The following is a 57671-nucleotide window of genomic DNA, read 5'->3' on the forward strand; positions in this document are numbered from 1 at the left end:
GGGCGCTGAAGCACGCGCTGTGGACCGGCGCGGCCGGCGCGATCGGCTGCGCGGAAGCGGCGGCGGCGGAGCGCGCGTTCGAGCCGCGGGCGGAAGCGTTCGCCGGCGCGTGCCGGGAGCTGTGCAAGCGCATACGGAACAAGCTCGGCGCGGGCGACGACCGCGGGACGGAGGCGGCGGTGGACGAGCTGTTCGCGTGCATCGCCGCGCACCCCGGCGCCGGCCGGACGTACGCCGGCAGCCTGCTCGGCGGCCTGCTCGACGGCCTGTGGACGCTCGCCGCGCCGACCGGCCAAGGCGCGGCGGCGGGCAGCGCGGGCGACCTGGCCGAGGTGCTCGCCTGCGAGCGGCAGGCGGACATGAAGCGCCGCGTCCTCTCGGCCGTGCGCCGAATCTCCGCGCGGCTGCACGAGAAGCGGGACCATAAGGACGATTACGTCGTGGGCCGCGCGCTGCGCCTGATCGAAGAGCGGTACGGCCAGACGGAGCTGAGTCTGGCGTATCTGGCCGCGGAGGTGTTCGTCTCGCCCAACCATCTCGGCATGCTGTTCAAGCGCCAGACCGGCAAGACGCCGCTCGCCTACATCCAGGAATACCGGCTCGCGCGGGCGGAGGAGCTGCTGCGGACGACGAAGCGGCGCGTCTCCGCGATCGCCGAGGAGGTCGGCATTCCGAACACGTCGTACTTCGGCACGCTGTTCAAGCAGGCGTACGGGATGACGCCGGGCGAGTACCAAGAGACGACGCAGCGTTGACGCGGCGTCCCATTCATAAAGTAGCGCGCGCCCGGCGACGGGCGGCGCGGCGAATGTCCCGGCGGCCGGATCGGCTGCCGGGACATTCGTCCGTTCGGCGGCCCGAGGGGGACGATTCGCGAGAGCGTTTACAAGAATCGTTGGTTTCTGATAGCCGCGTTCGTTTTTTGCATATCCGCGCGGACGCGCCGTTTTTATAATTAACTATGCCGACAAACGAAGCGAGAACGAAAGGAAGTCGACCATGAACCGTGTTTCCCCCAAAAGCAGCCTGTCGAAAAGGCTCTGGCTGCAGCGCTACCTGATGCTGCTGACGCTGCCCGCCGTCCTCTGGATGATGATGTTCAACTACGTCCCGATGTACGGCGTGATCATCGCGTTTCAAGAGTATACGCCGTTCCAGGGCTTCATCCGCAGCCCGTGGCTCGGACTCGGCAACTTCCGCGAGCTCTTCGCCGATCCGACGTTCCGGCAATCGCTGACCAACACGTTCACGATCAGCGTCGCGAAGCTGGCGTTCGGGTTCCCCGCGCCGATCATCCTGTCGCTGCTGTTGAATGAACTCGTTTTCAAACGGTTCAAGCGCATCGTGCAAAGCTTGACGTACCTGCCCTACTTCGTATCCTGGGTGCTCGTCGTCGGCTTCATGTACACGCTGCTCGATCCGGAGACGGGCGTCATCAGCAAGCTGCTGGTCAAGCTTCACCTGATTGGAAGCGATGTCATGCTGATGGGCAGCGCGCATTCCTTCCTGACGCTGGTCGTGGTGACCGAAATATGGAAGAACGTCGGCTGGAATTCCATCATCTACCTGGCGGCCATCGCGGGCATCGACCCGCAGCTGTACGAAGCGGCCGTCGTGGACGGCGCGAACCGCTTCCAGCGCGTCTGGCACATTACGCTGCCGGCGCTCAAGCCGACGATCATCATCCTGCTGATCCTCTCGATCGGGGGCCTGGTGAACTCGAACTTCGACCAGATGTTCCTGATGCAGAACTCCATGACGCAGGACGCCGCCAACGTGCTGGCCGTCTATTCCTACAAGACGGGCCTCGTCTCCGGACGGTTCTCGTACGGCACGGCCATCGGCCTGTTCCAGTCGCTCGTCGCGTTCGTGCTGATGTATATCGCCAACTACTCGTCGCGGAAGCTGACGAAAGAAAGCTTGTTCTAGGAGGAGAACCCGCATGATGACCTCATCGCGAAGCTGGAGCGGAAGAAGCTTCGACGCGCTCAACGTGATTCTGATGCTCGCGCTCTGCATCGTAACGCTCTACCCGTTCTACAACATCGTCATCACGTCGTTCAACGACCCGACCGACGCCGCCCGCGGCGGCATCACGCTGTGGCCTCGCGTGTTCTCGGTCGACAATTACCGCATCGTGTTCCGGGACGAGAACATGCTGCACGCCTTCCTCGTCACGATCGCGCGGACGGTCGCCGGCACGGCCGCGGCCGTGCTGTTCACCGGCGCCTTCGCGTACGGCATCTCGAAGAGCGAGCTGATCGGCCGCCGATTCTTCCTGATGATGGCGATCGTCACGATGTATTTCAGCGGCGGCATCATTCCGTACTACCTCGTCGTCGCGAAGTATTTGCACCTGAAGGGCCACTTTCTCGTTTACATCGTTCCGAACCTGTTCAACGTCTTCAACGCGATCATCATGCTGACGTTCTTCCGCGCCCTGCCGAAAGAGATCGAGGAGTCGGCGAAGATCGACGGCGCCAACGACCTGCGGATCTTCTTCCAGCTCGTGCTGCCGGTCTCCAAGCCCGTGCTGGCGACGATCGCGCTGTACAACGCGGTGTTCCATTGGAACGCCTGGTACGACGCGATGCTGTTCGGCGGCGACAAGCTGCCGACGCTGCAGCAGATCCTCATGCAGATCATCAGCTCCAACAGCAACGTCAGCCAATTGGCGAGCCAGCTCGGCTTCGGCGCGGTGTCGGCGGCTTCGCTGAAGCTGGCGACGATGGTCATCACGACGCTGCCGATCGTGTTCACGTACCCGTTCGTGCAGAAGTATTTCGTGCAGGGCGTCATGATCGGCTCGGTCAAAGGCTGATCCGTTCCATAGCGGCTTTACCGGCTTTACGCCGTTTAAAGTATACAGATGGAGACACGCTAGACATTATTCGAGGAGGTCGCATCATGAAAAAGAAAGGCATCTCGGCCCTGGCCGCCGCCGCGCTCGTGCTGACGGCGCTGACGGGCTGCGGCTCGAACGACGGCGCGAACGACGCGGCGAACGCCGGCGCTGCCGGCGGCGCGAACGGAGCCGCTGCCGGCAACGCCGGCGGCAACGCGCAACAAACGGCGGACGGCCCGTCGTGGAAGCAGGATACGTCGCCGTTCACGTTCACGCAATATTTCTACGGCAACTGGGCGTCCAGCTACTTGTGGAAGGACCAGTACGCGATGAAACTGGCGACGGAGAAGACCGGCGTCACGGTCGACCGGAAGCTCGCGACGGGCAGCGACGACGATTACCTCAACACGATGATCGCTTCCGGCGACTTGCCCGACACGATCATGCTCGATTGGAACAATCCGGCCGTCTCGAAGCTGATCAAGAACGGCATGGTCTATTCCATGGACGAACTGATGGACAAGTACGCGCCGGCGTTCAAGGCGCAGCTCGATCCCGACATGGTCAAGTACCATTCGATCGACGGCAAGCTGTGGTACCTGCCGAACCTGTACGAGACGAAGGACCGGCTGACGAGCGGCGTGCCGATCGTGGCGGTGCGGCCGTGGTTCATCCGCTCCGACATCTACAAGGCGATCGGCAGCCCGACGATCGCGACGACCGACGATCTGTTGAACGCGCTTAAACTCGCGAAGGAGAAATTTCCCAAGATCAGCCCGGTCGGCGTGGAATTCTTCGACGTCAACAAGAACGGCTTCGGCGGGAGCAATTCCATGGACTATTTGATCGATTCGTTCTCGCCGCATCTGCTCGAGGAGCGCGTCAAGGACGACCGGCAGCTCGTGGAATACCCGATGCGCAACAAGGGCTTCATCGACGCCTTCCGGTTCATGAGCCAGCTGAGCCGCAACGGCCTGCTCGATCCGCAGCTGCTCATCTACAAGCAGGAGCAGTACGAGGAGAAGCTGTACGGCGCGCAGTACGCGGTCGCGTCCCAGTTCATGAACAACATGTACACGATGTACAATCCGAAGATCGAAAGCACGCTCGGCAAGGACCAGACGTACACGGTCCTGGACGGCCTGAAGGCGAACGGCCAAGCGCCGCGCTACCCGGCGTCCCGCCTCATGGGCTGGCAGGGCTTCTTCGTGACGAAGAGCGCGAAAAATCCGGAGCGGATCATCCGGTTCGCCGAGTACGCCTGGTCGGACGAAGGCCAGATGGACATGCGCTACGGCAAGGAAGGCGAGACGTACGACATGGTCGACGGGCTGCCGAAATTCAAGCAGGACATTCTCGACATGTCCATCAAGGATAACGCCGCGTTCAACGCGAAGTACGGCTTCAGCGATTCGACGCTGCTCTTCCGGGCCGGCAAGGCGTGGGACGACGCCGCGGCGCGCGATCTGAAGGAGAGCCAGCCGGATCAATACGCGGCGAGCAAGCTGCTGGAGAAATACAACTTCGACGACTATACGCTCGGCATGGAGAACCTCGAGCCGGACGGCTCCACGCCGGAGGGCACGATCAACGCGAAGGTCAAGGACCTGTGGAACAAGACGATTCCGAAGCTGATCCTGTCCAAGACGGACGCGGAGTTCGACGCCGCGTACAATGGCTTCCTGAAGCAGATGGACCAAGTCGGCGCCGAGAAGGTCGAGAAAGTGATGTACCAGCGCCACCTGGACGATCTGAAGAAGAAAGGCCTCTAATCACCGTGCAAGGCTGTAAGGACGACAAGGACGGGCTGCCGCATGCCGGCGGCCCGTTCGCCGTGGCGCCGGGCGTGCTAGGGGGACCGCAAGTGCAAGAGCAAGAGCGAGAACACGTGCAAGTGTAGGTGCAAGAGGAAGTGCAAGTGCAAATGCAAGAGCAAGAGCAAGTGCAAGTGCAAGAACAAGAGCAAGTGCAAGTGCAAGAGCAAGTGCAAGTGCAAGTGCAAGTGCAAGAACAAGAGCAAGAGCAAGAGCAAGTGCAAGTGCAGGAGCAAGAAGGAGGGCAAACGCGCATGACCGATAACCAAACGCTGCTGTTCATCGGCGATTCCATCACGGACGGCGCCCGCGGCCGAACGAGCGACCCGAATCATATTTTGGGGCACGGCTACGTCTTCCAGATCGCGGGCAAGCTGGGGCTCGAGTACGGCGCGGACGCGCCGCGGGTCGTGAATCGCGGCGTCAGCGGCGACCGCGCGTCCGACCTGTACGCGCGCTGGAACGAAGACGCGATCGCCGTGCGGCCGGATGTCGTCAGCATCCTGGTCGGCGTGAACGATGCCTACTACATCGTGAACGGCGATCCCCGCGGCGCGAGCGACCGGTTCCGCCGGGCGTACGGCCACCTGCTGGAGGAGACGCGGACGACGCTGCCGAACGCCCGGGTCGTGCTGCTCGAGCCGTTCGCGCTGCGGACCGGCGGCGTCGCGGAGCGATGGGACGCGTGGTCGGCGAAGCTGGCGGAGTACCGGCTCGCGGTCGGGGAGCTCGCCCGCGAGCACGGGGCGACGTTCGTGCCGCTCCAGGCGCTTTTCGACGACGCCTGTCTGCGGGCGCCCGAGTCGCATTGGCTCTGGGACGGCATCCATCCGACGGCGGCCGGCCACGAGCTGATCGCGCGCCAATGGCTGGACGTCGCGGCGTTCCGTCCGCGGGGACGGAGCGGGGATTAGCGGGAGAACGGTTCCGCACAGCCTTGAGTCCATGCGATGAACTGCCGGCACGAAGGATGTTGGCCGGCAGAACGGTGATAATAGGGCAGAACGGCAGCATGGCTGTACGCACAAGGAAATGGAATCGAATACGGCATCGATGCACACGGCACATCCGATATACGGTAGGAGTCAAGGCCGCCCGACGGGGCGGCCTTTTATCTAGGCTGCGAAGCCCGGCTTGCCGCCATGCGCCGGCGACCGCGATGCATTCGCGCGGTTCCGCCCGACAGGGCGGTTTTTTGTATGCTTCGGCGCTCGTCCGGCACTCGGTTCGACATTTGGTTCGGCGCTCGTTCGGCACTTGGTTCGGCACTTGCTTCGGCGCTCGTCCGGCACTCGGTTCGGCACTCGGTTCGGCACTCGTTCGGCACTCGTTCGGCACTCGTCCGGCACTCGGTTCGGCACTCATCCGGCACTCGGTTCGGCACTCATCCGGCACTCGGTTCGGCGCTCGTCCGGCACCACGCTTCGCCGCCATGGGCCGCCAACTGCGATGCTTCCGCAAGATGCCGCCCAACGCTCCTCGCTCCGCCGTCCCGGACCGCCGACTCGCCCCATCCCGCCGCGCTTCTTTTGCCTGACATCCCATATTCCCATCGCTTCGAAGTCATGTTATGGTAGGAGATGCGAAACCGCTTACACCTGTCCGATCGGGACAAGCCCGAAGCGACGGGCTATTGGCGCGGGAAGAAGGAAAGGGAGGTTGAGGCGCATGTGGCCGAAGCTGTCGAAACTGAATACGCTGCGCAATCAGATGCTGCTCGGCTTCCTGTTCATCATGCTGATCATCCTCGCGTTCGTCGGCGGCATCACGTTCAACGCGGTATCGGAGCTGCTGAAGAACAACGCCGAGAAGCATATCCAGCAGACCGCGGTGCAGGCGAACGGCCGGCTGGAAAGCGTGCTCGACCAGATCGATTCGCTGACGACGCTCGTCTCGACGAACGGCTACGTCCAGCAGCTGCTCTTGAAGGACATGCACGGCAAGCCGTCGACGTTCGCCGAGCGGCAGGCGCTGCCGCCGATCATCAACCTCGTGCAGATGTACACGGACGGCATCAAGTCCGTCGAGCTGTACAACAAGGACGGGGAGCGGCTGTATCCGCTTGACGGCGGCAATCTCGGCGACAAGGTGAGCGAGGATTGGATCGCGCAGACGACGGCGAAGAAGGGCGGCATCGTCTGGTTCGGCATCGATCCGTCCGATCCGTCGTCGCTGCTCGCGATGCGGCGCATCAGCCTCGTGGACCAATATTTCTCCACGGGCGGCTACCTGCTCATCCGTGCCGACCGCGGCAAGTTCGCGCTGAAGGATCCGCTGTCGGGAGACGCGCAGGCGGAGACGATGCTGCTCATCGCCCGCGACGGGCAGCTGATCGCGTCGAACGACGACGCCGTCTCGCAGGCGGAGGCCGCGGGATTGACGGCGTCGAACGATCAGACCGTCGCGATCGGCAGCCGTTCGTTCATCCTCGTCAAGCAGCGGTCGTCCGTCACCGGCTGGACGCTGCTCATCCTGACGCCGGTCGATACGATTACGAAGGGGATCTCGGTCGTGCGGACGACGATCGTCGTCTCGGCGTGCATCGGCACGTTCCTGTTCGCCCTGTTCTCGTTCTTCCTGTCCACGATGATTACCCGGCCGGTGTTCCGGCTGATCAAGACGATGCGCGGCACGCGCCTCGGGGTGCTGAAGCCGACGGCCTCCGTATCGTCGACGATCGAGATCAAGGAACTGAACCATTCGTACAACCAGATGGTCGGCAACATCAACGGACTGATCCAGCTCGTGTACGAGAAAGAGCTGTCGCAGAGCCGCACGGAGCTGAAGGCGCTGCAGGCGCAGATCCATCCGCACTTCCTGTTCAACACGCTCGACGCGCTGTACTGGTCGCTGCTGGACAAGGACGAGGACGAGCTGGCGTCGTACGTCGTCGCGATGTCCGACCTGTTCCGGTACACGATCACGGGGCCCAACAAGGACGAATGGGTCGCGCTGCGCGACGAGCTCGACCATATCGAGCGGTACTTGCTGATCATGAAAATGCGGTTCGGGGATCGGCTCGCCTGGCGGATCGACGCCCCGCCGGAGCTCGCGGACGCGCAGCTGCCGAAGCTGCTGCTGCAGCCGCTCGTGGAGAACGCCATCCTGCACGGCCTCGAGAGCCGCATCGGGCCCGGGCGCGTCGACGTGTCGGTCGCGCGCGAAGGAGACGACGTCGTCATCGCGGTGGAGGACGACGGCGCCGGCATGGACGAGACGAAGCTGCGGCGCGTCATCGACGGCTTGGCGCGCGGGACCGTGCCCTCGTCCAAGAACTCGGGGGTCGGCATCGCCAACGTGCAGCGCCGGCTGAAGCTGTACTTCGGCGAAGCGGGCGAGAGCGGGAAGATGCCGCGGCTCGCCATTCAGAGCCAAAAGGGAGCCGGCACGCGCGTCAGCGTCCGGATTCCCGCGAATAGGAGGAGCACGCCATGAAAATCCGGACCATTCTGATCGTCGACGACGAGCCGCGGTCGCGGGAAGGCATGAAAAAAATGCTGAACGCCTGGGCGGCGGGGCAGTGCGAGCTGCTGACCGCGGAAAACGGCGCGGCCGCGCTTCGGCTGCTGGAGGAGCAGGCCGTGGATCTCATGATCACGGACATCCGCATGCCGGAAATCAGCGGTCTCGGCCTCGTCGAGCGGATGAACGCGTCGCCGCTGCTGCGCCAGCCGCCGGTCATCCTCGTCTCCGGCCACGCCGAGTTCGAATACGCCCAGCAGGCGATTCAGCTGTCGGTCGTCAATTATTTGCTGAAGCCGGTCAGCCGGGAGAAGCTGATCGCGGCGGTGGAGCAGGCGCTGAAGGCGGGCGAGGAGCGCAACCGCGTCGGGCTGATGCGGAAGCTGGCCGACCCGCGGCTCATGGACGTGGCGGAAGGGGAAGCCGCCTTAAGCGAACCGGTCCGCGCCGCCATGCGGTACGTCGACGCGCATATCGGCGAAGCCGTCGGCCTGAAGGAGGTCGCCGACGCCGTCCATCTGAACGGAAGCTATTTCAGCGCGCTCTTCAAGGAGCAGAGCGGCATGACGTTCAGCGAATACGTGGCCCGCCGGAAGCTGCACAAGGCGAAGGAGCTGCTGCTCACGACGAGCCTGCCCGTCGCCGAAATCGCCGAAAGGATCGGCTACCAGACAGCGAAATATTTCAACAAAGTGTTCAAGGAATACGAGCACGCGAGCCCGGGAAGATTCCGGAGCGGGATGCATGACGCGGAGCCGGAAATCGGAACCTAAGACGGGCTCGGACGGAAACAGCCAAAAATAGTGGAAGTTTAACCAAACGCCGTGCCCTTATCCCTCGTGGGCGCCGATGATACACTTTAGCCAGAAGGAAAGCGCATACATCCTTCGCACTTGTTTAAGGGGGAATTCGTTCATGAAGCGCAAGATCATTTCGCTCGGTACCCTGATGACCGCGCTGCTGCTCGTTGCAACCGCTTGCGGAAGCAATTCGGGCGGCACCGCCGGCAACCAAGCCGCGAACGGCGGCGGCAACAACGCGAACGCGGCGAACGCCGGCGCCGATAACGGCAGCGCGGGCGGGAACGCCGGCCCGGACGAGAAAATCACGCTCAAAATGATGCATCTGTGGCCGGACGGCAGCAATTCCGCGCAAAACAAAATGGTCACCGAAATCATCAAGGAGTACGAGGAAGCGAACCCGAACGTGACGATCACGACCGAGGTGCTCGAGAACGAGCAGTACAAGAGCAAGCTGAAGGTTCTGTCCGCCTCGAACGACCTGCCCGACGTCGGCTTCACGTGGGCGGCCGGCTTCATGGATCCGTACGTGAACGGCAACATGTTCGCGCCGGTGGACGATCTGCTGCAGGGCGAGCTGAAGGACAAATTCGTCGCCGGCACGACGGAAGCGTATGCCTTCGGCGGCAAGACGTACGCGCTTCCGGTCGAGCTGAACATCGTGCCGGTCTACTACAACAAGGATATTTTCGCCAAATACAACCTGCAGCCGCCGAAGACGCTGGACGAGCTGAAGACGATCATCAAGACGCTGAGCGACAACAAAGTGACGCCGATCACGCTCGGCGGCAAGGACGCCTGGCCGTCCTCGTTCTGGTACATGTACCTGGCGGACCGCATCGGCGGACCGGACGTGATGGACAAGGCCGTCGCGGGCAGCGACTTCGGCGACCCGTCCCTGCTCGAAGCGGCGAAGCAGGCGCAGGAGCTCGTGAACATGAACGCGTTCGTCAAGGGCTACAACGGCCTGTCCAACGACGAGGCGAAGTCGCTCTTCATGAACGAGCAGGCGGCGATGTTCGCGATGGGCACGTGGGAAGTGCCGAACTACACGACCTCGGCGGACGTGCCGCAGGCGTTCAAGGACAAGATCGGCTACTTCAAATTCCCGGCGGTCGACGGCGGCAAGGGCAGCGTGGACGATTGGGTCGGCGGACCGGGCGTTGGCCTGTTCGTGTCCCAGAACTCCAAGCACGTCGACGAAGCCAAGAAATTCGTCAGCTTCTTCGTGCGGAAGTGGGGCGAGCATTCCGTCACGGACGCGGGCGTCATCCCGGCCACGAAGGTCGACACGTCCTCGGTCAAGCTGCCGCAGATGTTCATCGACCTGCTGAACGAATTGAACCAAGCCAGCAAGGTGACGCTGTACCTCGACACGCAGATGAAGCCGGGCGCTTCCGACGCGCATCATAACCTCGTGCAGGCGCTGCTCGGCAAAGCCGTAACGCCGGAAGAATTCATCAAGAAGCAGGACGACGCCCTCAAGGCGGGCAAATAATCGCAACCGGGCCATCGGCCGGAGGACGGGCGCGCCGCAGGCGGCGCCGCCCGATCCGGACGACCCGGCGGGAGGCTATGACGAACCATGAATACGGTCATGTCCAACAAACGCATCATCGCCTTGTACGTCCTGCCGTCCTTGTTCCTGCTGCTCGCGATCATCTACGTGCCGATCGTGCTGACGGGCTATTACGGCTTGATGGAGTGGAACGGCATCGGCAAGCCGGACTTTATCGGCTTGGACAACTACAAGACGCTCATGCGCGATAGCGTGTTCTGGCACAGCACGTACCATTCGCTGCTGTTCGCGCTGCTGTCGACGCTTTGCTTGATCCTGTACCTGGCGGTCGCGCTGGTGCTCTCCGGCAAGATCCGGGGCGCCAACCTGCTCCGCAAAATCTACCTGCTCCCGATGCTGCTCTCCTCGGTCGCCATCGCCCAGCTGTGGCAGAAGGTGTACCATCCGACCAACGGCATCCTGAACGGCATTCTCGAGAAACTCGGCGTGGAGAATACGCCCAGCTGGCTGGCCGATCCGCATCTGGTGCTGTACGCGATTTTCATCCCGATTCTGTGGCAATTCGCGGGCTTCTACATTCTCATCTACTACGCGGCGTTGAAAAACATCCCCGCTTCGCTCGAGGAAGCGGCCAGAATCGACGGGGCGACCTCGCTGCAGGTCGCGCTGCGGATCAAGCTTCCGCTGATCTCCGAGGTCCTCAAGGTGACCGTCGTGCTGGCCGTCGTCGGCTCGCTGAAGTATTTCGACCTGATCTACGTCATGACGGACGGCGGACCGAACCAGGCGAGCGAAGTGATGGCCTCCTATATGTACCACAAAGCGTTCAAGGAATTCGACTTCGGGTACGGCAGCGCGATCGGCTTCTTCCTGCTCGTCATCTGCCTGGCGGCCACCTGGGTCATCCGGCGCGCGACGGCGGCCAAAGACACGATTCAATATTCCTGAACTGGAGGCGATTCCCTTGTCCGGCATCACGACCGCCATTCGACCCCGTTCCGGGACGGGCGTCTCTTCGAGACCGATCGGCAGGACGATCGGCTACGGCATCCTGTACGCCGCGCTTGCCGTCACGGCGGTGCTGCAGCTGCTGCCGCTGCTCTGGCTGCTGCTGTTCTCGCTGAAGAACAACCAGGAGATTTTCAATCTGGCGCCGTTCGCCGTGCCGAAGCAGCTGCATTGGAGCAATTACGCCACGGTATTGGAGCAGGGCAAGATCGGCCGCTACTTCCTGAACAGCATCTGGATCACGGCGGCGTCCGTCGTCTGCACGATCCTGCTCGCCAACTTCGTCACCTTCGCGATGACGCGGATGAAGTGGAAGCTGCATAAGGCGGTGCTCGGGCTGTTCATGATCGGCATGATGATTCCCGTCCATTCGACGCTCATCCCGCTGTTCAGCCTGTTCAAGTCGATTCACCTGAAGGACTCGCAGTTCAGCATCGTGCTGTCCTACGTCGCCTTCAACCTGCCGCTGACGATCATGATCCTGATCGGCTTCTACTACGCGCTTCCGCGCGAGGTGGAGGAAGCGGCGGTCATGGACGGCTGCAGCGTGAACCGGATGTTCTTCCGGATCATCCTGCCGATGACCGTATCCGTCAGCGTCACGGCCGCCATCATCAACATGATCTACAATTGGAACGAATTCATCTTCGTCAACACCTTCCTAAGCTCGGACGGCAAAAAGACGCTGACCGTCGGCATCCAGAATTTCGTCGGGCAGTATACGACCAACTGGGGCGCGATCGGCGCGACGCTCATGATCAGCATTTTGCCGATTCTGATCCTGTTCTTCCTGCTCAGCAACCGGATCGTCGAGGGCATCGCCGCCGGATCCGTGAAAGGCTGAAGCGGGTGCCAATTCACGCACAGAGGAGAGAGAGCCCATGTCCGATTCGCGCAAGCCGATCGCGCCGAACGAACCGATCGTCACGCATCTCTACACGGCGGATCCGTCCGCGCACGTCTTCGAGGGGAAGCTGTACGTCTATCCGTCGCACGACATCGACCACGACGGCCCGACGAACGACAACGGCGACCAGTATGCGATGGAAGACTATCGCGTCCTGTCGTTCGACGAAGAACTGACGAGCTGCACCGACCACGGCGAGGCGCTTCACGTCCGGGACGTGCCCTGGGCGTCGAAGCAAATGTGGGCGCCGGACGCGGCGTTCAAGAACGGCCGTTATTACCTCTTCTTCCCGGCGAGGGACCACGACGGAATCTTCCGCATCGGCGTCGCGACGGGCGATTCGCCGGCCGGTCCGTTCCGCGCGGAGCCGGATTGCATCCCGGGCAGCTTCAGCATCGATCCCGCCGTGTTCGTCGACGACGACGGCCGGGCGTACATGTACTTTGGCGGCCTGTGGGGCGGCCAGCTGGAGAAGTGGCAGACGGGCGAATACGTCCCGGACGCCGCCGGCCCCGACCCGTCGGCGCCCGCGCTCGGCCCGCGGGTCGCGGAGCTGAGCGGCGACCTGCTGTCGTTCCGTTCGGCCCCGGCCGAAATTCGCATCGCGGACGAGGACGGAACGCCGATCGCCGCCGGCGACGAAGAGCGCCGCTACTTCGAGGGGCCGTGGATGCACAAGCACAACGGGCTGTACTACCTGTCCTATTCCACGGGGACGACGCATAAGCTCGTCTACGCGGTGAGCGACAACCCGCTCGGGCCGTTCGCGTTCAAGGGGACGATCCTGACGCCCGTCCTCGGCTGGACCACGCACCATTCGATCGTGCGCTATCGGGACAAGTGGTACCTGTTCTATCATGACGCGTCGTTGTCGGGCGGCATCGATCACAAGCGCAGCGTGAAGTTCGCGGAATTGCGGTATCGCGACGACGGCACGATCGTAACGATCGATCCGTACGCCTGACGCGCCGTCGCGGCAGCCTCATGGCAATCTCCCGGCAGTCCTATGAAACGCAGCCCCGGCGGCTGCGTTTTTTTGGCGTTTCATAGAAAAAAATCGCGGTTATAAAAATTTGACAAGCACTATATATTGATATAAATTATAGTTCTACACCCTATATCTTGATTCTATTTGCAGCTATCGATCGAAAAGGAGCTACCAGCCATGATCATTGCTTATGATTCCCGAACGGGCAACGTGAAGCGATTCATTCAGAAAACCGACCTTCCCGCCGTGCAAATCGAGGCGTCCACCGTGCTCGACGACCCGTTCGTTCTCGTTACATACACGACGGGCTTCGGCGGCGCGCCGGAGAAAGTCATGACCTTCCTCGAACGCAACCATCGGAACCTGGTCGGCGTCTCCGCGAGCGGCAACCGCAACTGGGGCGACCGGTTCGCCAAGAGCGCGGACGAGATTTCGCGCAGGTACGGCGTGCCCGTGGTATCCAAGTTCGAGCTGGCGGGCACGGCGAAGGACGTCGAACGATTCGTCACGGAGGTGAGCGCGCTTGCGGCACATTGAGCTGAACAATTTGCTGATGCAGCGCGGCGAGGACGGCTTCTTCCGGCTGGAGAAGGACCGCGAGGCCGTCGACGCGTTCATGGCGGAAGCGGCGGGCCGCAGCCTGACGTTCGCGTCCACGGCGGACAAGCTGCGCTATATGATCGACCACGATTATTACGAGGATGTATATCGCGATTATACGGCGCGGGAGGTCGACGAGGTATTCGCGCTGACGCACGGGCATCCGTTCCGCTTCGAATCGTACATGGCCGCTTCGAAGTTCTATACCGATTACGCGATGAAGAGCGATGACAAGTCGCTGTACCTGGAGCATTATCCGGACCGCGTCGCGATCGTCGCGCTGCATCTGGGCCGCGGGGACGCCGAGACCGCGCGGAAGCTGGCGCTGGCGATGATGGAGCAGCGGGTCCAGCCGGCGACGCCGACGTTCCTGAACGCGGGCAAGAGCCGCCGCGGCGAGCTGGTCTCGTGCTTCCTGCTCGAAATGGACGATTCGCTCAATTCGATCAATTACGTGCTCGCGACGTGCATGCAGCTGTCCAAGATCGGCGGCGGCGTCGCCGTCAACCTATCGAAGCTGCGCGGCCGCGGCGAACCGATCAAAGGCGTCGAGGGCGCGGCCAAGGGCATCATGCCGGTGCTGAAGCTGATGGAGGACGCGTTCTCGTACGCCGACCAGATGGGGCAGCGCAAAGGCTCGGGCGCGGGCTATTACAATATTTTCGGCTGGGACGTCATGGAGTTCCTGGACAGCAAGAAGATCAACGCGGACGAGAAGACGCGGCTGAAGACGCTGTCGATCGGCCTCATCGTGCCGAATAAATTCTATGAGCTCGCCGAGCGCAACGAGAAGCTGCACGTCTTCGGGCCGCACTCGGTACTGAAAGCGTACGGGACGCATCTCGACGACATGGACATGGACGAGATGTACGAGACGCTGCTGGCCGACGGCCGCGTGAAAAAGAAAGCGGTGCTGGACGCGCGGGACATGCTGACCAAGATCGCCACGATCCAGCTGGAATCCGGCTATCCGTACATCATGAACCGGTCCAACGCGAACCGGGGGCACGCGCTGCGGGGCATCGGCATGATCAAGATGTCGAACCTGTGCACGGAGATCTTCCAATTCCAGGAGACGTCCGAGATCGGCGATTACGGGCAGGCGGACGTCATCCGCCGCGACATCAGCTGCAACCTCGCGTCGCTCAACATCGCGAACGTGATGGCGCTCGGCAAGATCCGCGAATCGGTGCACGAAGGCATGCTCGCGCTGACGGCCGTCACGGACATGACGCGGATCGAGAACGCGCCGGGCGTGGCGAAGGCGAACGACGAGCTCCGCTCGGTGGGTCTCGGGGCGATGAACCTGCACGGCTACCTGGCCAAGAACCGCATCGCCTACGAAAGCCCGGAAGCCCGCGATTTCGCGCGGACGTTCTTCATGACGATGAACTACCATTCGCTGGAATGCAGCATGGAGATCGCCCGCCGGTCGGGCCGGACGTTCGCCGGCTTCGACAAGTCGGATTACGCCAGCGGCGTCTACTTCGAGCGCTACCTGGAGACGGACTACCGGCCGGCGACGGAGAAGGTGCGGGCGCTCTTCGCGGACATCGCGGTTCCGTCCCCCGCGGACTGGGCGCGGCTGAAGGCGGAGGTGGCGGAGCACGGCCTATACCACGCGTACCGCCTGGCGATCGCGCCGACGCAGAGCATCTCGTACGTGCAGAATTCGACGAGCAGCGTCATGCCGATCGTCGAGCCGATCGAGACGCGGACGTACGCGAACTCCACGACCTATTATCCGATGCCGTTCTTGAGCAAGGACAATCTGTTCTATTACAAGTCGGCTTATCAGATGAACCAGCTCAAGGTGATCGACCTGATCGCCGAAATTCAAACGCACGTCGACCAAGGCATCTCGACGATCCTGCACGTCAACAGCGACGTCTCCACGCGGGAGCTGTCCCGGTACTACGTCTACGCCGCCAAGAAGGGGCTGAAGTCGCTCTACTATACGAGGACGAACATGCTGTCCGTCGAGAATTGCATCAGCTGCGCCGTCTGAGCGGCGAAGCCATACGCGCGTAACAAGGGAGAAGAGCCGCCATGTGTGCCATGAAAGCCGTTAATTGGAATCGTCCGGACGACGATTTCACGAGCCAGTTTTGGAATCAAAATATTATGCAGTTTTGGACTGACGACGAAATCCCGCTGTCCGACGACAAAATGTCCTGGATCGAGCTGAACGGGGCGGAACGCGAGACGTACATGAAGGCGCTCGGCGGCCTTACGCTGCTCGACACGGTGCAAGGCGGCGTCGGCATGCCGAAGATCCTCGAGCACGTCGACGGCTTGCAGCGCAAAGCCGTGCTCGGATTCATGGGGATGATGGAGCAGATCCACGCCAAGTCGTACAGCAGCATCTTTACGACGCTCGCGTCGACGGAGGAGATCGACGCCGTCTTCCGCTGGGTCGAGGAGAACCCCCGTCTGCAGGCGAAGGCGGAGCGGATCGCCGGGTATTACCGCACGATCGCGACGGGCAAGAGCCTCTATCTCGCGATGGCGGCCTCCGTGCTGCTGGAAAGCTACTTGTTCTACAGCGGCTTCTTCTATCCGCTCTATCTCGCGGGGCAGGGGAAAATGACGAGCAGCGGCGAAATCATCGACTTGATCCTGCGGGACGAGAGCATTCACGGCGTTTACGTCGGCGTGCTCGCGCAGGAGACGTTCGCGGCGCTCGGCGAAGCGGAGCGGGCGCGGGCGCAGGATGAATTGCTCGGTCTGCTGCACGAGCTGCACGAGAACGAGATGCGCTACACCGAGGAATTGTACGGGGCGATCGGACTGGTCGACGAGGTGAAGACGTTCGTGCGCTACAACGCCAACAAGGCGCTGATGAACCTCGGCCTCGAGCCCGTTTTCCCGGACGAGGACGTCAACCCGATCGTGTTCAACGGCATCAGCACGAAGACGAAGCAGCACGACTTCTTCTCCAAGAAGGGGAACGGCTACGTCCGGACGATTCACGTCGAGCCCTTGAACGACGCGGATTTCGTCTTTGAATGAAGGAAGCGCCGGCCATCGGTGCCCGGCAGGACTCCCGCGAGCGGTCGCGGGAGTTTTTCGGCGCGGCGCGCGAACTTTCATCCGATCTTCATGATGCGGACGAACCGGCGTGGTAATATGAATGAACAAGGAATATTTAAACTAAATCTAAATATAATGATTGCAGATGCAGCGAATAAGGAGGACGATTCGAATGACGCATTATTTTTCCGATGAGGCTTACGTGTTCTGGGACGATGTGCTGGAGGCGGTCGTCATTCGCTGGCACGCCATGGCGGAGATGGACCGGCTGAGCGCCGTCATGACCCGCGCGATCGAGCTGGCGAAGGCGAAGCGGGCGCGCAAAGTGCTCGTCGATACCCGACATCTCGCGGGGCTGTCCCCGCAGGACGCGCGCTGGATGACCGAGGAATGGAGCGCCCGGCTCGCGGAAGCGGGCATTCGGTACGCGGCCGCCGCATTGCCGGATTTCGCGAATCCGCTGATGACGAAGTCCGAGCATCGGAACGCGGCGACGGCGGAGCAGACCGAGCTGCTGCATCCGTTCCCGGAGCTGAATCAAGCGATCGCGTGGCTGTCGGGCATTCCCGCCTGAGCCGCGGCGGGGCCTCGCGCGCTAAGCGGACGCATGGCGAAGCTTGCGCGGCGCTGCTCTCGGCATGACGATGCCGTCGCGGCCGAAGCGGCGGCGCAGCGCTCATGTTCGCTGGCCGAAGACCATTCAAAAGACGATCCGCCTACGAAAGTTGATGGCGCGTCGCCGCGCTATGAAAGAGCAGCCGAATTCGGCTGCTCTTTTTGGCTAGATCAGACGCGCTTGCGATTGCCGTTGCCGCGGTCGCCGATCGAACACGCCAATGCCCGCGTCGCAGCCCGGATTCGCGGCGGTAAGGGACGGGCCGCACATGGATCGCCGCCTTTTGTTCATATTAAAGAATAGACCGGTCCGTGACCGCTAAGCCTTCTAATGGAAATGATTTCGGTTCCCGGCCCTTGATAGAAGAACTATCCGGCGCTTGCGCTGCGTCTATATATACATAGGACGCCTTCTTGCGGGGAACAAGATCAGGAATTGCAGTTCTCTTGACGATAAATACATAATTGTTTACTATATTTAGGGGCGAATCAAAAGTTGTTTTCGGAATATCATCGATTCATTCGTTGTTCTATATTAAGTATGATATATATATATTTACTTTATTCTTAGTTCACCCGATATGAACAAAGGAGTGGTTTCATGGACGCGCCGACATTAATCGGCTACGGCATCGCCGCCGTCGTGATCGTGCTGGTCATTTGGCTGAGATCCCGGGGGAAGCGCCGGCCGGTTCGAAACAACGGCATCGGCATGCTGATGCCCGTTTTCCTGCTGCTGGCCGCTTTCGGCTTCAGCATCAACGCGCTGACGCAGATTCCGGATCATCCGTTCCATATGCCGGCCGCCTGGGAGCTGCTGTGCGCCTTGCTGGTCGGCTGCGGCCTCGGGTCGATCATGCTGTACCATACCGGGTACGAGAAGCTGGCGGACGGGCTTGTGTACGCGAAGCCGAATAAAAATTTCAAATACGTCCTTATCGCGATCGTCGTCATTCGGATCGCGCTGTCGGAGTACTTCAAAGGACTGGATTATACCGAATTCACGCTGCTGACGATGGTGCTGGCGTTCGCGTACGTCTGCGTGTGGCGAGTCGGCAGCTTCGTCAAGTTCCGCCAGGCGCGGCTGACGGCGGCCGAATGAGGCTCCGAGTTGCCCAAGGGAGGGGGAAAGCGTCATGACGAACCCGCAAGCGACCTGCCGGCTATGCGCCAGGATGAGTCTTGAGCAGACAAGCTGCGACCTGTACGGCCCGATGCTGCCGGACGAGCTGGACGACGCGGCGCTCGGCCGCATGTGCGTCCGTCTCGGACAATTCGTCCGGCGGCTTCATGGCGGGACGAGCGGGATCGGCCTTCCGCGGAGAAGCGGGTCCGGCATGGAGGCGGCGGATGAAGGCGGGATGGACGGAGATCGGGAATTTCGCGTGCTTCGCGGCATCCCGGTCGAGGAGTGGGGCGACTTATCTCCGAACGCGAAGCCGCCTCGCGGGCAGCGGCTTCGGGATGAAGAAGACCGGCATGAACATGCCGGTCCCTGGGAGGCCGCCGATCGTGGGCGGCACCGCGCATCCCGCCGCGACGCCGATGAGCCGGATCCGGAGGAGACGATTCCGGACGAGGCGTTCTTTAACGCCCCGCCGCGAGATAGTCGCTGAGCACCGACGCGACCAGCCGATGATCGCCGTCTCCGGTCAAGCCGGAAACGGCGATCGTGCCGATCGCGCCCGCGCCGCGCACGCGGATCGGAAATGCGCCGTTATACGGCGCATACAAGGACGGATCGAGAAAGTAGCGTTCGGCGATCGTCCGGCCCGATGCGCGCAGCTCGACTTCCAGCCGGTAGGAGCTGCACAGGAAGCGTTCCGCGACCCGCGCTTTCCGCGCCACCCAGTCGTCGTTATCGGCGGAGGTTCCCGGACACGCGTAATGGAAGAGCTGCTGGGAACCTCTTCGGATGTCGATCGTCACGGCTTGTCCCGATGCGGTCGCCCGATCGGCGAGCTCCAGTCCGAGCCGCAGGGCGGTGTCGTTCGTGAACGCGTCGAATTGCAGCTCGGCTTCTTCCCGCGCGAGCGCTTCGAGCAGCTCCGCGTCGTTCAGGCTTCCCTTCATAGCGCGATCCCGAGCTCCGCGGCGACGCCGGAGAGGTGTGAGGCCGCTTCGCGGTAGTCTTCGTTCGTCGACAGATGCTCGATCATCAGCGGCGTATCGGGATGCAGCCGGTTCAGTTCGGCCAGGAACGTCCGATAATCCAGCCGGCCCAGGCCCGGCCGCACTTCGTCCAGATGCACGGTCAAGCTTCCGCGCAGGAGGATGTCCTTGGCGTGGCAGTTGCGGATGTAAGGACCGAGCTTGGCGAAGAAGTCGCGGATGATGTCGCCGTTGCGGTAATAGGCGCGGGGGCTGCTGATGATGTTGACGGGATCGAAATGCACGCCGAAGCCCGTCCGGTCGATCGATCGCACGAGCGACAGGTAGGCGTCCGCGGAATCGGGCAAGGCCCATGGCATCATTTCCAGCGCGAAGACCGTTCGCGCCGGCTTGACGGCGTCGATGATCTCGCGGACCGTATCCACGATCAGGGCATAGGTGTCCTCGGTGAAATTGTCGGGGTCGGGGCCGTCCCATTGTTCCCCGCGCGAGCCCGAGATGTTGACGCAGCAGCGCGCGCCGATCCGTTCGGCCAGCGCGAGCCGCCGTTTGCAATAGTCGACGGCCTTCCGTCTCGTCTCGTCGTCCCGGCTGATCGGATTGCTCCAGGCGCCGACTTCGGCGATCAAGATGTCGTGCCGCCGCGCCATCGCCATGTACGCGTCGAGCTCGGAATCGTCTTCATCGCCGCCGACCGGGCATGTCGCCGCGCGGAAGCCGGCTTCCTTCAAGGCCATTGTCCAAGTCTCCGGATTTTGTTCATTTACAAACACTTGACCGCCAAGACGCATCGTTATCCCTTCCTTTGCGAGGAGTGTCATCTAGCAAGGTGCCTTCAAACTGTGTCTAGCATATCATAAACACGTGTTTATGCAAGAGTTGCGGTGTTAATAATGGTGTTAAGGCTCGTCAATGCCTGCCGTTATGCGAAAGAGATTGACAATCGAGAAACCGGATGTGTATCATTACTGCGTAAACACGCGTTCATGACAAAGGATGGATTGGATGAAAAAGACGGACATCAACAGCACGGAGATCGCTCGGCTAGCCGGGGTTTCCAGAAGCACGGTAAGCCGGGTCATCAACAATTACGCCAATGTGCCTCCGGAGACGCGTGACAAAGTGTTGAAAGTGATCGAGGAGCATAATTATTTCCCGAACGCCTCCGCCCAAGTGCTCGCCGGCAAGCGTTCCCGCACGATCGGGCTCTTCATGATCGAGCAGGGCAGGGTATCCGGCGACATCTTGACCAACATGCTCATCGTAAGCGTCATCGAGCACGCGTCCGAGTACGGCTACTACGTGCTGACCCATATTCTCCGCGACGCGAAGGATGCCGAGCTGATCAAAGGGGTCCGGGAGATCTTCTATCAGCGCCGGATCGACGGCGGCATCTTCATCGGCGCGGACAATCCCGAGCCGTTCATCGAGGAACTGATCGCCGAAGGGTTCGCGATCGGCGTCGTCGATCAGGAGCTTCCGGAGCATCCGGAGCCGAACCGAATCGTGCTCAATTTCAACAACGATTCGGGCATGAAGCAGGCCGTGGCTTATTTGGCCGGGCTTGGGCATACGAACATCGGCATCATTAACGGCGACATGAAGCGGCTGTCGGGCGTGACCAAATTCGAGGGCTTCAAGATGGCGATGCGCATGTGCGGCCTTCAGGTGAACCCGAGATGGGTGCTCGACGGCGACTTTAACGAAACGGGCGGCTACGAAGCGATCCAGACGCTGCTGGACCGGCGGGAGGATTTGCCGACGGCCATCGTGGCGGCCAACGACAGCGTCGCCTTCGGCGCCATCCGGGCGCTTAAGGAACGCGGCTTGCGCGTGCCGGGCGATATCTCGATCATCGGCTTCGACGATCATGCGCTGAGCGAGAAGCATCACCCGGCGCTGACGACGATTCGCGTCGACCTCGGCGACATGATGAAACGCATGACGGCGTATTTGATTACGAAAATCGAGCAGAAATCGCCCGGCGCGAAGGAAATCACGCTGGATTGCAGCCTGGTCGTCAGAGATTCGTGCCGGAGAGTTTGATCCGGCCGGTCGGGCGGATTCGCCGACAATCCCTGCGTCAAGCGCGTCGTCGCGATTTCGCTCGACGCGCCAAAAAAGACTCGCGGCATCGCCGCGGGTCTTTTTGCGCTGCCAGGGCGCAAGCGAGGCAAGCGGCGCGCGGCGCAACCGGAGCAACGCCGGCGCCAAGCCGAGGCGGCAAATCCGGCGTAAGCGGGAATTAAGCCGCGCCCGGCACGCGCCGAGCCCGTCCGGGTCGCGGCCTACAGCTCCCGAATCCGGATGCCGCGCCACCTGCAGGCGGCGTTCGGTCCCCAGCGGGCATCGCCCATGCCGGGATCGTTGTCGTGAATTTCGAAGGCGATGCGGCCTTTGGCGCCCAGCAGCTCCCGGACCGCGGCGGCGTCGTAGGACGGATGCTCCAAGGCGGCCGCGTCCAGCTCGGCGACCCTCAGGCCGTTCACGTGGACGGTGATTCGCGGCGACGCCCCTTCCACGCGAATGCGGAACGTATTCCAATCGTCCCATTTCCAGACGGACAGGAAGTCCTCGCCCGAGGCGGCGTAGTCGAGAATCGCCGGCTTGTCGGACGTGAGCGGCTCGATGGAAGCCGCGGGATCTTCCGGCTGCAGCCCGACCGGCTTGCCCTGTTCGTCGTATACGGCGTCCAGGGTAAACGCAATGCCGTGAAAGCCGCCGATGCCGTTGCCGTACAGGCCGCCGATATTCCCGGAACGGCGATGATCGAGCAAGATCTGGAAGCCCTGCGAGCCCAACGCGGAAGCGCGTACGAGAATGCCGGTATCCGCGGGCCAGTCGGGCCGGGCTTCCACTTCCAATTCGAAATCGCCGTACAGGCCGTCGCTGACCAGATAACCGCCGTATCCGCATCCGGGCGGATCCTGCCGGCCCGCGATCGCGCCGTCCTCGACCGTCCACTTGCCCGACGTCGCCGCTGCCTTCTTGTAAGCTTCGGCGTCTTTGTCCGGTCCGGGTCCGCCGGGGTAGCGGGGGACGGGCAGGCGCGGGACGGCATGCCAGCCCGCAAGCGTGCGGCCGTCGAACAATGGGCGAAACCCTTCGTCGTTCGTCATAAGGTTGACCTCCTTGCCGCATGGCTGCTTTTCGGAACGCCGCGCGTGTTCGAAACGGCGAACGCGGACAGCGCCCGATTGGGAGAAGTTTCAAGTCATTATAACATAAACGCGTGTTTATTCAATTCAAATTTCGGAATCGGTCAGATGTTTTTGGAAAAACCTTATAATTTAGAGATTGACAGCGTTTTTATTCGTTGTGTATGATGGGCTCGTGGACACGTGTTTATGCCAATTGCGTAAATTGCTGGCAGTCCTGCCGTTGTGTTCGGCCTGTTGCATAGTCCGGATAAGACGGGGAGCAACCGGAACGGCTGTGGTGGAAATGCTTGTTTTTCGGGTTGTTTCCGGCACATAAGCCTGCCTGGCAGCAAATTCGATCGCAGAACAGGGCTTAGTTTTCGCGTAGATAGGGGGTCCTGTATCACTGGAAATAAACGCGTGTTTATGGACATTTCGGGCAGAGAAAGGAGACGGCGGCCGGAAGCAAGCGCAGCTGCAGCGCCGGCGATAGGAGTCAGGTCAAGATCGCATAGACGATAAGGAGGAGTTGTACGTGAAGAAGAGAAGACCCGGAAGCGCCTTACCGCATGTTCTGGCAGGCTTGCTCATGGTGTTGGCTCTCTCCGCTTGTGAAACCGCTGACAATTCGGGCGCGGGCAAGGGGGCGGAAGACGCGCAAGAGAACGCGGGAAGCGCCGACGCCGGCATGGATCCCGCGAATCCGACGGCCCCTTACGGCAAGCCGGTCACGATGTCGTGGGCCGTGCAAACGGCGGCCGCTTCCAAGCTGCTGGACGGCGATACGTGGGAGGACAACCGGTGGAGCCAGTTGATCAAGGACAAACTCAACATCGATCTGAAGGTGGCGTTCTCCGCCGACAGCAGCACCGACGCGTATAAAAACAAGCTCAACGCCGTCATCGCTTCCGGCGACCTGCCCGACGTGTTCAAGACGCAGGACGCGAACGTCTTCCTGCAGCTGGCGCAGAGCGGGCAGCTGGCCGATTTGACCGACGTCTTCGACAAGTACGCTTCGGATTCGCTCAAAGCGTACAAGGAGCGGTTCGCCGATTCGTTCGCCGGCGCCACCATCGACGGCAAGCTGTACGCCATCCCGCGGATGAACGACAACTTCCACGAAGCGCCGTTCCTGTGGATCCGGGAGGACTGGCTGAAGAACACCCACTCGGAGCCGCCGAAGACGGTCGAGGAGATGGTCGCGCTGGCCGAGAAGTTCGCGACCGGCGACCCGGACGGCAACGGCATCAACGGCGACACGTACGGGCTCGCCCTCAACAAGGATCTCATCCGCCAGAACCACGGCAGCATCCTCGGCCTCGTGTCCGCGTTCGGCGTACCGGGCAGGGACGAGAGCATGTTCTATCGCGACGAGAACGGCAAGATGACGTTCAGCTGGATCCAGCCGAATACGAAGAAGGCGCTCGCCGTGCTCGCCGACATGTACAAGAAGGGCTTCATCAATAAAGAATTCACGTCCAAGAACGAGTCGGCCCTCGTCGAAGACATCACGAGCGGCAAGATCGGGATGGCGTACGGCAGCAACTGGGGAACCTGGTACCCCTACAACAACGTGTACAAGAAGGACGGCGTCATCGTGCATCCGTACGCGATCCCGACGGAAGCGGGCTACGACTACAAAATCGGCATCGAGAGCAATGCCGTCGGCCAGATGACGATGGTCAGCGCGGACTACAAGCATCCCGAAGCGGCGATCAAAATCCTCGACTTGTACGACCAAACCGTGAATTACTCGTCGAAGGACGATTATCTCAAGTACTGGGCCGACGAGCAGTACCGCCTGTCCCCGCTCTATATCGACCAGCCGGGCGAGGTGTACGCGGCCGATCTGCTGAAGGCGTTCGACAAAGGCTCCTCCGACGGCCTCGCGCCGGCCGCGAAGCCGCTGTACGACTATATCCAAGGCTTCGAGGACGGCTCGCTCGCCAAGGACGACAACGCGTTCGGCACGTGGGGCCAGATGTCCAAATCGGGCTCGCTGCCCATCGTCCTGAACAAGTACATGCCCGATAACGCGATCGTCCAGAGCATTCTGGGCATTCAGCGGCCGGAAACGTGGCTGACGAACGTGGCGTCGCTCGATACCTTGACGATTACGGCCTTTACCGATATCATCACCGGCGCCAAGCCCGTCGATTCCTTCGACGGCTTCGTGCAGCAGTGGCTGAAGGCGGGCGGCCAGCAGACGCTCGACGAGCTGGATCGGATGTATCCGGCGAAATAGTTCCCTCCCGATGGCGAAGCGCGGCCGCCGGCCGGACGTTCGGCCGGCGGCGCGGCGGCGCTTCGCTTACCATTCCAGAAGGCGGTGGCAAGGATGTTCGCGAGCCTGAAACGAAAAGACAAGCTGATGCGGGAGCTGCCGCTCTACGCCATGCTGCTTCCCGCCGTCGTGCTGGTGGCCGTCTACAGCTACGGCTCCATGGCCGGCGTCGTGATCGCGTTCCAGAAATTCATCCCGGCGAAAGGGCTGTTCGGCCCCCAGCAGTGGGTAGGATTCAAAAACTTCGATACGCTGTTTTCCATGCCCAACATCGGGCCGGTCATCCGCAACACGGTCGTGATCGCCCTCTCCAAAATGGTCGCGGGCGTCGTCGTGCCGGTCGCGTTCGCGCTGCTGCTGAACGAAGTCCGGAGCCTGCTCGCCAAGCGCGTTTTCCAGACGCTGGTTTATCTGCCGCATTTCTTGTCGTGGGTCATCCTGTCCGGCATTCTGATCAACCTGCTGTCGCCGAGCGAAGGGTTCGTGAACGTCCTGCTGGCCAAGCTCGGCATCGAGCCGATCTTCTTCCTCGGCAATCCGGACGCGTTCCCGGCCACGATGGTCGTCGCGGACATCTGGAAGAGCTTCGGCTTCGGCTCGGTCATCTACCTGGCAGCGCTTACGGGCATCGATCCCGCGCTCTACGAGGCCGCGGTCATCGACGGCGCGAACCGCTGGCGGCAAACCTGGCACATCACCTTGCCCGGCATCGCCTCGATCGTCGTCCTGATGAGCGTGCTCGGCCTCGCCAACATCCTGAACGGCGGCTTCGACCAGATCTATAACATGTACAGTCCCGTGGTGTATTCCACCGGCGATATTCTGGACACGTTCGTGTTCCGGCTCGGCATCGAGCAGGCGCAATATTCGCTGTCCACGGCCGCGGGCTTGTTCAAATCCGGCGTCTCGCTCGTCTTCATCGTGGCGTCCTATTACTTGGCCGACAAATTCACCGGCTACAAAGTCTTCTGACGGAGGACAGGACTATGAGAATCAAGGCTTCGGTGCCGCGCAGGCTGTTTCTGGCGGCCAACCTCGTATTTTTGCTCGTCGTCGCGCTGCTGTGCATCGCGCCTTTCATTAATTTGCTCGCGGTGTCGTTCTCCGACAAGACCGCGGTCGCGGCGGGAGAGGTGACGTTCTTCCCCGTCGGCTTCACGACGGTCTCGTACGAATTCATCACGAATACGTCGAAGTTCTTCATGTCGCTGCTGGTCTCGCTGCGCCGGACGGCGCTCGGGGTGCCGATCAACCTCCTGCTGATCATCCTGACCGCGTACCCGCTGTCCAAGTCGCGGACGGATTTCAGGGCGCGCAGCCTGTTCTCCTGGTTCTTCGTCGTGACCATCCTGTTCAACGCCGGCCTGATTCCGACCTACATGGTCGTGAAGAGCACCGGACTGATCGACTCCGTCTGGTCGCTCGTGCTGCCCGGGGCGCTTCCCGTGTTCAGCATGCTGGTCGTCATGAACTACATGCGCAGCCTGCCGAAGGAATTGCTGGAGGCGGCCTACATCGACGGCGCGGGCCATGTGCAGACGCTGCTCCGGGTCGTGCTGCCGGTCTCGGCGCCGACGATCGCGACCGTCACGCTGTTCGCGTTCGTCGATCATTGGAACAGCTGGTTCGACGGGATGATCTATATGAACCAGATCGAGAAGTACCCGCTCCAGACGTATCTGCAGACCGTCGTCGTGAATCCGGAGGAATTCATTCGCAACAATACCGACCTGAGCGGCAATTTGTCCAAGTACCTGTCGCTCGTCAGCGCGCGGACGACCGGGGCGGCGCAAATGTTCCTCGCGATGATCCCGATTCTGTGCATCTATCCGTACCTGCAGAAGTATTTCACGACCGGGCTCGTGATGGGGAGCGTCAAAGAATAAGCGAAGGGAGCAAGACGATGAAAGTATTCGTAACGGGAGGGACCGGCTTCATCGGTTCGTACGTCGTCAAGGAGCTGCTGGACCACGGCCACGAGCTGACGCTGCTGGCGCGGAACGTCGGCAAGGTGCCGGCCTTCGTCAATCACGACCGCATCCGGCTGGTCGCCGGCACCATGGACGATGCCGATGTCATCGCATCGGCGCTCGCGGGGCAGGACGCCTGCGTGCACGTCGCGCTCGCGTGGCTGGACGGGACGGCCATGGACAACATGACGCGCGAAACGATGCCCTCCGTCCGGTTGTTCCAGCTGGCGGCGGAAGCCGGCGTGCGCAAAATCATCTTCACCTCGTCGATCGCCAGCTTCGGCTCGGCCCCTCACGACGACAGGGGCTATATCAAGCCGGCGTCCTATTACGGCGCCGCTAAGGCCGCGACGGAAGCGTATCTCCTCGCGATCGCCGCGCAGTACGGGATTCAGGCGAACATCGTCCGGCCGGGCTACACGTTCGGCAATCCTTGCGTGGAAGGCGGGCCGCTCTATCCCGACCTGAAGCTGGTCCGGATGGTGCGGAGCGCGCTGGCCGGCGAGGACATGACCTTCGTCCGGAACGACGGCACGCAGTTCATCTGGGCGGGCGATCTCGCGAAGGTGTACGCCGAGCTGCTTCATTCGGATACGCTGAACCGCGGCTACTACACGTCCGTCAGCACCGAGTTCCGCACGTGGGCGCAAATCGCGGGCATGGCGGTCGACCTCCTCGGTTCCGGCAGCCGGATCGCGCTGGAGGACAAGGGCCGTCCCGAGCCCGGGGAGCGGCCGATCGACGTGTCCCGCATCGAGGAAACGTTCGGCTTCGCGTTCAAGGCGGACGAACGGATGGCGGAGCATCTGCGCTACTTAAGCACGTTGGAAGCGAAGGCGGGCGCGTAAGCCCGCGTCAGACCGAAAGGATGGGATAGCCATGGAAAATCAGATCGGCTTCGAAGGATTCATTCAAATCGCGATCGTCGTGGACGACATCGGGAAGGCCGCCGAGACGTGGGCGAATTTGTTCGGCGTGCCCGTGCCGGAGATCCGCGTCCAGCTTCCTTCGCATAATCCGGACTTGACGTATCGCGGCCAGCCGGCGTATTACGGCCTCAAGCTGGCGGTGATCCGGGCCGGCGGCTTCGTCATCGAGCTTCACGAGCCGGACGAACACCCCAGCACGTTCCGGGAGTTTCTGGACAAACACGGCAACGGCGTGCACCATCTCGGCTTTCAAGTCGGGGAACGGCGGGACGCCGTCGTCGGCGAGCTGGAGCGGATGGGCTACGCGATGCGGACGATCGGGTATTACCCCGGCAGCAGCTGGACGATCGTCGACAGCGAGGACGACTTGGGCGTAAACCTGAATATCAAGCCCCGCGCATAGCCGGCTTGCGACGGAAGACGAAACCGAAGGAGACGGGACAATGAAACGACCGAACGAACCGCAGCGCGTGACCAGCATATTGGAAACGGTCGACGTACGGACCGGCGAACGCGTCGCGCTGGCCGAATTCGACGAACGGATCGAAGCGCCGAACTGGACGCGGGACGGCAAGCTTCTCTATAACAGCCAAGGGCATCTCTTCGCCTTCGATCTCGCGACGCGCGAAGCGTCGCCGATCGACTCCGGCTATGCGGACCGGTGCAACAACGACCACGTGCTCTCGCCCGACCACGAGCGCTTGGCGGTCAGCCATCATACCCGCGAGGACGGCGGATCCCGCATCTACGTCCTGCCGGCGCGGGGCGGCGAGCCCGCGCTCATCACGCCGCTGGCGCCCAGCTATCTCCATGGCTGGTCGCCCGACGGGCGCACGCTCGCCTACTGCGGGGAGCGGAACGGCGAGTACGACATTTACACAATTCCGGCAAGCGGCGGCGTGGAGACGCGGCTGACGGACGCGCCTGGCCTGAACGACGGACCCGAATATTCCCCGGACGGGCGGCATATTTGGTTCAATTCGGTGCGGACGGGGCTTATGCAGCTGTGGCGCATGAACGCGGACGGAAGCGAGCAAGCGCAAATGACGTTCGACGACGACAGCAACAGCTGGTTTCCGCACGTATCCCCGGACGGCCGGACGATCGCGTATCTCGCTTACCGCAAGGGCGACGTCGCCCCGGGCGAGCATCCCGCGAACAAGGACGTCGAAATCCGGCTCATGCCGAGCGCCGGCGGCGCATACCGCACGCTGGTCGGCTTGTTCGGCGGCCAAGGCACGCTCAACGTCCATTCCTGGTCGCCCGACGGCAGCCGGCTGGCGTTCGTCAGCTACCGGCTCGGAGAATAGCGCCGGTTCGGGCGGGCGTCCCGATAACGAAAAGGAGGAATTAACATGGAGAAGGCTATTTTGGGAGCGCCGTTCGTCTGCCAGATCGCGATGATCGTGCGCGACGCGCAGAAGGCGGCAAGCCGGTTCGCGGAGCTGCTGAACGTTCCGGTTCCGCAGGTCGTGACGGCCAACGCGGACGGCAGCGATACGGTCACGTACATGGGCCGGCCGACGGAAGGAAGGGTGAAGCTGGCATTCTTTCATCTGGATAACGTGGTCGTGGAATTCATCGAGCCGACCGAGGATCCGACGACCTGGAAGGACTTCCTGGCCGAGAAAGGTCCGGGCGTCCATCACATCGCCTTCAAGGCCAAGAACCGGATGCTCGAAACCGCGGCCGAGCTGGAGCGATTCGGCTATCCGCTGATCCAGCACGGCGATAAATACGCCTACCTGGAGAGCACCGAGGAGCTGGGCGTCATCCTCGAGCTGCTCGACATCGATTAAGGCTTGACGGCATTCCGCTCAAGACCGGCCAAGGCGAGAGAGGCCCCTTAGCGAAACGAACGCCCGCGGACTGCGTCCGCGGGCGTTTGCGTTGTTGCTTGCGGTAGGGTGACGATCCGGGTTGATGCGCCTTGCGGTTATGCGCGTATCGGGCGCAAGGCGGGCGGTTCCGCGCCTTAGCGGCCTTCCACGGCCGCCTTGATCGCGTCGAGCGGCAGCTTCGGCTTGCGGTCGTAGGTCAAGAGCCCGTTCAGCTCCTGTTCCACGTCCGTCAGCTGCGTGTAGCAGAAGCCCTGCACGACGCCGGCCAGATACATCGGCTGCACGACGTCGCGCAGGCGCTTCAGGAAGTCTTCGTCGTCGGCCGCCGCGGAATAGCCCCAGCCGTCGCGTTCGCTCTTATTATAGAAGATGCCGCCGAATTCCGAGACGAGAATCGGCTGGCCTTCGTACGGATAGCCTTCCACGGCGAGCACGCGGTTGGCCGGCATCGCCGAGACGGCCTTCTCCGCCGTGCTGTACCGGTCCATCAGCACCTCGCGGCGCCATTCGTAGTCGTGAATGTTGAAGAGGTCCGTCTTGACGAGCTCCCAGCCGTCGTTGGAGACGACGGGGCGCATCTCGTCGAGCGACTTGGTCAGGTGGTACATGGCCATCGCGTGCTGCTGCTGCAGCTTGTCGACCGGCACGTTCGGCACGCCCCAGCTTTCGTTGATCGGCACCCAGGCGATAATCGACGGGTGGTTATAGTCGCGGTCCACGGATTCGATCCATTCGTTCGTGAAGCGGCGCACGTACTCGTCGCTGTACTCGAACGCGTTCGCCGCTTCGCTCCATACGGCGAGGCCGAGCTTATCGCACCAATACAGCCAGCGCGGATCCTCGAGCTTCTGGTGCTTGCGCGCGCCGTTGAAGCCCATGGCCTTCGTCAGTTCGACATCGCGCTTGATCGCCTCGTCGCTCGGAGGCGTCAGCACGCCGTCCGGAAAATAACCCTGGTCCAGCACCATGCGCAAGTAATACGGCCGGTTGTTCAGGCACAGCTTGCCGCCGGCGATCGATACCTTCCGCATTCCGAAGTAGCTTTGCACCTCGTCGAGCACGGCATCGCCGTCGAGCAGCGTGAACGCGACGTCGTACAGATGCGGATGCTCCGGGCTCCAGTAGCCGCCGATCCTCAGCTCGCTCAAGTCCTCGATGCCGATCGCGCGGACGGCGGAGGAGCGGCCGGCGCGGATCGAGAACACGTCCTCGGCGACGGGCTGCCCGTCATACGTGATGCTAGCCTTGACGCGAAGAGCGGCATCGGTCGCGGCGCCGGCGACGAAGGCGGCGATGCGGATCTCGTGCCGGTCGATGTCCGGCGTCATCTTGACCTTGTCGAGGCGGACCGGCGACACGGCTTCCAGCCAGACGGTCTGCCAAATGCCGGTCGTCCGGGTATAGAAGATGCTGGCGGATTCCCGCATCCAGTATTGCTTGCCGCGCGGAATCGTCAAATCCTTGCTGTAGTCGGCGGCCTTGACGACGAGCACGTTGCCCTCGGCTTTCAGCGCGTCCGTGATGTCCGCGCGGAACGGCGTATGGCCGCCTTCGTGCGTCGCGACCAGGATGCCGTTGACCCAGACGGAGGCCTCGTAGTCGACGGCGCCGATATGCAGCAGCGTCCGTTTGCCCGCGAAGGACGCCGGCACGTTCAAGGCGGTGCGGTACCAGACGGTATCGTGAAAATCGGTATCGCCGATGCCGCTCAGCTTGCTCTGGTAAGCGAAAGGCACTTGGATGCGCTTCGAGAACGCCTGCTGCCCGAGATGCCAGCCGGAGGCGGCGCCCGTTTGCTCGTCGTCGAACTCGAATTCCCATTCCCCGTTCAAATTCAACCAGTCGTTCCTCATGAATTGCGGACGCGGATGCTCCGCGCGCAGCTGCTCTGCCATCTGCATTGCCTCCCATTTAATTAACGTTAGAGTTAATAAAATAACCAATTGATAAGACCCGAACTCATTATGCATCGCTCCGCAGGAGTCCGTCAACCCGAAGTTGATTAATTAACTTTCGGGTTATATAATGAAGCGATTTTAACTTGCGGTTAGACAATGAGACGATTATGCGAAGGAACGGGGCTGCCTTATGAACATTCGCGTCACGACCGCCAACATGGCGCTGCTGGAGTGCTTCGCGTCGGAAACCCGCGTCCGCGTCATCGAGCTGCTGGACGCCGCGCCGCGCAGCATCAAGGAGCTGGCCGCGGAGCTCGGCCTGTCTTCCGCCATCGTCACGAAGCATATTCAGAAGCTGGAGAGCGCCGGCATCGTCGGCACGGAGAGCATCTCGGGGACGCGGGGCCGCCTGAAGGTGTGCCGGCTGCTGCCGGACGCCGTGACGCTGCAGCTGCGCGCGCCGGCCGCCCGCGACGCCAGCCGGCGGTACGACGTCTCGATTCCGGTCGGCCAATACACCGATTTCAAAGTCAAGCCGACCTGCGGCCTGGCATCGGAGACGTCGATGATCGGCATCGTCGACGACCCCCGGTACTTCTGGGATCCGGAGCACGTGAAAGCGAAGATGCTCTGGTTCGGCAGCGGCTACGTGGAATACCGCGTGCCGAATTATTTGGTCGGCGGGCAGACGGTGTCGAGCGTGACGATCTCGATGGAGATCTGCTCGGAGGCGCCGGGCTACAACGAGCGCTGGCCCTCCGACATCACCTTCGGCATCAACGGGCGCGAGCTCGGCACGTGGACCTGCCCCGGCGACTTCGGCGCCCAGAAGGGCGTGTTCACGCCAAATTGGTGGTACCATGGCACGCAGCACGGGCTGCTCAAGACGATCGCGATCCGCCGGGACGGCACGTTCCTCGACGGCATCCGGCTATCCGCGCTCACGCCGTCCGATTTGGGCATCCGGCCGAACGAAGAGCTCCGGCTGCGCATCGCCTGCCCCGAGACGGCGGTTCGCTGCGGCGGCGTCAGCCTGTTCGGCCGCCAATTCGGCCATTACGATCAGGACATCGAGGTCGCGATCACGTACGAGAAGCAGGACGAGAGGATATAACGGTAACGAACATGAGGACCGCGCGGCATCGACACGTTGCGCAAGGCAGCGTCGAAACGACGGCCGAATCGGTTGCGACCGTCAACGCGGGTCAAGGCTGCTCCTATCGGAGCGGCTTTTTTTGTATGTCATTTTTGCTGCCGCGGAAAAATCGCTTACATGCGTTCTACGCCGAGCGTGTCATCTCTGCGTTCGGCCGGCTGCGAACGTCCGTTGATAGGCCAAACTTGCTCTTGCCGGCCGGCCGGCCGCAAACCGCAGCAAAAACGACATATGGCGGGGTTGCTGCGACCGATTGTCAATCACGCTCCGGGCTTGGCGTATAACGCTTTCAATCGAATGGCGGAAACGACATATTTACAGCCGCTGCCGCAAGCGGCTATCGTGGAGGATGTCAAGGTCAGCTAAGCTTCCATCAACCTACGGGAATCGCGGCTCGCGACACCACAATCCAAGAAGGGAGTGATTCCATGCAGAACACGGAAGCGGTTCCCGCAAGCGCCCCCGCTCCCCGAACGCGGACGGCGGGACGGCGTTGGCGAAGCATCGCCCGCAACTGGCAGCTGTACATCTTCGTGGCGCCGGCGTTCTTCTATTTTCTAATTTTCTCGTACGGCCCGATGTACGGCATCCAGATCGCGTTCAAGAATTACGTGCCGACCAAGGGCATCTTCGGCAGCGCATGGACCGGCTTCGATCATTTCGTCCGCTTCTTCCATTCTTATTATTTCTGGGACTTGATCTGGAACACGCTGAGCATCAGCCTGTACGAGCTGGCCGTCGGCTTCCCGATTCCGATCATCCTGGCGCTCGCCTTCAACGAGGTGCGGACGGGCTTCTTCAAGAAGCTGGCCCAGACGGTGACGTACGCGCCGCATTTCATTTCGGTCGTCGTCATGGCCGGGATGATCATCACCTTCCTGACCCCGTCGACCGGCATGGTCGTCCGCTTGATCGAAGCGCTCGGATTCGGCAGTCCGGAATTTCTGACCGATCCGCGCTGGTTCAAGACGATGTACGTCCTGTCGGGCGTTTGGCAGAGCGCCGGCTGGGGAACGATCATCTATCTCGCGGCGCTGTCGGGCGTCGATCCGGGACTGCACGAAGCGGCCGTCATCGATGGGGCTTCGCGCTTCCAGCGCGTGCGCCACATCAACGTTCCGACGCTCGTTCCGACGATGACCATCCTGCTCATTCTGAACATGGGGAGCTTGTTCGGCGTTGGCTTCGAGAAGATCCTGCTGCTGCAAAACCCGCTGAACATGGATTCGTCGGACGTCATCTCGACGTTCGTCTACCGCTCGGGCCTCGTGGACGCCCAGTACAGCTTCTCGACGGCGATCGGTCTCTTCAATTCGGTCGTCAACGCCGTGCTGCTCGTCCTCGTGAATCAGATCGTCCGCCGGACGAGCGAGAACAGTTTGTGGTAGGAGGAGGTTGCCCATGTTAACGGGCGTGAAAGAAACCGGGCGCGACAAGGCGTTCCTCGCGTTCAATTACCTGTATGTCTTGTTGGCGTTCCTCGTCGTGCTGTACCCCGTGGCGTATATCGTCAGCGCGTCCGTCAGCGATCCGAAGCTCGTCGCCTCCGGCGACATGTGGCTCTGGCCGAGAGGCTTCACGTTCGACGGGTACGAGCGGGTGTTCCGGAATCGGAACATCTGGATCGGCTACGGCAACACCGTTCTGTATACGGTCGTGGGCACCGCGATCAACCTGGCGGTCACGCTGCCGGCCGCCTACGCGCTAAGCCGCAAGGATTTCGTCGGCCGTCAATTCTTTACCGGCATGTTCATGGTCACGATGTTTTTCGGCGGCGGTCTCGTGCCGACCTACCTGCTCGTGAAAGGGCTGGGCATGGTCGATACGATGTGGGCGATCGTCGTGCCGTCGGCCGCGTCGATTTGGAACATTATCGTCTCCCGGACCTTCTTCCAAAGCTCCATCCCGCGGGAGCTGCAGGAAGCGGCCCAAATCGACGGCGCTTCGAACTGGCGGCTGTTCCTGACCATCGTGCTGCCCTTGTCGATGCCGATCATCGCGGTCATGGCGCTGTTCTACGGCGTCGGCAACTGGAACGGCTACTTCTCGGCGCTCATCTACTTGAACGACAACGCCAAGTATCCGCTTCAGCTCGTGCTGCGCCAAATCCTCGTGCTGCAGGAGATGAGCGCCCAGGGCGGCGCCGCGCTGGACGCGTCGACGGCTTCGGCGCTGAACAGCAAGGCGGAAATCGCGGCCCTGGTCCGATACGCCGTCATCATCGTGGCGACCGTTCCGGTCATTCTGGTGTACCCGTTTCTACAGCGGTATTTCGTGCAGGGTGTTATGATTGGCTCTATCAAGGGTTGATCTGGCCATAACCAATTTGAAGGGGGATGTTCGAATGAAGAAGCTACGCAAGGCTTCATCCGTCTTGGTCGGCCTGACCTTGACGGCATCCGTGCTGGCGGCTTGCGGCTCGGCGAACGACAACGAGGGGGCCGCTTCCGATTCGGGCGGCGCGGCGAACGGGAACGGCGCCGCAGCCTCGAACGGCGCGGCGAACGCGAACGGCTCAGGGGACGCGGAGGGCGTGAAGAAGGACGGCTTCCCGATCGTCGCCAAGCCGCTGACGCTGACGATGATGTCGCAGGACGCGGGCGTCGCGGATTGGAAGCAGATGCCCGTCCTGCAGGAGATGGAGAAGCTGACCGGGATCGCGTTCGACTACCAGCTCGCGCCGATCGACAGCTTCGCCGCCAAGAAGAACCTGGTGTTCGCGAGCGGCGATCTGCCGGACGTGTTCTACGGCGCCGATCTGAAGCCCGCGGAGCAGGTGACGTACGGCTCGCAAGGCGTTCTCATTCCGCTGGAGACGTATATCGACGAAGGCTACGCGCCGAACCTGAAAAAGATTTTCGACGAGCATCCGGACATCCGCAAATCGTTCACGGCGCCGGACGGCCATATGTACGCGCTGCCGAACATCGACCTCTCCGCGGTCTGGTACCGCAGCCCGATGTGGTACAACGGCAAATTCCTGAAGGCGCTGAACGTGACCGAGCTGCCGAAGACGACGGACGAGCTGTACGCCTTCCTGAAGCGCGTCAAGGACGAGGATCCGAACGGCAACGGCAAGCCGGACGAGGTGCCGCTCACGTCGGTCAAGCTGGACGATCTGAGGATGTTCTTCCTTGGCTTCTGGGGCATCTACGACGAAGCCGTCTACGCGGACAAGGCGGGCAAGGTGCATTACACGCCTCAGGAGGAAGGCTATAAGGGGTATCTGACGTTCATGAACCGCCTGTGGAAGGACGAGCTGCTCGATCACGAGACGTTCTCCCAGACGCCCGAGCAGAAGAAGGCGAAGGGCCAGAACAACCAGATCGCGCTGTTCAACGACTGGTTCCCGTACTTCACGCTCGGCGGCGAGGCGAGCGGCGACAATCCGATGATGCAGCCGGTCAAGAGCGAGGTGCCGGATTCTCCGGTATACGGCATGCACCCGGGCCTATCCGCCAACGGCACGTTCGCGATCACGAGCAAGAACCCCGCGCCGGAAGCGACGATGCGCTGGATCGACTACCAATACGGCTACGACGGGGCGACGCTGTTCAGCCAAGGGCCGGAGAATACGCTGTGGAAGTATAAGGACAAGGCGACGCACGAGAAGGAGTGGCTGCCGGTTCCGGGCGGCGGAGACCGCGAGGAATACCGCGGCAAGATGACCCCGAACTACGGCATCCTGACGCCGGGCATGAGCTCGAGCGAGCTGACGAAGGGGCTGCGGAGCGAGTTCGACGACTGGATCGACAAGGAGAACGCGGCGAAGCTGAAGCCGATCGGCAAGGCGCCGTTCCCGAACGTGTACCTGACGAACGACGAACAGACGGAAGCGACGACGCTGCTGTCCGATCTCGACACGTACGTGCAGCAGATGGAAGCGAAGTTCGTCACGGGGCAGGAGCCGCTCTCCGATTGGGACAAGTATATCGCCCAGATCAAGAAGATGGGCGGCGACCGGATCGCGGAGCTCTATCAAGGCGCCTACGACCGCTGGAATACGGGGAAATAATCCCGCACGGCGGCGCGCGAACGCCAAACACGCCCGGCCGCTGCGGCCGGGCGTTCGCTTCTTCCGAAAACGGGCGGGCGTCTACGCCTCTTCCAGATCCGCGGCCGCTTCCGCCGCGCCGCCGGCGGCGAACTGCTTCCGGTACTGGCCGGGGGTATAGCCGGTTTCCTTCTTGAACTTGCGGATGAAGTTCGGCGCGTCCACGTAGCCGACCTTCTGAATAATGTCCTTGAGCGGGTCGCCCGTCGTCGCGAGCTCGCGCATGACCTGCTCCAGCCGCCGCTGCCAAACGTATTGGACGAAATTGTGCCCCGTCTTCTCCTTGAAGGACCGGCTGAGGTGGGACGGCGAGATGCCGAACTCGAAGGCGACCGCCTCGAGGCTCAGGCCCGCGTCGGCGTAATGGAGGTCCAGATGCGCGGCGATCCGGTCGATGACCGTCTGCTCTTCCTTCCGGTTGCTCTGCTCGACCAGCCGGCACAATCGGGACGCCAAGTCCAGCAGGCCGCGTTCCAGCTCTTCCATGGACTTGCCGTACAGCATGTTCGGCGAGACGTCCTGCAGCAGGCGGTGATGGCCGAGCTCGGAGGCGGTCTTCAGAAGCGTATTCAGCACGTCGAGGCACATGCACCGCGTGAGCAGCGCCGACAGCTCGGACGCCTGCAGGCTCCGGAACGCGTCCCGGATCATTTGGCCGGCGATGTCGTCATTGCCCTGCTTCAAGCTTTGGGCGAGTTTCATCAGGGTGTTGGAAGGAATCCAGACCGCTTGCTCCGAAGGGTAAGAGAGCTTCTCGAAATACGTGACGGTGCCGCTGCCGGACGAGACCCGCAGCTCGAACGCCGAGCAGGCTTCGATGAACGACTGGTTCAGCTGGTCGGGCCCGGCGTAGCACGTGCCGACGCCGACGACGGGGATGAAATCGAGCGCTTCCAGCATCGTGCTCCGCACGGCTTCGACGATGCGCCGGACCTGCTCGAACTCTTCCGTCCCGCCAACGGGGTCGAAGCCGATCATCAGGCCGAATTGATCGAGCTGCGACAGCTCGACGCCATAGCCCTCGGCGTTCAGTTCCGGGAATTCCAACTGCGCGAGCAGCTCGGCCATCTCCTGCCGCTCCGCTCTGCCGAGCTCGCCGCGCTCCTCCCAGCCGGCCGCGATGACGAAGTGGCGGGTCCGGTCGAACGACAGGCCGAACGCTTCCTGCAGCTCCGGCGCGAGGCTCCGGGCATGGCCGTGCTTCAGCAGCAGGGAAAGGAAATGGTTGCGCGCGAACGGCTCCTGCAGATCGATGCGGGAGCTGTAGTCCTGCAGCGCCGACCGAATGCGGTCCAGCTCGTTCCGCGATGCCGGCGGCCCGCCTGCCGGCTTATCGGCCGCGGTCTTCGCCGACGCGAACGCGACGAGCGACGAGATCGGCCGGTACTGCGCCCGGGCCAGCAGCAGCGCGATGGCGGCGCCGGCGGCGACGACGATCGCGAAGAGCATGATGACGAAGCTGCGCACGTGAAGGACGCTGCTGAAGAACTGCGCGCTCGGCATGACGGTCACGTACGTCCAGCCGTTCGTTTCCGAGCGGATGGAGACGATCGAATGCGCCTTGCCGTTCAGGCCGCGGGCGGAGATGCCCGGCGTCAGCGTGTCGAACAGGGATTTCGCCTCGGCGCTCGTCAGCGCTTCGCCCTGCCGGTTGTCCACCAGCGGACGGCCCCGGTTGTCGAGGATGTACGTCAAGCCCTTGTAATTGCCGAGGGTCGAATCGATCAGGCTCGTCAGCTCGGATTCCTTGATCAGGTACATGACCGTCCCGTGCGGATTCGGATTGTTCGGCGTGATCGGATTGAGGTAGGCGAGCATCGTTTCCTGAAGCCCGTTCGGCTTGCTGACGCTGTCGGCGGGACGCATCGTCGGGTACCGGACGCCGTTCAAATCCCGGAACAGGGCGTCCTTGTCCCACTGCCGGAAACGGACGTTCTCGGCGAACACCGCGTAATCGTTCAAGCCTTTGCTGGAGTAAATGCGACCGTCGCCGTGGAAGTACAAGTAGAGTTCTCCGATGATGGAGCTGGTCGCCTTGTATTGGTCCAAAGCGGCAATAGCTTCGCCGGCGTAGATCGGATCATGCACCCGGTAAGCGGTCAGCCGTTTGTCGTAGGAGATGCGGGAGGCGATCTCGCCGAGCTCCTTCATCCGGCCGTCGACGATGATTTTGGCCTGGGTGAGCTGAGCGAGCCGGGATTGCTCGATTTCGGAGCGGAGGTTGTCGACGGCGTTGCGGTAGACGAAGACCGTCAGGCAGACGAGCGGGATGAGCAGAATGAACAAATACGACCAGATGTATCTCAGGAACAGCCGGGATTTAAAGTAGGTCATGCTTCTATGGCCTGCCTCCTTGCCGAATGGCCTTGCGCCAAGTTGTTTACATGATAGCAACAAAACCGCGGTTTGAACATAGCCCGCATGGAGGGATCGACATGAAACTCGGCGAAGTGCCGGAACCGAAGATCGACTATAACCCCAAGCACTACCTATGCAAACGCGCCCCGGGAGCGCTGGCCGTGGACGGCCGGGTCGACAAGCCGTTCTGGGAGGCGGCGGATTGGACGGACGATTTCGTCGACATCGAAGGCGGCCTTCGACCGAAGCCCGCCAAGCGGACCCGGGCCAAGATGCTGTGGGACGACGACTATTTCTATTTCGCGGCGGAGCTGGAGGAAGACCAGATTTGGGCGACGCAGACGGAACGCGACTCGGTGATCTTCCGCGACAACGATTTCGAAATCTTCATCGATCCGGACGGCGACACGCACGGCTATTACGAGTTCGAGATCAACGCCCTGAACACGGTGTGGGACCTGCTGCTCCCGAAGCCGTACCGCGACGGCGGACCGGCCGTGAACGGCTGGGATATCGCCGGACTGAAGACGGCGGTGCATATCGAAGGCGAGCTGAACCGTCCGGGGGCGGACAACCGGAAATGGAGCGTGGAGGTCGCCATGCCGTGGAACAGCCTGAAGGAATACGCCTCCGAGGGGCGGCGGCCGGTCGCGGGCGACTATTGGCGGGTCAACTTCTCCCGCGTCGAGTGGCGGGCCGAGGCGCGGGACGGCGAATACCGCAAGACGCTGAATCCCGATACGGGCCGGCCGTATCCGGAGGACAATTGGGTCTGGTCGCCGATGGGGCTGGTCAACATGCACTATCCGGAGCTGTGGGGCATCGTCGCGTTCGCGGACGCGAACGGGCCGTTCTCGTTCGCGCCGCCGGCGGACGAACGGATCAAGTGGGCGCTGCGCCGGCTGTATTACAAGGCGCGCAATTACCGCGCGGTTCACGGCGTTTATCCGGACGGCGCGGCGTTGGCGGCGGATCGGGAGGCGTGGGGGATCGCGTCCGCCATTGAGGCCGCGATCGAGACGACGCGCAGCTTGTTCCAGTTCACGGCGCCGTCCGCGGACGGGAGCGCGGTCTACTGCATTCGCGAGGACGGAAAACTATGGAAGGAGTCGGTTTGAATGGCCATGACGCAGCCCTCCGCGTTTTCGTTGGACGACGCGGCCAAGACGCGCATTGAGCGCAAATTCCGCGAGAAGCGGGCGATCGCGCAAGCCCGGGAGGAGGCTTTGTTCGGCGTGTTCCGGGACGCGCTGACGGACGAGGAAAGCTGGGCGCTGAAATATCTGTACGCCTACATGCCGGTCATCGATATGGCCGATTATGACGGGACGCTGTTTCTGAACCACGTGCGCACGACGCTCGAGATTCGCGGACGGATGCCGTGGGGCGCGAGGGTGCCGGACCGCCTGTTTCTGGCGTTCGTGCTGCCATACCGGGTGAACACGGAGAACATCGAGGATTCCCGCGGCGCGCTGCACGCCGAATTGGCCGGCCGCACGTCGGCGCTGTCGATGGCGGACGCGATCCTGGAGACGAATTATTGGTGCCACGAGAAAGCGACGTACGTCGGCAGCGACCTGCGGACGCTCTCGCCGCTCGGCATGCTCCGGAACGCGCGGGGACGGTGCGGCGAGGAATCGACGCTGGCCGTCGCCGCGCTGCGGAGCATCGGCATTCCCGCCCGGCAGGTGTACACGCCGCGCTGGGCGCATTGCGACGACAACCACGCGTGGGTGGAAGCATGGGCCGACGGAACGTGGCATTATTTCGGGGCGTGCGAGCCGGAAGCCCGGCTTGATCAAGGCTGGTTCGGCCCGCCCGCGCGCCGGGCGATGCTGGTCAATACCCGCATCGCCGGGGATTACCCGGGGTCAGAAGACGTGACGCTGGCCGACGCGTGGTACACGGAAATCAACCTGCTGCCGAATTACGCGCCGACGCGGACGCTGACGGTCGCCGCGAAGGACGGGCAGGGCGAGGCCGCGCGCGGCGCGCAAGTCAGGTTCGAGCTGTACAACATGGCGGAGTTCTTCCCGATCGCGGCGCTGCCGACGGACGAACGCGGCGAGGCCCGCTTGACGACCGGCTATGGCGATCTGCTCGTTCGGGCGGCGAAAGGCGAGCTGTGGGGCGAAACGTTCGCTTCCGCCGGCGACGGCCGCGTCGAGCTCGTGCTCGACCGCCGGGAGCAGCCTGCCGGCGCGGTCGACGCCGACTTGACGCCGCCGCCCGAGCTTGCGGGCGACCCCCCGGCGCCGCTGTCCGAAGAAGCGGCCGAGCGGCACCGGCGCCGCCTCGAGGAGGGGACGCGCATTCGCGCCGCGTACGAGGCGTCGTTTCCGGGCGAAGCCGAAGCGGCCGAGCTGGCCGCGGCGGCCGGGCTGCCGGCGGAGCGGGTCGGGGACGCGCTGCGCAAGGCGCGGGGCAACGCCCGGGAGATCGCGGCGTTCCTTCGCGAGCAGGCCGCGGTTCACGGCGAGTGGCCGCTGCGGCTGCTCGAGAGCTTGAACGAGAAGGATTTGACGGATACGTTCTCGCCTGCGCTCGCGGATCATCTGCTCGGCGCGATGCCGTACCGCGAGGCGTTTCCGGAGGACGTCTTCGTCCGCTATGTCCTCTGCCCCCGCGTGCTGCACGAGATGATCGTGCCGTACCGGGGCTTGTTCGCCGGAGCCTTCGGCGACGAGGAAGCCGCCGCGTTCCGGGCGGCGCCGGCCGCGCTGGCGCGCTGGCTGGGCGAGCGCTTCGGCTTATGGGAGGCGGACGTGCCGAACCTGCAAGGTCGGGGCAATCCGGCCGGCAGCTTCCGGTTGATGCGGGGCGACCGGGTCAGCCGGGATGTTCTGTTCGCGGCGCTGTGCCGCGCGCTCGGCATTCCCGCCCGGCTCCATCCGAGCGAGCTGAAGCCGCAGTATTGGACGAATGGGCGTTGGGCCGATGCGCTGTACGGCGACGGGACGGACGGGACGGACGGGGCGGCCGGTAAAGCGGCGAACGGCGGCGGGGAGATCGGGGACGGCGCGAACCGCGATCAGGCATGCGGCGGCGAGGCGGATGCCCGATCCGCGCGCGGCGGAACGCCGTCATCCGCAGCGGGGGCAAGCGGCCGCGGAACGGTGCGCCTGCTGCGGGATCCCGCCGCGGCGCCCGACGCGCCGGAGGCGGCCTACGCCGAGAACTTCACGGTCGCCCGGCTGGCGAACGGCGCGTATGTCACGCTGCTCGATCCGCTCGGCGCCGCCGGCGTCTACGATGCGCCGTTCGAGGCGGAGCCGGGCGCGTACCGGCTGACGACGGGCGTGCGCATGAAGGACGGCGCCGTGAAAGCGCGGTTGACGTACTTCGCGGTGCGGGCGGGCGAAGAGACGGCCGTGACGCTGTCCTACCGCAGGGCGGCGGAGGCGCTTCCCGTCTTGGGCGCGCTTCCGGCCGATCGCCCGTTCGCGCTCGCGGACGGAACGATTCGGAAGCTCGGCGAGCTGGCCGGCCGCAAGGGTGCGCTCGTCGCCTGGCTCGAGCCGGAGCGCGAGCCGACGAAGCATCTGCTGCGCGAGCTCGGCGAACTGGCCGCGCCGTACGCGGCGCTCGGCGCGCCGATCGTGCTCGCCGCCGGCGGCGCCGAGCCGGCCGCGGCGTTCGATGCCGCCGCGTACCCGGAACTGCCGGCCAGCGCGGCGGTCGTACGGGACGCCGGGCCGGCGGACTGGGCAGGCGTGAGCCCGCGGCCTTCCCGCGACGCGGGTTACCCGCATCTCTTCGTGGTCGACGAACGGCTGCGCGTGCGTTACGCGTCCTCGGGCTATCGGATCGGAACCGGGAAGGAAGCGCTGCGGCTCTTGAACGCCATCGCATCCTTCGCCATATCAAATGGAGGTGAGAACGCATGACCGCGCAACCTTATATCAAGGCAGGCTATGTCGTGGACGGGAAGATTCCGTCGCTGCGGCCGGATGACTTGGCGAAGCTGACCCACCTGAACGTCGCCTTCGGCCACGTGCGCGAGGACGAGATTCGGACGGAGCATTTGAAGCATCTGGACCGGCTGCGCGAGCTGAAGCGGGATTACCCGAAGCTTCGCCTTCTGCTGTCCGTCGGCGGCTGGGGAGCGGGCGGGTTCTCGGAAGCCGCGGCGACGGAGTCGGGCCGGGCGAGCATGGCCGCTTCGGCGGTGCGCGCGCTGGCGGAGCATCCCTTCGACGGCATCGATCTCGACTGGGAATATCCGTGCTACGGCATAGCGGGGATCGCCTCGAGTCCGGCCGACAAGGGGAATTTCACGCTTTTGCTTCGGGCAATCAGGGAAGCGCTGGATCTGAAGGGCGCGGAGGACGGCAGGAGGTACCTGCTCACGATCGCCGCGGGAGCCGATGCGTATTACGTGGACGGGACGGAGATGCGCGACGCGCAGCGGGCGCTGGATTTCATCCAGCTGATGACCTACGACATGCGCGGCGGCTTCCAAATTTCGACCGGGCATCATACGAATCTGTATACGCCGGACGGGGATTTGTTCCGCGGCAGCGCGGATGCGTCGGTGCGGCTGTTCGCGGAGGCGGGCGTGCCGAAGGAGAAGCTGGTGATCGGCGCGGCCTTCTATTCCCGCGTCTGGGGCGGCGTCCCCGACCGGGCGAACGGGCTGCACCAGATGGCCGCGGGCACCGGCGGCTACGGCCCCGACTTCACGGCGCTGGCCGCCGATTACATCGGCAAGAACGGCTACGTCCGCCATTGGGACGGGCAGGCTTGCGCGCCGTATCTGTTCGACGGAAGCAGCCTGATCTCGTACGACGACGAGCAATCGATCGCCTGCAAGTGCGACTACGTGATCGCGAACGGCTTGGCCGGCATCATGTTCTGGGAATACGGCTGCGACGAAACGGGCCGGCTGATCGACGCGATGCATCGCGGACTTCGTTGAACGGAACCGGCGGCGAGCATGGCAAAAGGGACTGGTCCAAAGCCGCGAGGCTTGAGGGACAGTCCCTTCTTCGTATCGAGTTGTCGATTTCAACGTTCATATATGGCAAGCGTTTACAATTGCTGGAACCTTGACGCTCGGCAGCTAGATTTGCCATACTAGGGGGATGGAAACCCGAAAATTGCAAATCATCCGGTATACGGAATCGCTTATCCAACAAAAAGGCTACGCCGCTTTCAGTTATGACGACCTTGCCAAGCAGTTCGGCGTCACGAAAGCCAGCATCCATTATCATTTCGAAAAAAAGGAGGATCTGGGGCTTGCCGTGCTGGAGCGGCTCTATCGGAGGCTGGTTGAGTTTTCGTCGCGCATGGCGATCTCGCAAGAACCGGTCGAGGAGAAGCTGGTCCGGTTCAGCAGGCTCCAAATGGAGGAGCTCGCGGACGACGTCATCTGCCCGATCTCATCGCTGCAGGCCGATTTCGAGCTGCTGCCCGACAGCATGAGGACGAAGCTCCAAGCGATCAGCCGTCTGGAACTGAGCGTTATGCAGGACATCATCGCCGACGGAGCGTCCGGTCTCGGGACCGATTCGCGCGCGGTTGCGCTTGCCATATTGGCTGCCATCAAAGGCTCGCTGCAATATCGGCGCGTCATCTCCGAAAACTTTCTGCCCGACATTCTAAACGGCGTTTGCCGGATCTTAACAAGAGCTTAGCGGCGCAATGCCGCGCCGGCGAGACGGACTGCCCCAGTGGCGGTCTTTTTTTTTATGGTTTTGCCTGCCGTCGCGCGCCGCGCGCGGAGACCGATGAGGATTGGAATACGTGATCGATCCGAAGATCGAGCATATAGCATTTCATCGTATGTGGCGGAGTCGGACTTCTATGGCGGACTTGCATTTGTGATTTAATATAACACATCCAACTGGAATTGCGAGCATTATTTTCATAGATGTTTAAAAAAATAAATTTATTGACTCTCTCAAATGGATAAATATATAATTTTCTCAGAATTTGGACGTAGTTTGTCAGAATATCTGACGCGAATGTCGATTCGAGGCGGTAAATTCCTGTGAACTTTGGGGGAGGTCAATCGCTCAAACGGGACCGCAGGCACGTATATCCGAGACTAAAGAGGTGGTCGTATTCCCCATTCCAGCCTATGATTTCCATCGGCCCGCGCGGTCTCGCGCGAGGCTTTAGTCTTCGTGTTCCTCCTTACTTACTAACTAGTAAGTGATTTTCGCCGCGCCAATCCAAGCATCGCGCCAAGAATGGCGAATTTTGTCGCTTGGTCTTCGATTCTAGCAATCTATCTAAAGTCCTGACAGATGGTTTTGATTTTTTATCCGGCTAATTGCTTAGCTTGGCAAACGATGTATTCGCTGGCTTGACGGGCGCTCCCGCCGATCGATTGGCTGATCGCTTCTTCGTGCGGCAATTGATTCCTCGGCCGAACGCGTCTCCGGTTCGGTTAGCGCGCTGCGCGCCATCGTGCATCACATCAAGACCGTCCATCGCCCGGTGGCGTCACCGGACATCATCGCGGGTCGAGGGCGGCCATCATTTCCATCCGTCGACAATTCAGTCATGACAGCATGACAGAAGGAGCGAAACACTTGAAAAGAAAAGCAACGAAACGTTCTGTCGCGATGATGCTTTCCGCGTCGCTGGCGCTTGGCTTGTTTCCGTCCGTCTTAAACGCCGACGCGATCCCGGTCATGCCGTCGAAGTCCGCGTCGCCGATTTCGCCGAGCGGTATTCCGAAGCTTGAACGGCCGTTCGAATCGGCCGCCGGTTCGCGCATCATCGTGAAATACAAGGATAACGCCGATCGTGCCCGCGTCCGCGCGGCATCCGCGGCGGCGCGGTTCGAGCCTCTGTCGAGGTTCGGCATGGAGGTTCTGGACCTGGCGCCCGGCGCGGATGCCGGCAGCGTCGTCGCGAGCCTCAATGCGAACCCGGACGTGCTCTACGCCGAGCCGGATGTCAAGATTCGCAAGCACATGTCCTTGAAACCGAAACCGGGCGCCGCTTCGCTTGGCGGAAACGCCGCCGATTCCGCGACCGGCCCGAGCGCCCCGAGCGCCGACCCTCTTGTTGCGCCGTCTTCATCCTCGGACTCGGCGTCCGCGTTGCAGAAGGCGGCTTCGGAAGCTGCCGTCTCCGCCGCCGCCCCGTCCTATCCGGACGATCCGCTGTTCTCGTCCCAATGGGGCTTGCACAACGAAGGTCAAAGCATCGACGGTTCGTACGGCAATTACGACGTCGACGTCGACGCGCCCGAGGCGTGGGGCGTCACCAAAGGTTCGCAGGATACGATCGTCGCGATTCTGGATACGGGCGTGGACGTCAACCATCCGGATTTGGCCGCGAACGCTTGGCGGAACGCGAACGAAATCCCCGGCAACGGCGTCGACGACGACGGCGACGGATTCATCGACGATGTTTACGGCTGGAACTTCTACGGCAATAACAACCAGCCTTACAGCATCTACGACGATGACTTTTACGGCACGCAGATCGCCGGCGTCCTTGCGGCGAAGGACGATAATTCCGCCGGCATCTCCGGCGTCGCGCCGAACATCCGGTACATGCCGCTCAAGGTCATGGGCTACGACGGCGGTTACGTGTCGGACGCCCTGCGCGCGATCGACTACGCCGAACGGATGGGCGCGAAAATCGCGAACATCAGCTGGTCGGCCGAAACGTACAGCAACGCGCTCAAGGATGCGATCGACGCCTCCGACATGCTCTTCGTCGCGAGCGCGGGCGAGGATTACGTGAATTTGAACAAGGACGATTATCCGGAATACCCGGCGGTGTACGACAGCGACAACATCCTGTCGGTTGCCGGTCTCGGCATGGACGGCAATTTTTACAACGTTTACGGCATGAAGTCGGTCGACATCGCGGCGCCGAGCGCCAAGATTCTCACGACCCTTCCGACCCGCGATCCCGGCATCGGGGCGGAGATCGACAACGGCACGTACAAAGCGATTTACAACGAAATGGGCTTCGAAGGCATGTGGACGGGCGACGCCTCGTCGATCGAGAACCACCGGGAAGGCTTCGACCGCGCGTTGAGGTACTTGGGCAAGCAAGACGGCGGCGCCTCGTCGATCCTGCTGGTCGACGACGAAGAGGTTCCCGAGCAAACCGATCTCAGCGTGCTCTGGGAGTACGAAAGCCATCTCGATGCGGCGGGCGCCGACTACGACATCGTCAAGGTCCAGCCGGGCGCGGACGGTCCTTCCCTCGAGACGATGGACCGCTACGACATCGTCGTCTGGTTCACCGGCTACGGGTTCGGCTCCTCGCCGGACGGACGGCCGACGACGGTGCTGCGCGGCGCGGACCAGGCCAATTTAACGGCTTACTTGAACGGCGGAGGCCGCCTGATGCTGTCGGGCGTCGGGGCGCTCACCAATATCGAGTCGAGCGATTTCGTGAAGAACGTACTGCATCTGGACTTCGTGCGCTACGACTTCTTCCGCGGCACCGGCGACATCAGCCGCTGGAGAGCGGGCGAAGGGCAGCCCGGCACGATTTACGACGGGCAGCGCTACGATATTTCGTCGATCGTCTTCGCGGATTACGCATCCAACGACGAGTCCGTCACGCGCATGAATTTGACGGCCGCGATGGACGATTACGATTACGATTTCGGCGCATATCTGGCGCCGGCTTACGCGTCCGGCGCCGCGGCGCTCGTGCTCAGCCAGGATCCGACGCTCGACGCGAAGGCGGTCAAAGAACGCGTCCTTCTTGCCGGCAAGCATCTCGAAACGCTGTGGAACGAAGACGCGCAGGGCTACATGAACAACGGCCGAATGGTCGACGCGTTCCGGGCCGTCAGCGACGACGACGCGCCCGGCAAGCCGCTCAAGCCGCTGCAGACGGATTCGCTCGATCAGCCTTCCGGCGATATGCAGGACATTTACTACGTCCATTTGAACGCCGGCGATAAGCTGAATCTGTCGCTGACGGGAGACGCCGGCTCGAACTTCATGCTGACGCTCTACAATCCCGACCTGAAGTCGGTCGCCGACTGGGACGCGCAGGACAAGGTGCTCGGATCGGCGATGGCGGCCGGCGAGCCGGCAACGATCGCTTATCAAGCCGACCGGACCGGCTACTATTACGTGGGCGTCTTCTTCATGGGAAGCTCCGGCGCCTACACGCTCGGCATGAACGCGGACCCTGCTCATACGGCGGGCACGTACGAGGATAACGCCGATGCGGTCGCGTTCGACGGCCCGTGGGCCGAGAAGGCGGACGACGGTTATTCCGGCGGCACGCTCAAGACCGTCGATTCCGCCGGCCACGCGACCTTCGCGTTTACCGGAAGCTTGATCGAGCTGACGGCGCTTAAGGACGATACGATGGGCATCGCGGACGTGTTCGTGGACGGCGTCAAGGCCGCTTCGCCGTCCTTGTACGGCAAGACGCCGCAAGCGAAGCAAACGGTCTACCGACAATCGCTGCCATACGGCTACCATACGATCGAAGTGGCCTGGACGGGCAAGTCGGATCCGGCCGCGAAGCGGACCGTGCACGCGATCAACGTCGACGCGTTCGTCGTCGGCGACGGCGGCGGCGCGTATACGTCCGTCGCGGAAGAGTCGGACAACGCGTTCCAATACGCCGGGCTATGGTCGCTGCAGACGAATGCCGGCTACTCCGGCGGCCGCGCGCAAGCGACCGATAGCGCGGGCGCGTATGCGGTATTTTCGTTCACCGGCACGAGCGCGGCGCTGAAAGCCGCGACGACGCCGAACAGCGGCAAGGTCACGATTATGGTCGACGATCGGCCCGAGACGGCGAAGACGGTCGATCTGTACGGCGAGGCAACGCGTTATCAGGTGCCGGTCTTCGACACGGGCACGCTGCCTTACGGCCCCCACACGCTGCGAATCGTCAACGCGCATGCGAAGAACGAGAAGTCCGGCGGGTACGGCACGAACGTCGACGCCGTCGTCGTGACGAAGCCGGCGGGGGGCGAAAGCCTGAAAATTTACCAGGACATGAACCCGTTCGTGAGCTACGCCGGCGTTTGGGCCATGCAGCTGTCCGCGAAGAATTCCGGCGGCAGCGCCAAATACTCCGACGCGGCCGGCAATGCCGCGAGGCTGGCTTTCTTGGGAACGAAGGTCACGCTGCTGTCCCAAACCGGGCCGAACCGGGGGATGGTCGATATTTATATCGACGGCGCGAAAGCGAACGAGGCGCCGATCGATCTGTACGGCGAGAAGCTCCAATACCAGGTGCCGGTATTCGAATCGGCCGTCCTGCCTGCCGGAAGCCATGACATCAAAGTCGTCAACGCGGGCGGGAAGAACGCCCGGTCCTCCGGTCATACCGTCAGCATCGACGCGTTCTACGTCCTGAAATAGGTCTGGCTCGCGCGTACAGCTCCGGAGCTTCTTAACATTCATGGGAAATGGGGAACCGAGACTTGAAAAACGTACTTTTGAAAAAGTCGGCCGTTTTGACGGCCGCCGCGCTGCTGCTCCTGAACGTGCCTGCGCACGTGCTCGCCGCGGATAACGAAGCGGCGGCCAATGCGATGAACGGCATGCCGAAGCTCGACTATAAGCAGTTGAAGGCGGCGCTTGCGAAAGCCTCTTCGGCCGAAACGGCGTCGGCGCCGATCCTCTCGCCGAACTTGGACACGAAGTCGACCGGCAGCGTGAACGTCATCGTGCGGTTCAGCAAAGAGCCGGTCGCGGTCGGACGCTATGCCGCCCAATCGCGCAGACAGGCGTTCTCCGCGCAGACGGCGACGCAGGCGATCCAGCAGGAGCAGGCCGCTTTCGTCAGCGCCTCCAAGGCGAAGGGCGTATCGCTGAAGGTGAACCGCAAGTTCAATACGGTGCTGAACGGCATGGAAATCACGGTGCGCGCGGACCAGCTTCCGACGCTGGCGAAGCTTCCGGGCGTCGTCGGCATCAGCGAAAACCTGACGTATTATCCGCTTGCCGCGGACGGAGGCGGCGCCGCCGTCGCGGCCGACCCGGTCTACGAGGACGCGCCGCTCAAGCAAATCGGCGTCGACAAGGCATGGGCGGAAGGCTATACGGGCAAGGACATGAAGGTCGCCGTCCTGGATACGGGCGTCGATTACATGCATCCGGACTTAAACATCGCCGGCGGTTACGACTCCTTCTATCAGGACGAGGATCCGTACGAGGAACCGCCGCTGACGCCGATGCAGGATCCGCTCGGCCTCGGCTTCGAAGGCACCCAACATGGCACGCACGTCTCGGGCACGATCGCGGGCCGGGCGCGTAATGCAGCGGCGCCGCAGGTTCAGAAGGGCGTCGCGTACGAGGCGGATTTGTACGTCTACAAGGTGCTCGGCAGAGCGTCGAACGGACTCGTATCCGGTTCTTCGGCCACGATCATCGACGGTCTCGAGCGGGCGGTTCAGGCCGGCGTGGACGTCATCAACATGTCGCTCGGCGCGGACGAGAACAAGAACCCGAACTCGCCGGATTCGATCGCGGTCAACAACGCGGTGCTGGCGGGCGTCACCGTCGTCGTCGCGAACGGCAACGCCGCGACGCAAGGGCCTTATTACTACTCGATGGGCACGCCGTCGGCGGCGCAGCTGGCTTTCTCCGTCGGCGCGGCCACAAGCCCGAGCGGCATTCCGATCTACAGCGCGAGCGTCGCGCATCAGATCTCGGGCGACGCGCCGTCCGCGGCGAAGCCGCTGAAGCTTGCCGAATGGAAAACAGGCCAAGAGGACTTCGAAGCCTTGTTCGGCACCGATCCGATCGAAGCCGCGTACGTCGGCCTCGGCAAGGATGCCGATTACAAGAACGTGAACGTGACGGGCAAGATCGCGTTCGTGTCGCGGGGGGACATCACTTTCGTCGATAAGGTCGCCAACGCGAAGAAGCACGGCGCCCTCGCCGTCATCATGTTCAACGGCAACTCGAAGGTCGTCGGCGGCGCGACCGTTCCCGATCTGACCGAAGACCAGGCCGGACGCAACGGCTTGATCGGCCTCGATTCGGGCCCGGGACCGGACAACATTCCGACGTTCGACATGGCCGGCGTCGAAGGCCGGGCGATCGCGCGCCAGCTGACGTCCGGCGCGGGCAAGACGCTCAGCTTCACGTTCGAAGCCATTCGGAAGCTGGTCAACGAAGGCGACCGCATGGCGGATTTTAGCTCCCGGGGACCGAACTCGGACGGCAATTTCGGCATTAAACCGGACCTTGTCGGCCCGGGCGTGAACATCTATTCGACGTGGCCGATGTATGGCAAGGTCAACCCGGGCGCGGATTATAGCCAGGCTTATATGCGCGAATCGGGCACGAGCATGGCGACGCCTCACGTCGCTGGCCTCGCGCTGCTCGTGAAGGAAGCGCACCGGGATTGGAGTCCGCTCGATATTCGCGCCGCGCTCGACAATACGTCGGAAGGCATCCGAGACGAGTCGGGCACGCGCTATGACGTCTATTCGCAGGGCGCGGGCCGGGCGAACGTCGCCAGCGCCATCGCGACGCCGGCTTTGCTGAAGTCGATGGACCCCATTACGATTTACGACAGCTACATGAACGCGACGCAGATGGCGAGCGAAGCGGGCAGCGTCAGCTTCGGCCTGATCGACGCCGGCTCGCAGGCGGTATCGAAGCCGCTGGAGCTGGAAAACAAGTCGAACGAAGCGCTGACCTATAAAGCGAGCGTGGAGATGCACCCGCAGGTCACGTCGGATCCCGATCCGCTCCGCGCCGTACCGACGCCGGACGTCTCCAAGATCGGCATGACCTTGGAAGGACTAAGCGACGACGGCACGCTGACGGTCGCGCCCGGCGGCGATGCGGACTTCACGCTGACGGCGGATGCGCAAGCGGACGCGGCGGACGGCGTTTACGAAGGGGAAGTGGTGCTGGAAAGCGAAGGCTTGCCGACGCTGCACCTGCCGTTCGTCCTTCACGTCGGCGAGGACTCCGATCCGACGGAGTGGGGCGTGACGGACATGAAAGCATCGGACGCGATCGCCGCTCCCGATCACCCGATCGACGTGACGGCAAAGCTGAACGCCAAGGACATTCAGCAAATTTTGCTGGTCGCCATGCCGCTTGATCCGAACGGCGCGGTATGTCTCGTGTCCAGCATGTACGACGAAGAGCTGGCGACGATTCCGACCGGACCGATCAAGTTCGAACAGATCGACGGCAGCTGCATCGACATCGACGATCCGCAGCTGGACGACGAGGGGAATTATATTCTCGGTCAGCTGGACGGGCTCTACGAGCTCGAACTTTTCGCGCAGCACATCGATAAGAACACGGGCCAAGCCGATTACGATCACATGCAAGTCGCGTACACGACCGTGAAATTCAGCAAGACGAATATCGGGACGCCTGGCGACGGGGATCCGGGAGACGGCGATCCGGGGAACGGCGATCCGGGGAACGGCAACCCGGGTAACGGCAACCCGGGTAACGGAAATCCGGGTAACGGCAATCCGGGCACGGGCGGTCCTGGCGGTCTGCCCGGCGGAGGCAACGGGGGCGAGACGCCGCCGGCAAGCGCCATCGTGCCGACGGTCGTCGAGCAAGGCCAAACGGCCATCGCCGCCGAGACGTCCACCGCGCTTCAAGGCGACCGTTTGATCGCGACCGTGACGGACGAAGCGCTGCAGCGGGCCATCGCGGCCGCGAAGCAAGCCCCGGCGGCCATTACGCTGGCCGCCGCGGACAAGAACGCGGCGGAAGCGCAGCTGCAGCTGACGCCTGCGCAAGTCGACTTGCTGCGCAAGGCGCCGGCGAACAGTTCCATCGTCTTCACGTGGAACGAATCGTCGTCCGTCGCCTTCCCGCTGTCGGCGCTCGCGGGCGCATCGGAGGGGGCGGGCTTGAACGTGCGCGTCGCGAAGAACGCGACGGCCAAGGCGACGTTCCGAGCCGCGTATCCGGAAGCCGAGCTCCTGGGCGATGCTTACGCGTTCGAGGCGGAATTCGTGCTGAACGGCAAGACGGTGCCGGCTGCCTTCAAACCGGAACAGTCGTTCAAGCGTTCCTTCGCGATCGCGCAGTCCGCGGATACGGCGACGGCCGGCGTCCTGTATGAAGAAGACGGCAACGTGAGCCCGGTAGCCGCGACGTTCAAAACGGCTGCCGGCTCGACGATCGTCACGATCGACCGGCCGGGCTTGTCGACCTACGTGGCGGCCAAGCGCCGCGTCGCGTTTACCGATATCGGCACGTCCTGGGCGAAAGACGATATCCAAACGTTGGCCGACAGGTTCCTGCTGAACGGCACGACGGCAAGCAAGTTCGAGCCGAAGGCGAACGTCACGCGCGCGCAATTCGCGTCGATGCTCGTCCGCGGGCTCGGTTTGCGGAAGACGTCGGAGCCGGCTCCGTTCGGCGACGTCACGCCGAAGGACTGGTTCGCGCAGGACGTTGCGGCCGCGTACGCGGCAGGCCTCGTCGAAGGCGCGGACGGCCAATTCCGTCCGAATGCCCGGATCAGCCGTCAGGATCTCACGGTCATGCTGGCCAGAGCGGCCGAATTGCTCCGGCTGACGAAGCCGTCCGGCACGCATAAGCCTTACGCGGACGCGGCGCAGATCAGCGCGTACGCGCAATCCAGCGTACAGACGGTGAGCGAACTCGGCTTGATGGAGGGGTACGAAACGAAGGGCGGCACCGCGTTCGATCCGCGCGGCGCAACGAGCCGCGAAGCCGTGGCGAAGGTGCTTCGCGGTTTGCTTCAAGCCGCCGGTCTGATTCAATAAGCCGGTTGCATGCGTTCAAGAGGACGGAGAACGGAGGGGAGCCGCGCGCCGGCTTCCGCCGCCGTGCTCCTCATGGTTGCGAGGCAGCCGATTATCTGTGACAGAAGGAGCCAATACCTTGAAAAGACAAGTACGCAAGCAAGCGCTCGTCGCGGCGCTTTCGTTGTCGACGGCGTTCGGCCTGACGGTGCCGGCTTTCGCGGCCGACGCGGGATCGGCAGGCGAACGGGAACCGGTCGCGCAAACGATCGCGAATAACGCGCGCAAAAGCCAATGGCCTTCGGCCCCGTCCGAAAGCGCGGATGTCCTGGCGGCGGGCGAACAATCGCCGCCGTTGTCGCTTTCGCCGAACGGGCAAGACAAGTTCCTCGCGAGTCTCGCGAAGCGGTCGGACGCGGAGGCGCGTCCGGAGGCCAGCCGAATCATCGTGAAATACAAGCCGGGCGCGGGCGGCGCGGCATATCGCGCCGAGTCCGCGGCTGTCGCGGATGCCTGGGAGCTGCCGGGCACGGATCTGGCGGTGCTGGAGACGGCGTCCGCCGATGCGAGCGGCGTGCTGGCCGAGCTCCAAAACGATCCGAACGTCCTGTACGCCGAACCGGACGTCAAAGTTCATATGGCTTCCATGCCGAACGATCCGTTATTTCCCGACCAATGGGGGCTGCGCAACGTCGGGCAAATCATCGACGGACCGATCAAGGGCCTCCCCGGCTTCGATATTAACGCCGTGAACGCCTGGGAGATCGGCCAAGGCGGCGGAGACGTCGTCGTCGCGGTTCTCGACACGGGCGTGGACGTTGCCCATCCGGACCTGCAGGCAAATATGTGGCGGAACGCGGGCGAAGTGCCCGGCAACGGCATCGACGACGACGGCGACGGGTTCGCGGACGACGTGAACGGCTGGGACTTCTATAACAACGACGGCACGGTGTACGACGCCGGCCAAGGCGATTATCATGGTACCGCGGTCGCGGGGGTCATCGCGGCCGAGGCGAATAACGGGACCGGCATTGCCGGCGTCGCGCCGAACGCGAAGATCCTGCCCCTGAAGGTGCTCGGGCCGGACGGAACCGGCTACGCGTCGGACGTCATTCGGGCGATCCAATACGCCGATCGCGCCGGCGCGCGCATCGCGAACCTGAGCTGGACGACGGATACGTACAGCAAGGCGCTCGAGGACGCGATCGCGGCTTCGCCGATGCTCTTCGCCGTCGCGGCCGGGAACGAGCCGAAGGAAGACTTCTCCTTGAAGCCGCCGAAAAATCTGGACGAGTCCCCGGTCTACCCGGCTTCGTACGGAAGTCCGAACATCGTGACGGTCGGGTCGGTCGGCCCTGACGGCCTATTCTCGTATTTCAGCAATTACGGGCCGGGAACCGTCGACTTGGCGGCTCCGGGCATCGCGGTGCTCAGCACGGCGCCGTCGCGGAACATCGGGCTCGGTGCGCAGATCGACAACAGCGTTTTCAAAGCGGTGTATAACGTCTTCGGCTTCGAAGCGATGCCGGTAAGCGAGCAGCGGCGCGCGGCTTTCGATGGCGCGATGCGCTTCTTGAGCGACGACGGCGGCAAGAAGCCGTCCGTCCTGCTCGTGCAGGACGACATGCACGACGTCGGCAATCCGGACGCGCTTCCCGTGTACGCCGATCTGCTGGATAAAGCCGGCTACGCGTACGACGTGGAGACGGTGCCTGCCGGGGCCGCCGGCCCGCCGCTCGAGAAGCTGAGCGGCTACGATGCGGTCATCTGGTTCACGGGCTTCGGCAACGAATCGCTGAACCCGGCCGACGTCGGCAACGTCACTTCATATTTGAACGGCGGCGGACGCTTGCTCCTGACGGGACCGGGAACGCTGTTCCGATTGGCCGATACGCCGTTCATGCGCGACACGCTCCATCTGGACTTCGTTCGTTTCGAAGATTCCGGCAACGAGAGCTGGGGCTTCGCGTCGGGCGTCGCGGGCACGGTTTACGAAGGGGCGCAGTACAGCCTGACGGATCAGGGGATATTCAGCGACGTCGAAACGAACGACCCGGCCGTCGCGCGCGTCAATCTGGAAATCCCGGTGGACGATTACGACAAGAGCACGGGGACGTCGATGTCCGCTCCGTACGCCGCGGGCGTTGCCGCGCTGCTGCTCGGCCAAGACCCGTCGCAGGATGCCGAAGCGCTCAAGGCGCGCCTTCGGCTTAGCGGCAAGCCGCTCGCTTCGCTGCAAGGCAAGACCGCGAACGGCAAAATGCTGGACGCGTTCGGCGCGCTGACCGACGACGAGCTGCCGGGCAAACCGCTTGCGGGAAGCGGCGCGGGCGGGACATTGGACGTCGCGGCGAATCCGGACGACGTTTACTTCGTCCGCCTGCTGGCCGGCGATACGCTGTCGCTGTCGCTGACGGGAAGCGGGGATGCGGATTTCGACCTGTACGTTTACGATCCTAGCGCGGAAACGATCCAGTCCAGCTCCGGGATGGCGGCGCATTCGGAGACGGAAGGCAGCTCGTCGGAATCCATCGTCTATCGGGCTCCGGCGACCGGTTACTACTACGTCGACGTGCACGCGTTCGCCGGGAAGGGGACGTACGAGCTGCGGACGTCCCGCGACGATGCGGCCGTTAACGGAGAGGGCGTGTACGAGGATAACGATCCGGCCATCGCGTTCGACGGCGCGTGGACGCCGGCTTCCGACGCGGGCTATTCCGGCGGAACGCTCAAGCGCGCGAACGCCGAAGGCAGCGTGAGCTTTCCGTTCGGCGGCGGCGAGATCACGTGGATCGGCATGAAAGGACCGGACCAAGGGATCGCGGACGTGTACATCGACGGCGTCAAGGTGGCGTCTCCGTCCTTGTACAACAAATGGAAACAACTGCGCCAGACGATCCTGAAGCGGTCGGTGCCGAAGGGATCGCACACGCTGACCATCAAGTGGACCGGCAATCAGGAAGCGGCCTCGGCCGGTTCGGCCATAAACGTGGACTCGCTTCGCGTGGCAAACCCGTCCGAAGCCTACACGGTGCGCCTGGAAGAGAACGACGTGAATTTCGCGTTCAAGGGCGGCTGGAAGAAGCAGTCGTACGTTATGTACTCGAACGGGCATGCCATGGCAACGTACGAGACGGGCGACGAAGCCGTGCTTACCTTTACCGGCACGCGGGGAGTGCTGCTAGCCAACCGATTGAACGGCGTCTATCCGAAGATCGCCGTAACCGTCGACGAGCGCCCCGAGTCGGAGGTCGTCATCGATTTGAACGGGGACAAAGACCAAAAGGATACCTACCAGGTGCCGGTCTTCGACACGGGCGAGCTGCCGAACGGGAAGCATACCATTCGCATCATCAACGTTACGGACTTCATCGCTATCGGGCAATTGCCAATCGTCGTCGATGCCCTCGTCGTGACCAAGGCGACGAAGGAAGAAGCGGCCGATTCGACGACGACGTCCATTGAAGACACGAACGCGGCCGTCAAGTTCGCGGGTCTTTGGCAGACGAACCTGTCTCCGCGCAACAGCGGCAAAAGCGCCAAGTATTCGAACCAGACGGGAAGCACGGTCGAGGCGGCTTTCCGCGGCGGCCATATCATCGTCATGGGGACCAAGGGGCCGGATCGCGGCAAAGCGGACATTTATATCGACGGGAAGCTGGCGACGCCGAATCACGTC

General features: G+C 62.7%; 42 protein-coding genes (1 of these 42 running past the window's edge). 37 read left to right on the plus strand and 5 right to left on the minus strand.

Annotated elements, in window-relative coordinates; genetic code table 11:
• The 18 genes from I8J29_RS25030 to I8J29_RS25115 form a co-directional block, all read left to right on the plus strand.
• On the plus strand, positions 1-755 hold a 755-nt coding region (locus I8J29_RS25030; RefSeq protein WP_208850151.1), incomplete at its 5' end, for a helix-turn-helix transcriptional regulator.
• 244 nt (positions 756-999) lie between these two features.
• The gene (locus tag I8J29_RS25035; RefSeq protein WP_208850152.1) at positions 1000-1929 is read left to right on the plus strand and encodes an ABC transporter permease; all 930 of its coding nucleotides are present in this window, start codon (positions 1000-1002) and stop codon (positions 1927-1929) included.
• Positions 1930-1942: 13 nt separating this feature from the next.
• Positions 1943-2821 carry a carbohydrate ABC transporter permease gene (locus I8J29_RS25040; protein WP_090648710.1) on the plus strand — a complete coding sequence of 293 codons (879 nt, stop codon included), beginning with the start codon at positions 1943-1945 and terminating at the stop codon, positions 2819-2821.
• Positions 2822-2907: 86 nt separating this feature from the next.
• The gene (locus I8J29_RS25045) at positions 2908-4617 is read left to right on the plus strand and encodes a type 2 periplasmic-binding domain-containing protein (RefSeq protein WP_208850153.1); all 1710 of its coding nucleotides are present in this window, start codon (positions 2908-2910) and stop codon (positions 4615-4617) included.
• A gap of 296 nt (positions 4618-4913) precedes the next feature.
• Complete coding sequence (locus tag I8J29_RS25050; RefSeq protein WP_208850154.1) at positions 4914-5573, plus strand: SGNH/GDSL hydrolase family protein; 660 nt, start codon at positions 4914-4916, stop codon at positions 5571-5573.
• 754 nt (positions 5574-6327) lie between these two features.
• Positions 6328-8094, plus strand: a complete 1767-nt coding sequence (locus tag I8J29_RS25055; RefSeq protein ID WP_208850155.1) for a sensor histidine kinase — start codon at positions 6328-6330, stop codon at positions 8092-8094.
• Positions 8091-8894 (plus strand): response regulator transcription factor, encoded by an 804-nt coding sequence (locus I8J29_RS25060; protein WP_208850156.1) that lies wholly within the window; start codon positions 8091-8093, stop codon positions 8892-8894. The genes I8J29_RS25055 and I8J29_RS25060 overlap by 4 nt, the downstream gene beginning before the upstream one ends.
• Before the next feature lie 142 nt (positions 8895-9036).
• A complete protein-coding gene (locus I8J29_RS25065) occupies positions 9037-10419 on the plus strand; it encodes an extracellular solute-binding protein (protein ID WP_208850157.1) in 1383 nt (460 codons plus the stop codon).
• 87 nt (positions 10420-10506) lie between these two features.
• Positions 10507-11388, plus strand: a complete 882-nt coding sequence (locus I8J29_RS25070; protein WP_208850158.1) for a carbohydrate ABC transporter permease — start codon at positions 10507-10509, stop codon at positions 11386-11388.
• Between the two features lie 37 nt (positions 11389-11425).
• Complete coding sequence (locus I8J29_RS25075; RefSeq protein ID WP_338113284.1) at positions 11426-12292, plus strand: carbohydrate ABC transporter permease; 867 nt, start codon at positions 11426-11428, stop codon at positions 12290-12292.
• A gap of 37 nt (positions 12293-12329) precedes the next feature.
• Positions 12330-13319: a glycoside hydrolase family 43 protein gene (locus I8J29_RS25080; protein ID WP_208850159.1), complete on the plus strand. Its 990-nt coding sequence runs from the start codon at positions 12330-12332 to the stop codon at positions 13317-13319.
• A gap of 201 nt (positions 13320-13520) precedes the next feature.
• On the plus strand, positions 13521-13880 hold the full coding sequence (gene nrdI / locus I8J29_RS25085; protein WP_208850160.1) for a class Ib ribonucleoside-diphosphate reductase assembly flavoprotein NrdI: 360 nt from the start codon (positions 13521-13523) through the stop codon (positions 13878-13880).
• Positions 13867-15951 carry a class 1b ribonucleoside-diphosphate reductase subunit alpha gene (nrdE, locus tag I8J29_RS25090; RefSeq protein WP_208850161.1) on the plus strand — a complete coding sequence of 695 codons (2085 nt, stop codon included), beginning with the start codon at positions 13867-13869 and terminating at the stop codon, positions 15949-15951. The genes nrdI and nrdE overlap by 14 nt, the downstream gene beginning before the upstream one ends.
• 41 nt (positions 15952-15992) lie before the next feature.
• The gene (nrdF, locus tag I8J29_RS25095) at positions 15993-16955 is read left to right on the plus strand and encodes a class 1b ribonucleoside-diphosphate reductase subunit beta (RefSeq protein ID WP_208850162.1); all 963 of its coding nucleotides are present in this window, start codon (positions 15993-15995) and stop codon (positions 16953-16955) included.
• A 193-nt stretch (positions 16956-17148) separates the two neighbouring features.
• On the plus strand, positions 17149-17550 hold the full coding sequence (locus I8J29_RS25100; protein WP_208850163.1) for a hypothetical protein: 402 nt from the start codon (positions 17149-17151) through the stop codon (positions 17548-17550).
• Positions 17551-17583: 33 nt separating this feature from the next.
• Positions 17584-17895 (plus strand): hypothetical protein, encoded by a 312-nt coding sequence (locus tag I8J29_RS25105; RefSeq protein WP_208850164.1) that lies wholly within the window; start codon positions 17584-17586, stop codon positions 17893-17895.
• 297 nt (positions 17896-18192) lie between these two features.
• Positions 18193-18693 (plus strand): CcdC protein domain-containing protein, encoded by a 501-nt coding sequence (locus I8J29_RS25110; RefSeq protein ID WP_208850165.1) that lies wholly within the window; start codon positions 18193-18195, stop codon positions 18691-18693.
• 34 nt (positions 18694-18727) lie between these two features.
• A complete protein-coding gene (locus tag I8J29_RS25115; protein WP_208850166.1) occupies positions 18728-19207 on the plus strand; it encodes a hypothetical protein in 480 nt (159 codons plus the stop codon).
• Here the strand turns inward: I8J29_RS25115 and I8J29_RS25120 are convergent.
• Both I8J29_RS25120 and I8J29_RS25125 read right to left on the minus strand, forming a co-directional pair.
• Positions 19179-19664, minus strand: a complete 486-nt coding sequence (locus I8J29_RS25120) for a heme-degrading domain-containing protein (protein ID WP_208850167.1) — start codon at positions 19662-19664, stop codon at positions 19179-19181. The genes I8J29_RS25115 and I8J29_RS25120 overlap by 29 nt on opposite strands.
• Complete coding sequence (locus I8J29_RS25125; protein WP_240546478.1) at positions 19661-20440, minus strand: sugar phosphate isomerase/epimerase family protein; 780 nt, start codon at positions 20438-20440, stop codon at positions 19661-19663. Before I8J29_RS25125 ends, I8J29_RS25120 begins: the two co-directional genes overlap by 4 nt.
• 268 nt (positions 20441-20708) lie before the next feature.
• On the opposite strand from I8J29_RS25125, the gene I8J29_RS25130 reads away from it, so the two are divergent.
• Positions 20709-21749: a LacI family DNA-binding transcriptional regulator gene (locus I8J29_RS25130; RefSeq protein ID WP_208850169.1), complete on the plus strand. Its 1041-nt coding sequence runs from the start codon at positions 20709-20711 to the stop codon at positions 21747-21749.
• Positions 21750-21991: 242 nt separating this feature from the next.
• Here the strand turns inward: I8J29_RS25130 and I8J29_RS25135 are convergent, their stop codons facing one another.
• The gene (locus I8J29_RS25135; protein WP_208850170.1) at positions 21992-22822 is read right to left on the minus strand and encodes a 3-keto-disaccharide hydrolase; all 831 of its coding nucleotides are present in this window, start codon (positions 22820-22822) and stop codon (positions 21992-21994) included.
• Between the two features lie 556 nt (positions 22823-23378).
• On the opposite strand from I8J29_RS25135, the gene I8J29_RS25140 reads away from it, so the two are divergent.
• From I8J29_RS25140 to I8J29_RS25170, 7 genes are all read left to right on the plus strand, one after another.
• Complete coding sequence (locus tag I8J29_RS25140) at positions 23379-25088, plus strand: extracellular solute-binding protein (RefSeq protein ID WP_208850171.1); 1710 nt, start codon at positions 23379-23381, stop codon at positions 25086-25088.
• 93 nt (positions 25089-25181) lie between these two features.
• Positions 25182-26099 (plus strand): ABC transporter permease, encoded by a 918-nt coding sequence (locus I8J29_RS25145; protein WP_208850172.1) that lies wholly within the window; start codon positions 25182-25184, stop codon positions 26097-26099.
• A 14-nt stretch (positions 26100-26113) separates the two neighbouring features.
• Entirely contained in the window at positions 26114-27013 is a 900-nt protein-coding gene (locus I8J29_RS25150; protein ID WP_208850173.1) for a carbohydrate ABC transporter permease, read from the plus strand.
• 17 nt (positions 27014-27030) lie between these two features.
• Positions 27031-27945, plus strand: a complete 915-nt coding sequence (locus I8J29_RS25155) for an NAD-dependent epimerase/dehydratase family protein (protein ID WP_208850174.1) — start codon at positions 27031-27033, stop codon at positions 27943-27945.
• A 31-nt stretch (positions 27946-27976) separates the two neighbouring features.
• Entirely contained in the window at positions 27977-28429 is a 453-nt protein-coding gene (locus I8J29_RS25160; protein ID WP_208850175.1) for a VOC family protein, read from the plus strand.
• A 40-nt stretch (positions 28430-28469) separates the two neighbouring features.
• On the plus strand, positions 28470-29336 hold the full coding sequence (locus I8J29_RS25165) for a TolB family protein (protein ID WP_208850176.1): 867 nt from the start codon (positions 28470-28472) through the stop codon (positions 29334-29336).
• Between the two features lie 45 nt (positions 29337-29381).
• Positions 29382-29825 (plus strand): VOC family protein, encoded by a 444-nt coding sequence (locus tag I8J29_RS25170; protein ID WP_090648649.1) that lies wholly within the window; start codon positions 29382-29384, stop codon positions 29823-29825.
• Positions 29826-30001: 176 nt separating this feature from the next.
• On the opposite strand, the gene I8J29_RS25175 is transcribed toward I8J29_RS25170, so the two are convergent.
• Positions 30002-31762: a glycoside hydrolase family 2 protein gene (locus tag I8J29_RS25175; RefSeq protein WP_208850177.1), complete on the minus strand. Its 1761-nt coding sequence runs from the start codon at positions 31760-31762 to the stop codon at positions 30002-30004.
• 193 nt (positions 31763-31955) lie between these two features.
• Between I8J29_RS25175 and I8J29_RS25180 the strand changes: the two genes are divergently transcribed.
• From I8J29_RS25180 to I8J29_RS25195, 4 genes are all read left to right on the plus strand, one after another.
• Entirely contained in the window at positions 31956-32879 is a 924-nt protein-coding gene (locus I8J29_RS25180) for an ArsR/SmtB family transcription factor (protein ID WP_208850178.1), read from the plus strand.
• A 470-nt stretch (positions 32880-33349) separates the two neighbouring features.
• The gene (locus tag I8J29_RS25185; RefSeq protein WP_208850179.1) at positions 33350-34309 is read left to right on the plus strand and encodes an ABC transporter permease; all 960 of its coding nucleotides are present in this window, start codon (positions 33350-33352) and stop codon (positions 34307-34309) included.
• Between the two features lie 13 nt (positions 34310-34322).
• Positions 34323-35231, plus strand: coding sequence for a carbohydrate ABC transporter permease (locus I8J29_RS25190; protein WP_208850180.1), 909 nt, complete (start codon positions 34323-34325; stop codon positions 35229-35231).
• A 34-nt stretch (positions 35232-35265) separates the two neighbouring features.
• Positions 35266-36936 (plus strand): type 2 periplasmic-binding domain-containing protein, encoded by a 1671-nt coding sequence (locus I8J29_RS25195; protein ID WP_208850181.1) that lies wholly within the window; start codon positions 35266-35268, stop codon positions 36934-36936.
• A gap of 81 nt (positions 36937-37017) precedes the next feature.
• Here I8J29_RS25195 and I8J29_RS25200 read toward each other — a convergent pair whose 3' ends face one another.
• Positions 37018-39309, minus strand: coding sequence for a helix-turn-helix domain-containing protein (locus tag I8J29_RS25200; protein WP_208850182.1), 2292 nt, complete (start codon positions 39307-39309; stop codon positions 37018-37020).
• A 101-nt stretch (positions 39310-39410) separates the two neighbouring features.
• On the opposite strand from I8J29_RS25200, the gene I8J29_RS25205 reads away from it, so the two are divergent.
• The 7 genes from I8J29_RS25205 to I8J29_RS25235 form a co-directional block, all read left to right on the plus strand.
• Entirely contained in the window at positions 39411-40451 is a 1041-nt protein-coding gene (locus I8J29_RS25205; RefSeq protein WP_208850183.1) for a carbohydrate-binding family 9-like protein, read from the plus strand.
• A complete protein-coding gene (locus tag I8J29_RS25210; RefSeq protein ID WP_338113282.1) occupies positions 40452-43220 on the plus strand; it encodes a transglutaminase domain-containing protein in 2769 nt (922 codons plus the stop codon). It begins immediately after the preceding gene.
• Positions 43217-44251 carry a glycoside hydrolase family 18 protein gene (locus I8J29_RS25215; protein WP_208850184.1) on the plus strand — a complete coding sequence of 345 codons (1035 nt, stop codon included), beginning with the start codon at positions 43217-43219 and terminating at the stop codon, positions 44249-44251. The genes I8J29_RS25210 and I8J29_RS25215 overlap by 4 nt, the downstream gene beginning before the upstream one ends.
• A gap of 166 nt (positions 44252-44417) precedes the next feature.
• Positions 44418-44969, plus strand: coding sequence for a TetR/AcrR family transcriptional regulator (locus I8J29_RS25220; RefSeq protein WP_208850185.1), 552 nt, complete (start codon positions 44418-44420; stop codon positions 44967-44969).
• A 903-nt stretch (positions 44970-45872) separates the two neighbouring features.
• Complete coding sequence (locus tag I8J29_RS25225; RefSeq protein ID WP_208850186.1) at positions 45873-49649, plus strand: S8 family serine peptidase; 3777 nt, start codon at positions 45873-45875, stop codon at positions 49647-49649.
• A gap of 62 nt (positions 49650-49711) precedes the next feature.
• The gene (locus I8J29_RS34285) at positions 49712-54013 is read left to right on the plus strand and encodes a S8 family serine peptidase (RefSeq protein WP_208850187.1); all 4302 of its coding nucleotides are present in this window, start codon (positions 49712-49714) and stop codon (positions 54011-54013) included.
• A 118-nt stretch (positions 54014-54131) separates the two neighbouring features.
• Positions 54132-57671, plus strand: the 5' portion of a protein-coding gene (locus I8J29_RS25235) for a S8 family serine peptidase (RefSeq protein ID WP_208850188.1). 177 nt of this gene lie beyond the right edge of the window; 3540 of the gene's 3717 nt are visible here — the first part of the coding sequence; its start codon is at positions 54132-54134; its stop codon lies off the right edge, out of view.

This window comes from Paenibacillus artemisiicola (genome assembly GCF_017652985.1).
GTDB lineage: Bacteria > Bacillota > Bacilli > Paenibacillales > Paenibacillaceae > Paenibacillus_Z > Paenibacillus_Z artemisiicola.

Excerpts from the sequence above, each read along its gene's own strand:
- I8J29_RS25035 (WP_208850152.1), top strand. The coding sequence starts at position 1,000 with ATGAACCGTGTTTCCCCCAAAAGCAGCCTGTCGAAAAGGCTCTGGCTG.
- I8J29_RS25040 (WP_090648710.1), top strand. The coding sequence starts at position 1,943 with ATGATGACCTCATCGCGAAGCTGGAGCGGAAGAAGCTTCGACGCGCTC.
- I8J29_RS25045 (WP_208850153.1), top strand. The coding sequence starts at position 2,908 with ATGAAAAAGAAAGGCATCTCGGCCCTGGCCGCCGCCGCGCTCGTGCTG.
- I8J29_RS25050 (WP_208850154.1), top strand. The coding sequence starts at position 4,914 with ATGACCGATAACCAAACGCTGCTGTTCATCGGCGATTCCATCACGGAC.
- I8J29_RS25055 (WP_208850155.1), top strand. The coding sequence starts at position 6,328 with ATGTGGCCGAAGCTGTCGAAACTGAATACGCTGCGCAATCAGATGCTG.
- I8J29_RS25060 (WP_208850156.1), top strand. The coding sequence starts at position 8,091 with ATGAAAATCCGGACCATTCTGATCGTCGACGACGAGCCGCGGTCGCGG.
- I8J29_RS25065 (WP_208850157.1), top strand. The coding sequence starts at position 9,037 with ATGAAGCGCAAGATCATTTCGCTCGGTACCCTGATGACCGCGCTGCTG.
- I8J29_RS25070 (WP_208850158.1), top strand. The coding sequence starts at position 10,507 with ATGAATACGGTCATGTCCAACAAACGCATCATCGCCTTGTACGTCCTG.
- I8J29_RS25080 (WP_208850159.1), top strand. The coding sequence starts at position 12,330 with ATGTCCGATTCGCGCAAGCCGATCGCGCCGAACGAACCGATCGTCACG.
- nrdI (WP_208850160.1), top strand. The coding sequence starts at position 13,521 with ATGATCATTGCTTATGATTCCCGAACGGGCAACGTGAAGCGATTCATT.
- nrdF (WP_208850162.1), top strand. The coding sequence starts at position 15,993 with ATGTGTGCCATGAAAGCCGTTAATTGGAATCGTCCGGACGACGATTTC.
- I8J29_RS25100 (WP_208850163.1), top strand. The coding sequence starts at position 17,149 with ATGACGCATTATTTTTCCGATGAGGCTTACGTGTTCTGGGACGATGTG.
- I8J29_RS25105 (WP_208850164.1), top strand. The coding sequence starts at position 17,584 with ATGGCGAAGCTTGCGCGGCGCTGCTCTCGGCATGACGATGCCGTCGCG.
- I8J29_RS25110 (WP_208850165.1), top strand. The coding sequence starts at position 18,193 with ATGGACGCGCCGACATTAATCGGCTACGGCATCGCCGCCGTCGTGATC.
- I8J29_RS25115 (WP_208850166.1), top strand. The coding sequence starts at position 18,728 with ATGACGAACCCGCAAGCGACCTGCCGGCTATGCGCCAGGATGAGTCTT.
- I8J29_RS25120 (WP_208850167.1), bottom strand. The coding sequence starts at position 19,664 with ATGAAGGGAAGCCTGAACGACGCGGAGCTGCTCGAAGCGCTCGCGCGG.
- I8J29_RS25125 (WP_240546478.1), bottom strand. The coding sequence starts at position 20,440 with ATGGCCTTGAAGGAAGCCGGCTTCCGCGCGGCGACATGCCCGGTCGGC.
- I8J29_RS25130 (WP_208850169.1), top strand. The coding sequence starts at position 20,709 with ATGAAAAAGACGGACATCAACAGCACGGAGATCGCTCGGCTAGCCGGG.
- I8J29_RS25135 (WP_208850170.1), bottom strand. The coding sequence starts at position 22,822 with ATGACGAACGACGAAGGGTTTCGCCCATTGTTCGACGGCCGCACGCTT.
- I8J29_RS25145 (WP_208850172.1), top strand. The coding sequence starts at position 25,182 with ATGTTCGCGAGCCTGAAACGAAAAGACAAGCTGATGCGGGAGCTGCCG.
- I8J29_RS25150 (WP_208850173.1), top strand. The coding sequence starts at position 26,114 with ATGAGAATCAAGGCTTCGGTGCCGCGCAGGCTGTTTCTGGCGGCCAAC.
- I8J29_RS25155 (WP_208850174.1), top strand. The coding sequence starts at position 27,031 with ATGAAAGTATTCGTAACGGGAGGGACCGGCTTCATCGGTTCGTACGTC.
- I8J29_RS25160 (WP_208850175.1), top strand. The coding sequence starts at position 27,977 with ATGGAAAATCAGATCGGCTTCGAAGGATTCATTCAAATCGCGATCGTC.
- I8J29_RS25165 (WP_208850176.1), top strand. The coding sequence starts at position 28,470 with ATGAAACGACCGAACGAACCGCAGCGCGTGACCAGCATATTGGAAACG.
- I8J29_RS25170 (WP_090648649.1), top strand. The coding sequence starts at position 29,382 with ATGGAGAAGGCTATTTTGGGAGCGCCGTTCGTCTGCCAGATCGCGATG.
- I8J29_RS25175 (WP_208850177.1), bottom strand. The coding sequence starts at position 31,762 with ATGGCAGAGCAGCTGCGCGCGGAGCATCCGCGTCCGCAATTCATGAGG.
- I8J29_RS25180 (WP_208850178.1), top strand. The coding sequence starts at position 31,956 with ATGAACATTCGCGTCACGACCGCCAACATGGCGCTGCTGGAGTGCTTC.
- I8J29_RS25185 (WP_208850179.1), top strand. The coding sequence starts at position 33,350 with ATGCAGAACACGGAAGCGGTTCCCGCAAGCGCCCCCGCTCCCCGAACG.
- I8J29_RS25190 (WP_208850180.1), top strand. The coding sequence starts at position 34,323 with ATGTTAACGGGCGTGAAAGAAACCGGGCGCGACAAGGCGTTCCTCGCG.
- I8J29_RS25195 (WP_208850181.1), top strand. The coding sequence starts at position 35,266 with ATGAAGAAGCTACGCAAGGCTTCATCCGTCTTGGTCGGCCTGACCTTG.
- I8J29_RS25200 (WP_208850182.1), bottom strand. The coding sequence starts at position 39,309 with ATGACCTACTTTAAATCCCGGCTGTTCCTGAGATACATCTGGTCGTAT.
- I8J29_RS25205 (WP_208850183.1), top strand. The coding sequence starts at position 39,411 with ATGAAACTCGGCGAAGTGCCGGAACCGAAGATCGACTATAACCCCAAG.
- I8J29_RS25210 (WP_338113282.1), top strand. The coding sequence starts at position 40,452 with ATGGCCATGACGCAGCCCTCCGCGTTTTCGTTGGACGACGCGGCCAAG.
- I8J29_RS25215 (WP_208850184.1), top strand. The coding sequence starts at position 43,217 with ATGACCGCGCAACCTTATATCAAGGCAGGCTATGTCGTGGACGGGAAG.
- I8J29_RS25220 (WP_208850185.1), top strand. The coding sequence starts at position 44,418 with ATGGAAACCCGAAAATTGCAAATCATCCGGTATACGGAATCGCTTATC.